The sequence below is a fragment of the Bacillus sp. z14 (2026) genome (assembly GCF_058313575.1).
The window spans coordinates 461,373-518,551 of sequence record NZ_JBZFQK010000002.1 but is presented as its reverse complement, the minus strand read 5'-3'; the positions used below and the strand labels follow the sequence as shown (position 1 = coordinate 518,551).

At 36.2% G+C, this 57,179-nt stretch carries 62 protein-coding genes (2 of these 62 cut by a window edge); 19 read left to right on the top strand and 43 right to left on the bottom strand.

The window, feature by feature from the left end; translation table 11 throughout:
• Positions 1 to 60, bottom strand: partial view of an Fpa/YlaN family protein gene (locus AC4G3O_RS08575; protein WP_373925453.1) — the beginning only. It extends 237 nt beyond the left edge of the window; only the first 60 of its 297 coding nucleotides appear in the window; it begins with the start codon at positions 58 to 60; its stop codon lies off the left edge, out of view.
• A gap of 175 nt (positions 61 to 235) precedes the next feature.
• Between AC4G3O_RS08575 and AC4G3O_RS08570 the strand changes: the two genes are divergently transcribed.
• On the top strand, positions 236 to 739 hold the full coding sequence (locus tag AC4G3O_RS08570; RefSeq protein WP_148629532.1) for a peptidyl-prolyl cis-trans isomerase: 504 nt from the start codon (positions 236 to 238) through the stop codon (positions 737 to 739).
• Between the two features lie 133 nt (positions 740 to 872).
• On the opposite strand, the gene AC4G3O_RS08565 is transcribed toward AC4G3O_RS08570, so the two are convergent.
• Entirely contained in the window at positions 873 to 2,204 is a 1,332-nt protein-coding gene (locus AC4G3O_RS08565; protein ID WP_175354235.1) for a PhoH family protein, read from the bottom strand.
• A gap of 355 nt (positions 2,205 to 2,559) precedes the next feature.
• Between AC4G3O_RS08565 and AC4G3O_RS08560 the strand changes: the two genes are divergently transcribed.
• Entirely contained in the window at positions 2,560 to 2,760 is a 201-nt protein-coding gene (locus tag AC4G3O_RS08560; RefSeq protein WP_066100812.1) for a YlaI family protein, read from the top strand.
• A 98-nt stretch (positions 2,761 to 2,858) separates the two neighbouring features.
• On the opposite strand, the gene AC4G3O_RS08555 is transcribed toward AC4G3O_RS08560, so the two are convergent.
• The 3 genes from AC4G3O_RS08555 to typA are packed head-to-tail and all read right to left on the bottom strand — an operon-like array spanning position 2,859 to position 5,349.
• Positions 2,859 to 3,146, bottom strand: coding sequence for a hypothetical protein (locus AC4G3O_RS08555; protein ID WP_066100815.1), 288 nt, complete (start codon positions 3,144 to 3,146; stop codon positions 2,859 to 2,861).
• Positions 3,147 to 3,157: 11 nt separating this feature from the next.
• Positions 3,158 to 3,478, bottom strand: coding sequence for a YlaH-like family protein (locus AC4G3O_RS08550; RefSeq protein ID WP_066100818.1), 321 nt, complete (start codon positions 3,476 to 3,478; stop codon positions 3,158 to 3,160).
• 32 nt (positions 3,479 to 3,510) lie between these two features.
• Entirely contained in the window at positions 3,511 to 5,349 is a 1,839-nt protein-coding gene (gene typA, locus AC4G3O_RS08545; RefSeq protein WP_066100821.1) for a translational GTPase TypA, read from the bottom strand.
• Positions 5,350 to 5,468: 119 nt separating this feature from the next.
• Between typA and AC4G3O_RS08540 the strand changes: the two genes are divergently transcribed.
• Positions 5,469 to 5,645 carry a DUF5325 family protein gene (locus AC4G3O_RS08540; protein ID WP_187393408.1) on the top strand — a complete coding sequence of 59 codons (177 nt, stop codon included), beginning with the start codon at positions 5,469 to 5,471 and terminating at the stop codon, positions 5,643 to 5,645.
• A 91-nt stretch (positions 5,646 to 5,736) separates the two neighbouring features.
• Here AC4G3O_RS08540 and AC4G3O_RS08535 read toward each other — a convergent pair whose 3' ends face one another.
• Together AC4G3O_RS08535 and AC4G3O_RS08530 are read right to left on the bottom strand one after the other, a co-directional pair.
• The gene (locus AC4G3O_RS08535) at positions 5,737 to 6,528 is read right to left on the bottom strand and encodes an inositol monophosphatase family protein (protein WP_066100824.1); all 792 of its coding nucleotides are present in this window, start codon (positions 6,526 to 6,528) and stop codon (positions 5,737 to 5,739) included.
• Between the two features lie 152 nt (positions 6,529 to 6,680).
• Positions 6,681 to 6,878 (bottom strand): YkzI domain-containing protein, encoded by a 198-nt coding sequence (locus tag AC4G3O_RS08530; protein ID WP_066100827.1) that lies wholly within the window; start codon positions 6,876 to 6,878, stop codon positions 6,681 to 6,683.
• Between the two features lie 180 nt (positions 6,879 to 7,058).
• On the opposite strand from AC4G3O_RS08530, the gene AC4G3O_RS08525 reads away from it, so the two are divergent.
• Positions 7,059 to 7,676: a DUF1054 domain-containing protein gene (locus AC4G3O_RS08525; protein WP_139891312.1), complete on the top strand. Its 618-nt coding sequence runs from the start codon at positions 7,059 to 7,061 to the stop codon at positions 7,674 to 7,676.
• A gap of 57 nt (positions 7,677 to 7,733) precedes the next feature.
• On the opposite strand, the gene AC4G3O_RS08520 is transcribed toward AC4G3O_RS08525, so the two are convergent.
• From AC4G3O_RS08520 to AC4G3O_RS08510, 3 genes are all read right to left on the bottom strand, one after another.
• Complete coding sequence (locus AC4G3O_RS08520) at positions 7,734 to 8,009, bottom strand: UPF0223 family protein (RefSeq protein ID WP_066100834.1); 276 nt, start codon at positions 8,007 to 8,009, stop codon at positions 7,734 to 7,736.
• Between the two features lie 12 nt (positions 8,010 to 8,021).
• Complete coding sequence (locus AC4G3O_RS08515) at positions 8,022 to 8,987, bottom strand: NAD(P)H-dependent flavin oxidoreductase (RefSeq protein WP_066100837.1); 966 nt, start codon at positions 8,985 to 8,987, stop codon at positions 8,022 to 8,024.
• Positions 8,988 to 9,249: 262 nt separating this feature from the next.
• A complete protein-coding gene (locus AC4G3O_RS08510; RefSeq protein ID WP_077247942.1) occupies positions 9,250 to 9,363 on the bottom strand; it encodes a GapA-binding peptide SR1P in 114 nt (37 codons plus the stop codon).
• Between the two features lie 372 nt (positions 9,364 to 9,735).
• On the opposite strand from AC4G3O_RS08510, the gene AC4G3O_RS08505 reads away from it, so the two are divergent.
• Entirely contained in the window at positions 9,736 to 10,167 is a 432-nt protein-coding gene (locus tag AC4G3O_RS08505; protein WP_066100840.1) for a DUF1885 family protein, read from the top strand.
• Positions 10,168 to 10,480: 313 nt separating this feature from the next.
• On the opposite strand, the gene AC4G3O_RS08500 is transcribed toward AC4G3O_RS08505, so the two are convergent.
• The 6 genes from AC4G3O_RS08500 to AC4G3O_RS08475 all read right to left on the bottom strand — a co-directional run bounded on the left by AC4G3O_RS08500 (position 10,481) and on the right by AC4G3O_RS08475 (position 17,529).
• Positions 10,481 to 11,308, bottom strand: a complete 828-nt coding sequence (locus AC4G3O_RS08500; RefSeq protein WP_066100842.1) for a polysaccharide deacetylase family protein — start codon at positions 11,306 to 11,308, stop codon at positions 10,481 to 10,483.
• 100 nt (positions 11,309 to 11,408) lie between these two features.
• Positions 11,409 to 12,818 carry a dihydrolipoyl dehydrogenase gene (lpdA, locus tag AC4G3O_RS08495; protein WP_066100846.1) on the bottom strand — a complete coding sequence of 470 codons (1,410 nt, stop codon included), beginning with the start codon at positions 12,816 to 12,818 and terminating at the stop codon, positions 11,409 to 11,411.
• Between the two features lie 3 nt (positions 12,819 to 12,821).
• Positions 12,822 to 14,147 carry a dihydrolipoamide acetyltransferase family protein gene (locus AC4G3O_RS08490; RefSeq protein ID WP_066100849.1) on the bottom strand — a complete coding sequence of 442 codons (1,326 nt, stop codon included), beginning with the start codon at positions 14,145 to 14,147 and terminating at the stop codon, positions 12,822 to 12,824.
• Between the two features lie 85 nt (positions 14,148 to 14,232).
• Positions 14,233 to 15,210, bottom strand: coding sequence for an alpha-ketoacid dehydrogenase subunit beta (locus AC4G3O_RS08485; protein ID WP_066100851.1), 978 nt, complete (start codon positions 15,208 to 15,210; stop codon positions 14,233 to 14,235).
• A 3-nt stretch (positions 15,211 to 15,213) separates the two neighbouring features.
• Positions 15,214 to 16,329 (bottom strand): pyruvate dehydrogenase (acetyl-transferring) E1 component subunit alpha, encoded by a 1,116-nt coding sequence (gene pdhA, locus AC4G3O_RS08480; protein ID WP_148629531.1) that lies wholly within the window; start codon positions 16,327 to 16,329, stop codon positions 15,214 to 15,216.
• A 534-nt stretch (positions 16,330 to 16,863) separates the two neighbouring features.
• Positions 16,864 to 17,529 (bottom strand): YkyA family protein, encoded by a 666-nt coding sequence (locus tag AC4G3O_RS08475; protein WP_491136064.1) that lies wholly within the window; start codon positions 17,527 to 17,529, stop codon positions 16,864 to 16,866.
• A gap of 300 nt (positions 17,530 to 17,829) precedes the next feature.
• On the opposite strand from AC4G3O_RS08475, the gene def reads away from it, so the two are divergent.
• Positions 17,830 to 18,384 carry a peptide deformylase gene (gene def, locus AC4G3O_RS08470; RefSeq protein ID WP_066100859.1) on the top strand — a complete coding sequence of 185 codons (555 nt, stop codon included), beginning with the start codon at positions 17,830 to 17,832 and terminating at the stop codon, positions 18,382 to 18,384.
• Between the two features lie 151 nt (positions 18,385 to 18,535).
• Here the strand turns inward: def and AC4G3O_RS08465 are convergent, their stop codons facing one another.
• Entirely contained in the window at positions 18,536 to 19,306 is a 771-nt protein-coding gene (locus AC4G3O_RS08465) for a Cof-type HAD-IIB family hydrolase (RefSeq protein WP_066100860.1), read from the bottom strand.
• A 668-nt stretch (positions 19,307 to 19,974) separates the two neighbouring features.
• Between AC4G3O_RS08465 and AC4G3O_RS08460 the strand changes: the two genes are divergently transcribed.
• Together AC4G3O_RS08460 and rnjA are read left to right on the top strand one after the other, a co-directional pair.
• The gene (locus tag AC4G3O_RS08460) at positions 19,975 to 20,187 is read left to right on the top strand and encodes a DNA-dependent RNA polymerase subunit epsilon (RefSeq protein ID WP_066100864.1); all 213 of its coding nucleotides are present in this window, start codon (positions 19,975 to 19,977) and stop codon (positions 20,185 to 20,187) included.
• Positions 20,188 to 20,190: 3 nt separating this feature from the next.
• The gene (rnjA, locus tag AC4G3O_RS08455) at positions 20,191 to 21,858 is read left to right on the top strand and encodes a ribonuclease J1 (protein WP_066100868.1); all 1,668 of its coding nucleotides are present in this window, start codon (positions 20,191 to 20,193) and stop codon (positions 21,856 to 21,858) included.
• A gap of 40 nt (positions 21,859 to 21,898) precedes the next feature.
• Here the strand turns inward: rnjA and AC4G3O_RS08450 are convergent, their stop codons facing one another.
• Positions 21,899 to 22,888 carry a cytochrome d ubiquinol oxidase subunit II gene (locus AC4G3O_RS08450; RefSeq protein ID WP_066100870.1) on the bottom strand — a complete coding sequence of 330 codons (990 nt, stop codon included), beginning with the start codon at positions 22,886 to 22,888 and terminating at the stop codon, positions 21,899 to 21,901.
• 613 nt (positions 22,889 to 23,501) lie between these two features.
• On the opposite strand from AC4G3O_RS08450, the gene AC4G3O_RS08445 reads away from it, so the two are divergent.
• Positions 23,502 to 24,320: a mechanosensitive ion channel family protein gene (locus AC4G3O_RS08445; RefSeq protein ID WP_066100873.1), complete on the top strand. Its 819-nt coding sequence runs from the start codon at positions 23,502 to 23,504 to the stop codon at positions 24,318 to 24,320.
• Between the two features lie 42 nt (positions 24,321 to 24,362).
• On the opposite strand, the gene AC4G3O_RS08440 is transcribed toward AC4G3O_RS08445, so the two are convergent.
• The 6 genes from AC4G3O_RS08440 to AC4G3O_RS08415 form a co-directional block, all read right to left on the bottom strand.
• On the bottom strand, positions 24,363 to 25,481 hold the full coding sequence (locus AC4G3O_RS08440; protein WP_066100876.1) for an N-acetyldiaminopimelate deacetylase: 1,119 nt from the start codon (positions 25,479 to 25,481) through the stop codon (positions 24,363 to 24,365).
• Between the two features lie 72 nt (positions 25,482 to 25,553).
• Positions 25,554 to 26,264 (bottom strand): 2,3,4,5-tetrahydropyridine-2,6-dicarboxylate N-acetyltransferase, encoded by a 711-nt coding sequence (dapD, locus tag AC4G3O_RS08435; RefSeq protein WP_066100880.1) that lies wholly within the window; start codon positions 26,262 to 26,264, stop codon positions 25,554 to 25,556.
• 79 nt (positions 26,265 to 26,343) lie between these two features.
• A complete protein-coding gene (ccpC, locus tag AC4G3O_RS08430) occupies positions 26,344 to 27,216 on the bottom strand; it encodes a transcriptional regulator CcpC (protein WP_066100883.1) in 873 nt (290 codons plus the stop codon).
• A 107-nt stretch (positions 27,217 to 27,323) separates the two neighbouring features.
• Complete coding sequence (locus AC4G3O_RS08425; RefSeq protein ID WP_491136063.1) at positions 27,324 to 28,829, bottom strand: MDR family MFS transporter; 1,506 nt, start codon at positions 28,827 to 28,829, stop codon at positions 27,324 to 27,326.
• Between the two features lie 259 nt (positions 28,830 to 29,088).
• Positions 29,089 to 29,535: a cyclic-di-AMP-binding protein CbpB gene (gene cbpB / locus AC4G3O_RS08420; RefSeq protein WP_066100889.1), complete on the bottom strand. Its 447-nt coding sequence runs from the start codon at positions 29,533 to 29,535 to the stop codon at positions 29,089 to 29,091.
• Positions 29,536 to 29,743: 208 nt separating this feature from the next.
• Entirely contained in the window at positions 29,744 to 29,983 is a 240-nt protein-coding gene (locus AC4G3O_RS08415; protein ID WP_066100892.1) for a YkuJ family protein, read from the bottom strand.
• A gap of 414 nt (positions 29,984 to 30,397) precedes the next feature.
• On the opposite strand from AC4G3O_RS08415, the gene AC4G3O_RS08410 reads away from it, so the two are divergent.
• A complete protein-coding gene (locus tag AC4G3O_RS08410; protein ID WP_066100896.1) occupies positions 30,398 to 30,637 on the top strand; it encodes a glutaredoxin family protein in 240 nt (79 codons plus the stop codon).
• Positions 30,638 to 30,696: 59 nt separating this feature from the next.
• Here AC4G3O_RS08410 and AC4G3O_RS08405 read toward each other — a convergent pair whose 3' ends face one another.
• The 3 genes from AC4G3O_RS08405 to AC4G3O_RS08395 form a co-directional block, all read right to left on the bottom strand.
• Complete coding sequence (locus AC4G3O_RS08405) at positions 30,697 to 31,335, bottom strand: DUF3993 domain-containing protein (protein WP_491136062.1); 639 nt, start codon at positions 31,333 to 31,335, stop codon at positions 30,697 to 30,699.
• A 228-nt stretch (positions 31,336 to 31,563) separates the two neighbouring features.
• On the bottom strand, positions 31,564 to 32,328 hold the full coding sequence (gene fadH, locus AC4G3O_RS08400; protein WP_066100902.1) for a 2,4-dienoyl-CoA reductase: 765 nt from the start codon (positions 32,326 to 32,328) through the stop codon (positions 31,564 to 31,566).
• A 195-nt stretch (positions 32,329 to 32,523) separates the two neighbouring features.
• Positions 32,524 to 32,733: a hypothetical protein gene (locus AC4G3O_RS08395; protein WP_491136061.1), complete on the bottom strand. Its 210-nt coding sequence runs from the start codon at positions 32,731 to 32,733 to the stop codon at positions 32,524 to 32,526.
• A 326-nt stretch (positions 32,734 to 33,059) separates the two neighbouring features.
• On the opposite strand from AC4G3O_RS08395, the gene AC4G3O_RS08390 reads away from it, so the two are divergent.
• Positions 33,060 to 33,848, top strand: coding sequence for a metallophosphoesterase (locus AC4G3O_RS08390; protein ID WP_306821535.1), 789 nt, complete (start codon positions 33,060 to 33,062; stop codon positions 33,846 to 33,848).
• A 64-nt stretch (positions 33,849 to 33,912) separates the two neighbouring features.
• Here AC4G3O_RS08390 and AC4G3O_RS08385 read toward each other — a convergent pair whose 3' ends face one another.
• From AC4G3O_RS08385 to AC4G3O_RS08375, 3 genes are all read right to left on the bottom strand, one after another.
• Complete coding sequence (locus AC4G3O_RS08385) at positions 33,913 to 34,068, bottom strand: hypothetical protein (RefSeq protein ID WP_175354217.1); 156 nt, start codon at positions 34,066 to 34,068, stop codon at positions 33,913 to 33,915.
• A 93-nt stretch (positions 34,069 to 34,161) separates the two neighbouring features.
• Positions 34,162 to 34,524 carry a fluoride efflux transporter FluC gene (locus tag AC4G3O_RS08380; protein ID WP_077247944.1) on the bottom strand — a complete coding sequence of 121 codons (363 nt, stop codon included), beginning with the start codon at positions 34,522 to 34,524 and terminating at the stop codon, positions 34,162 to 34,164.
• The gene (locus AC4G3O_RS08375) at positions 34,521 to 34,901 is read right to left on the bottom strand and encodes a fluoride efflux transporter FluC (RefSeq protein ID WP_140461227.1); all 381 of its coding nucleotides are present in this window, start codon (positions 34,899 to 34,901) and stop codon (positions 34,521 to 34,523) included. The genes AC4G3O_RS08380 and AC4G3O_RS08375 overlap by 4 nt, the downstream gene beginning before the upstream one ends.
• Positions 34,902 to 35,082: 181 nt before the next feature.
• Between AC4G3O_RS08375 and AC4G3O_RS08370 the strand changes: the two genes are divergently transcribed.
• Positions 35,083 to 35,577, top strand: coding sequence for a YkyB family protein (locus tag AC4G3O_RS08370; RefSeq protein WP_066100915.1), 495 nt, complete (start codon positions 35,083 to 35,085; stop codon positions 35,575 to 35,577).
• Positions 35,578 to 35,604: 27 nt separating this feature from the next.
• Here the strand turns inward: AC4G3O_RS08370 and AC4G3O_RS08365 are convergent, their stop codons facing one another.
• Positions 35,605 to 36,510: a chemotaxis protein gene (locus tag AC4G3O_RS08365; protein WP_491136060.1), complete on the bottom strand. Its 906-nt coding sequence runs from the start codon at positions 36,508 to 36,510 to the stop codon at positions 35,605 to 35,607.
• 229 nt (positions 36,511 to 36,739) lie between these two features.
• On the opposite strand from AC4G3O_RS08365, the gene AC4G3O_RS08360 reads away from it, so the two are divergent.
• Positions 36,740 to 36,910, top strand: coding sequence for a hypothetical protein (locus AC4G3O_RS08360; RefSeq protein ID WP_175354218.1), 171 nt, complete (start codon positions 36,740 to 36,742; stop codon positions 36,908 to 36,910).
• 76 nt (positions 36,911 to 36,986) lie between these two features.
• Here AC4G3O_RS08360 and corA read toward each other — a convergent pair whose 3' ends face one another.
• Complete coding sequence (gene corA / locus AC4G3O_RS08355) at positions 36,987 to 37,943, bottom strand: magnesium/cobalt transporter CorA (protein ID WP_077247945.1); 957 nt, start codon at positions 37,941 to 37,943, stop codon at positions 36,987 to 36,989.
• Between the two features lie 167 nt (positions 37,944 to 38,110).
• On the opposite strand from corA, the gene AC4G3O_RS08350 reads away from it, so the two are divergent.
• Positions 38,111 to 39,265, top strand: a complete 1,155-nt coding sequence (locus AC4G3O_RS08350) for an aminotransferase A (protein WP_491136059.1) — start codon at positions 38,111 to 38,113, stop codon at positions 39,263 to 39,265.
• Between the two features lie 64 nt (positions 39,266 to 39,329).
• Here AC4G3O_RS08350 and AC4G3O_RS08345 read toward each other — a convergent pair whose 3' ends face one another.
• From AC4G3O_RS08345 to AC4G3O_RS08330, 4 genes are all read right to left on the bottom strand, one after another.
• Entirely contained in the window at positions 39,330 to 40,208 is an 879-nt protein-coding gene (locus AC4G3O_RS08345) for an NAD(P)-dependent oxidoreductase (protein ID WP_491136179.1), read from the bottom strand.
• 162 nt (positions 40,209 to 40,370) lie between these two features.
• The gene (gene ptsP / locus AC4G3O_RS08340) at positions 40,371 to 42,092 is read right to left on the bottom strand and encodes a phosphoenolpyruvate--protein phosphotransferase (protein WP_066100929.1); all 1,722 of its coding nucleotides are present in this window, start codon (positions 42,090 to 42,092) and stop codon (positions 40,371 to 40,373) included.
• Entirely contained in the window at positions 42,092 to 42,358 is a 267-nt protein-coding gene (locus AC4G3O_RS08335; protein ID WP_066100932.1) for a phosphocarrier protein HPr, read from the bottom strand. The genes ptsP and AC4G3O_RS08335 overlap by 1 nt, the downstream gene beginning before the upstream one ends.
• Positions 42,359 to 42,833: 475 nt before the next feature.
• Positions 42,834 to 43,577, bottom strand: coding sequence for an SDR family oxidoreductase (locus AC4G3O_RS08330; protein WP_066100935.1), 744 nt, complete (start codon positions 43,575 to 43,577; stop codon positions 42,834 to 42,836).
• Positions 43,578 to 43,792: 215 nt separating this feature from the next.
• Here AC4G3O_RS08330 and AC4G3O_RS08325 point away from each other — a divergent pair, with 215 nt between their 5' ends.
• Positions 43,793 to 44,296: a sigma-70 family RNA polymerase sigma factor gene (locus AC4G3O_RS08325; protein ID WP_066100938.1), complete on the top strand. Its 504-nt coding sequence runs from the start codon at positions 43,793 to 43,795 to the stop codon at positions 44,294 to 44,296.
• A gap of 64 nt (positions 44,297 to 44,360) precedes the next feature.
• On the opposite strand, the gene ykzS is transcribed toward AC4G3O_RS08325, so the two are convergent.
• Positions 44,361 to 44,555: a protein YkzS gene (ykzS, locus tag AC4G3O_RS08320; protein ID WP_066100941.1), complete on the bottom strand. Its 195-nt coding sequence runs from the start codon at positions 44,553 to 44,555 to the stop codon at positions 44,361 to 44,363.
• Positions 44,556 to 44,826: 271 nt separating this feature from the next.
• Between ykzS and AC4G3O_RS08315 the strand changes: the two genes are divergently transcribed.
• Together AC4G3O_RS08315 and map are read left to right on the top strand one after the other, a co-directional pair.
• Positions 44,827 to 45,006 (top strand): YkvS family protein, encoded by a 180-nt coding sequence (locus tag AC4G3O_RS08315; protein ID WP_066100944.1) that lies wholly within the window; start codon positions 44,827 to 44,829, stop codon positions 45,004 to 45,006.
• A gap of 166 nt (positions 45,007 to 45,172) precedes the next feature.
• Entirely contained in the window at positions 45,173 to 45,916 is a 744-nt protein-coding gene (map, locus tag AC4G3O_RS08310; protein WP_066100948.1) for a type I methionyl aminopeptidase, read from the top strand.
• Positions 45,917 to 46,020: 104 nt separating this feature from the next.
• On the opposite strand, the gene AC4G3O_RS08305 is transcribed toward map, so the two are convergent.
• The 6 genes from AC4G3O_RS08305 to AC4G3O_RS08280 form a co-directional block, all read right to left on the bottom strand.
• Positions 46,021 to 47,046 carry a YkvI family membrane protein gene (locus tag AC4G3O_RS08305; RefSeq protein ID WP_066100949.1) on the bottom strand — a complete coding sequence of 342 codons (1,026 nt, stop codon included), beginning with the start codon at positions 47,044 to 47,046 and terminating at the stop codon, positions 46,021 to 46,023.
• Between the two features lie 230 nt (positions 47,047 to 47,276).
• Positions 47,277 to 47,714 carry a MarR family winged helix-turn-helix transcriptional regulator gene (locus AC4G3O_RS08300; RefSeq protein WP_066100952.1) on the bottom strand — a complete coding sequence of 146 codons (438 nt, stop codon included), beginning with the start codon at positions 47,712 to 47,714 and terminating at the stop codon, positions 47,277 to 47,279.
• A gap of 769 nt (positions 47,715 to 48,483) precedes the next feature.
• On the bottom strand, positions 48,484 to 48,657 hold the full coding sequence (locus tag AC4G3O_RS08295; RefSeq protein ID WP_077247946.1) for an aspartyl-phosphate phosphatase Spo0E family protein: 174 nt from the start codon (positions 48,655 to 48,657) through the stop codon (positions 48,484 to 48,486).
• A gap of 219 nt (positions 48,658 to 48,876) precedes the next feature.
• Positions 48,877 to 51,021, bottom strand: a complete 2,145-nt coding sequence (locus AC4G3O_RS08290) for a PAS domain S-box protein (protein WP_225983712.1) — start codon at positions 51,019 to 51,021, stop codon at positions 48,877 to 48,879.
• 179 nt (positions 51,022 to 51,200) lie between these two features.
• Positions 51,201 to 53,501, bottom strand: a complete 2,301-nt coding sequence (locus tag AC4G3O_RS08285) for a thiamine pyrophosphate-dependent enzyme (RefSeq protein WP_066100958.1) — start codon at positions 53,499 to 53,501, stop codon at positions 51,201 to 51,203.
• A complete protein-coding gene (locus AC4G3O_RS08280; protein ID WP_066100961.1) occupies positions 53,501 to 54,514 on the bottom strand; it encodes a 2-oxoacid:acceptor oxidoreductase family protein in 1,014 nt (337 codons plus the stop codon). The genes AC4G3O_RS08285 and AC4G3O_RS08280 overlap by 1 nt, the downstream gene beginning before the upstream one ends.
• A 317-nt stretch (positions 54,515 to 54,831) precedes the next feature.
• On the opposite strand from AC4G3O_RS08280, the gene AC4G3O_RS08275 reads away from it, so the two are divergent.
• Together AC4G3O_RS08275 and AC4G3O_RS08270 are read left to right on the top strand one after the other, a co-directional pair.
• Complete coding sequence (locus tag AC4G3O_RS08275; protein WP_139891322.1) at positions 54,832 to 55,902, top strand: acyltransferase family protein; 1,071 nt, start codon at positions 54,832 to 54,834, stop codon at positions 55,900 to 55,902.
• 215 nt (positions 55,903 to 56,117) lie between these two features.
• A protein-coding gene (locus tag AC4G3O_RS08270) for a B12-binding domain-containing radical SAM protein (protein WP_491136058.1) crosses the window boundary here: on the top strand, positions 56,118 to 57,179 show its 5' portion. 693 nt of this gene lie beyond the right edge of the window; the window shows 1,062 of its 1,755 coding nt (coding positions 1-1,062); it begins with the start codon at positions 56,118 to 56,120; the stop codon falls past the right edge of the window.

Genomic DNA, 57,179 nt, shown 5'->3' with positions numbered 1-57,179 from the left:
TGCGTAGGCCTTTTCTTGATGATTGACAAGGATATCAGATGTCAATGTGCAACCCCCCATTATGGCCCAATGAACCAATCTATTATAAAATTCTACCCTTAAAATCGTAAAATTGCAAGAAAAGGTAATGTCAAGGAGTTTAGTTTTTTCTAAAAAAAGATAACCTTCGTGCAGCGAATTACTGTACATACTCATTCAGCAGCTATAAGATTAAAATTGGAAAGGAGAGTCAATTATGAAAGATATTCTACAAATAAAAGGGAATGTAAAATTCCCGATATATCTCGACCCTGGCACTTGGATATTTGATGACAGGAAATTCGATCTTGATGCTTGGCATCCAGAAAACAATCAGAAAGAAAATCCTGAACAGGAGACCTATTTAAAACAGGTATCATCACAATGGGATAAAGAGATCATTGAAGGGGCATCCCCACCGCCAAGTAAACCTGTAATAAAAACGAAGAAACAGCAGCTTACTGAAAACAGTTTCGGGATTGTATTAAAGCCTTTTTTCTTGAACACTGAACCTGAAAGTACTTCTGCAGCTGTTATTGTACATACAGAAAATGCTAATTTCACATTCTCTTTTGAGGAAGCGCTTCAACTTGTTGCTGGCTTTTCTATTAAAGGGCGACCAATCAAAGCGGATGAGGGTGGACCCATTCATATTTACCACGGTGATGGCTCCAACAGGCAAGCACCCATTAAAAACGTAACAGGTTTTACAATTCAATAAAGAGTTCAGGAGCCGTATAGACGCTATATGGCCCCTGATAACTACAAGCTACTAATACACAAACACTCTAAATGATTTGGAGCAGGAAGTACACTGACCCATTCCTGTTAGGATAATTAGATAGAAGATTCACTCATAATAAATCTGCCGCTAATTGAGCTAATCCGGAACGTTCCCCCTTCACTAAATTCACATGGCCTGCAATGGCTTCATTCTTAAACTTTTCCAAAACATATGTCAGCCCATTGTTCCATTCATCCAAATAAGGATGATCAATTTGAGCAGGATCCCCCAGTAAAATAATCTTACTGCGCTCACCTACACGTGTCAGTATGGTTTTCACTTCATGTTTGGTAAGGTTCTGAGCTTCATCCATGATAATAAAGCTATCCGGTAAGCTGCGTCCTCTTATATATGTTAAGGCCTCCACCTCAATAGAATTTATACCAGCTAAAATAGAGTCCAATTCACCTGGCTTTTTTGTGTTAAATAAAAATTCAAGATTATCATAGATTGGCTGCATCCATGGACGCAGTTTTTCTTCTTTTTCACCAGGCAGGAAACCCAAATCTTTCCCCATTGGTACAATTGGCCTTGCTACAAGTAATTTATTATACTCCCCCAAATCCTCTGTTTGAAGCAAACCTGATGCGAGTGCTAAAAGTGTTTTCCCTGTACCTGCTTTTCCAGTTAATGTGACTAACTGGATATCACTTCTTAATAATAATTCGATTGCCATATGCTGCTGCACATTTCGCGGCTTTATACCCCAAACATGCTCCTGATTATATCGAAGCTTTTTTATTCTTTTTTCATGTCCGCTAATAATTCCTAAAGCAGAAAGCGAAGTTATTTCTGTGCATTTCATAATGACAAATTGATTTAAATGAATCCCCTCTGCTACATCAGCAGGAGCTGCTATCTCTCCCTTGGAATAGAATTCATTTATATCAGCTCGCGAAACAAATATCTCGATAAAGCCGGCGTACATCTGATCCTCATGGATAACTCGATCACTCAAAAAATCCTCTGCTAAAAGTCCCAGTACATCCGCTTTTACCCGCATTAGAATATCTTTACTTACTAATATTACGCTCCGCCCATTTTCTTTTGCCTGTTCTTCCAGCGATAAATTTTTGGCAATTGCCAATATACGATTATCATTTGTTTTTTCTGCAAAGTATTCTGCGACATTGTGGGGTGAGCGATGATTCATCTCTATTTTTAACACCCCACCATTCGACAATGGGATTTTATGATGAAGCTTACCTTTTGTACGCAGCTGATCAATAAGTCTTGAAACATAGCGGGCGTTTTTCCCTACTTCGTCCAAGTTTCGTTTTTTTGAATCCAGTTCCTCCAATACTACTGCCGGGATGATGACCTCGTTATCCTGGAATGAAAAAATAGACATTGGATCCTGCAATAATACATTCGTATCTAGAACATAAATTTTGCTCAAAATATATCCTCCTGTGTCATAATTTCATTACCTATCCAGAGCTTTACAACACGCTGATGACTTATTGAAATACAACATTTAATAAGCAAGAGTTGCATTTTTCACGTTTAATCAAAATAAGCCGGATGGAATTTTGTTTTTAATAGCTGGACAAATCTGATGCTCAAATATATGTATTTACATACAAAAATAGAAGAAAATAACCCATTTCCTTTAAATTGTTTTATTCTTAAAGTTTGATAAAAATTTTAATCATTCATCTTATCCGTTTCAAATAACCAGACCATTCCATAACCATGTATGGAAAATCCTTATATGGTATAATGACTTTACATGCAATAGATTGGGGTGTCCTGTAATGCGAGTTAAATGTGTAATCTGTGATAAAATCGAATCAATTGATGATGAAACGTTAATGGCTAAACGACTTAGAAATCGTCCAATTCATACATATATGTGTCAGGAATGCAATAAACGTATCGAAGAACGAACAATTGCACGAAAAAGCACTGGAAATTTCAGATTATATCGGGCGGCTAAAGAAGAGGACACGTGGTAAACTACATATACCTGAAAGAAATCGGGCTGTTTTACCTGTAATCTTCAAATAAAAACAAAAAAACAGAGAAGAATGAGATACTCATCTTCTCTGTTTTTTTATGATGGATAATTACGGTAATGATCCGGATTCTGGAGTATTTGATTGAGCATAACCTCAATCATATCCTCCGGAAACCTGAATTCATTTACAGACTCTTCATTTTTATAGGTGACGATATACCAACCGCCACTTTTTTTATAGTGATAGTCTGATATACCAAACTTCTCCTGCAAGGTATTTTCGAACCAGAGGACTGTTTCATTTGCTGCGGTATCTTCAGGTCGATAATCAATGACAACTTTTATCGTTAACCAATTATAGATCGCATCCTGAACAGAGTTCATTCGCTCACTCCTTATTCCGCATTTACCTCGTTTTTCATTTCCTTACGGAGTCTATATTTATAAATTCCCAGAAAAGCAGCAGCCACTACCAGTACTTCTGCTACAGGCAAGAATAGTGCCAAAAAGGTCAAAAAGCTGCATCCAAAGGCCATAATGGCATAGACTACTATGCTTTTTCCAAGACTTAATTTTCTAGCAAACCCCAGTTTATACACTATTCCGCAAAGTACTACAATCGTCAAATATAGAGCCCACACCCCTATTTGTGAATATTGTGGATCTCCTATTCGATACAAGTCTGCAAAGAACGGCAGGTTATTTGTAATATCCACTTTAAAACGCTCCCTCTCCCCAAAGGTAAAAGTTATTCAGCGAATTTCTTTTTCTTAGCTGCTTTTTCACGTTCGTTTTTATCCAAAATCTTTTTACGTAAACGAATTGATTCTGGTGTTACTTCGCAGTATTCATCATCATTTAAATATTCCAATGCTTCTTCAAGTGACATGATTCTAGGTTTTTTCATAGTAACTGTATTATCTTTTGTAGCGGAACGAACGTTTGTTTGTTGTTTAGCACGAACAATATTGACAGTTAAGTCATTTTCACGATTATGTTCCCCAACAATCATACCTTCATAAATTTCAGTACCTGGCTCTACAAAGATAACGCCGCGGTCTTCAATTTGAATGATACCGTATTGAGTAGCTTTACCTGTCTCAATGGATACAAGAACACCTTGTCTTCTTCCTCCAACCTGACCTGCCTGCATAGGTTGATAAGAATCGAATGTATGGTTCAAAATACCATAACCACGAGTTAATGTTAAGAATTCAGTTGTATACCCGATCAATCCACGGGAAGGAACGTTAAACACTAGACGTACTTGTCCGCTTCCGTTATTGACCATATCCAGCATTTCGCCTTTTCTTTCCCCTAATGATTCCATGATTGCACCTGTGTATTCCTCAGGAATATCAACTTGTACGCGTTCCACAGGTTCACATTTAACACCATCAATAACACGGATGATTACTTCAGGCTTAGACACTTGAAGTTCATATCCTTCACGGCGCATATTTTCGATAAGAATGGATAAGTGTAACTCTCCGCGTCCGGAAACAATCCAGGCATCCGGAGAATCAGTAGGATCCACACGTAAACTTACATCTGTTTGGAGCTGGCTCATTAAACGCTCCTCGATTTTACGTGATGTTACCCATTTACCTTCTCTGCCGGCGAATGGACTGTTGTTTACTACAAATGTCATTTGTAATGTAGGCTCGTCTATACGTAGAACTGGAAGCGGCTCCTGAACATCTACTGGGCAAACTGTTTCCCCAACGTTAATGTCTTCCATACCGCTGACAGCAATCAAATCACCCGGTAAGGCTTCTTCTACTTCCACACGTTTCAATCCTTGGAAGCCGAATATTTTAGTTACACGGAAATTTTTCGCAGTTCCATCAAGTTTCATTAAGGATACTTGTTGTCCAACTTTCATTGTGCCACGGAAAACACGGCCAATTCCTATTCTTCCTAAATAATCACTATAATCCAGCAAAGCAACCTGGAATTGCAGCGGTTCTTCACGATTGTCAACAGGTGATGGAATATTTTCTACGATTGATTCAAATAAACACTCCATATTTTCTTCTTGATCAGCCACATCAGGGCTTAAAGAAGCGGTACCGTTAATTGCTGATGCATAAACAACTGGGAATTCCAATTGTTCTTCAGTAGCACCCAATTCAATAAACAAATCAATAACTTCATCAATTACTTCCTCAGGGCGAGCAAAGTCACGGTCAATTTTGTTAACAACAACGATTGGCGTAAGTTTTTGTTCTAATGCTTTTTTTAGTACAAAACGGGTTTGCGGCATACAACCCTCATACGCATCAACGATTAAGAGAACACCGTCTACCATTTTCATGATACGTTCTACTTCTCCGCCGAAGTCTGCGTGTCCCGGTGTATCCAATATGTTAATACGTGTATCTTTATAGTTAACGGCAGTATTTTTCGCTAAAATTGTAATACCGCGCTCTCTTTCAAGATCATTGGAATCCATTGCTCTTTCAGCAACTTGTTCATTAGAACGGAATGTACCTGCTTGTTTTAACAATTGGTCGACCAAAGTTGTTTTACCATGGTCAACGTGAGCGATAATCGCTATATTTTTGACGTCATTTCTGTATTGCAAACTATTTCAACTCCCAGATTTTATGCTTATCGAAACCAACCTTGTCATTATAACATACTGAAACTAGAAAGCTGCTATCGTATTGTGTACAATGAATATGAAGATTGGGGTGATTACATATGAATATTAACTTTATATTTATGCTGCTAGCAGTTCTCGCTATGACAAGCTTATGCGGAATTGCTATATCCATCGCTGAAGGAAGTGTAGTGGCCATTGTCCTATGCCTGTTAGCTTTTATCGGCATTATGGGAAGCGGCTTTACACTAAAAAAGCGTTGGAGAGAAAAACTTTAGACTATTCTTTTAACTAAATAATTTTACCGCAATATCATATTTTAAGCAATAAAAAAGCATCAGTACTGATGCTTTTTCTCTTTTATAGCCATCAGGATGATAAATACTGCTCAAGAATCACTCCATGTAAAGCTGGCGATGACACTAGGAATGAGCTCTTCTTTAGATAATGAATCGGGTTACCTTGCAGATCAGTCACTTTTCCACCCAATTCTTCAATAATCACGGCTCCCCCCGCAAAATCCCATGGCGCCAATCTCATCGATATATAAGCGTTCATTCTCCCAGTAGCAACATAGGCAATTTCAAGGGCAGCAGATCCATAGGACCTGGTCCCTCTTATATCTTTGACAAGTCTGCCCGTCAGATTCTTATCAATTTTTTTATTGTCCGTCAGCCAAATTGGATTTAAACCTATAATAGATTCGGGAAGTGGAACTTCCTTTATCTTAGGAATCTCGCTATCATTGAGAAAAGCTCCTTTTCCCTTTATACAGTGATACAGTTCATCATGGACAACATCATATATTAGCCCAATCTTTCCAATACCATTTTCTATTATACCTATTGATATCGCAAAATTTCTTTGCTGGTGCACAAAATTCATTGTTCCGTCTATAGGATCGATAATCCAAACTACTCCATCCAGTGACTGCAAATCATGGCCAGAACCTTCTTCACCGAGAATATGATGAGTAGGAAATTGTTCAGATATTTTTTCTTTAAAGAATTGCTCTATTTCCATATCCATATTAGTGACTAAATCATTTACATTTGATTTTGTGTTAATATCTAAAATTGATTCAAATGAGTTAATAATCTTTACCCCTGCTTCTTTAATCCATTGAACCGCCATCTCGTGAATGTTGGACCATTCCGCCATTTTTCCCACCTCAATTAAAATCTTTTCTATAGTATGTATATTAATTCCAGTTTAATTCGAATGACATTAAATAACAAGAAAAGACGAACATCATGAACGAGAACATGCAGTTCGTCTTAATCAATCAAAAAATCATATAATAATATCCACTATTAAAGTGCTTTTAAGCGCAGAAGTTCTTTTCTTATTCTTTCAAGTTTTTGTTTTGAACAATTTTTTTGTTTTTCATCATCCTGCTGAATAGCTTCATATAAGGTAGCCAATTCATAATCCAGTTCCATCCGGAGAACTACTTTTCTATGTTTCTCGACTTCTTGAGCTTTCAGTTTGTGATTAACTACCTGTTTCATAAAAATCCTCTCCTTGCATTTATTTTAAGAAAATTCAGAAATTTAATTGTACTTTGTACTATAGTATGTTCTTTCTGGATTATTGCAACCAAAATAGACAAGCGCCTAGTTACATATGCATAATATTATTTGGCCTCTCTATTCTTATGCTAAAATAAGAGAGAATAGGAGGTAATATATATGGTTATAAAAGGTTTCACAAATGAAGACTTTAATGTATTTACAATAGATGGTCTCGACCAACGAATGGATGCAATCAAAACCTTAATACGTCCCAAATTTGAAACATTAAGTCAGATTTTCACAGAGGAATTATCTGTTTTAACACAAGATCCAATGTATCCCCATATTGCAAAGCATGCTCGTCGTACGATTAACCCGCCGAATGATACATGGGTATCTTTTTCATCCAATCCACGCGGTTACAAAATGCAGCCACATTTTCAAATCGGTCTGTGGGAAACCCATTTATTTATTTGGTATGCAATTATTTATGAAGCCAAAGACAAAGCGCAAAAGGGACAACGTTTGGCTAGCCAAACTGAATCGATAAAAAATCTTATCCCATCTGATTACGTGTGGTCTATTGATCACATGAAGCCGGAAGTTATTCCTCACAGTACATTATCAACCGATGGCTTAAACGATATGTTTAATCGTTTACAAACAGTCAAAAAAGCTGAATTATTATGCGGCTATCAAATTCCACGCGAGGAAGCTGTTCAGCTTTCCGGTGATCAATTAGTTGAAATTATTCATGATGTATTTGTACATTTAATACCCCTGTACAATGTCTAATAAACTCGAAAAAGACATTAACCCCCATTAGCACTATGCCAAGGGGGTTAATGTCTTTTATCGGCTTAATTTTATAAATCCTTCATTAGCACTGTTTTTTGCTCGCTTAATTGCTTGATAGGCAGAGTAGCCACTCACTTCTTCAAACTCATTGCACAATTTCTTTTCCTCAGATTTAGAAGGAACAATTCGCTTAAACTCATTGTAAAGGTTCATTAACTGTTCCCTTTCTATCCCGTTCTCATAAGCTTTCTCGATTCCTTGAAAAAAAGATATAACCTTTACGATCTCATCAGTAGACCATTCATAATCAATCGGATATTGATAATCCATATGTACCACCTCTTATGTTGTAATTGCTTTCCAGCGTTCTCTTATAGCTGCTGCTTCCGCTAGCATTCTACTGAACAATTGCTCTACTGTTGGCTCATCCTTAATTATACCAACAACTTGACCAGCCCAACCAAAACCAGCTTCTGAATCTCCATTATATATAAATGCTTTGTTTCTTACACCACTAATATAATCTTTTAAATCCTCATATGTACAATTATTATCCTCCATTCCAAGGATAATATCCGTAAGCGGATTATGAATGGCACGTCCTGGAGCACCTAAGCTCTTTTTAATCACTACCGTATCCTTTTCAGAGCTATCTATGATTGCTTGCTTATAAGCGGCATGAGCATGTATACATTCTTTCGTAGTAATGAATCGTGTACCCATTTCTATACCTTCAGCACCCAGGGCCAGCGCTGCCATTAAACCTCTTCCATCTCCAATACCTCCAGCAGCAATAACAGGAATGGAGACATGATCAACTGTCTGAGGCACCAGGACCATTGTACTCAACTCATCTCTTCCTATATGGCCTCCACCTTCATAGCCAACCACCATAACTGCGTCTGCTCCAAGTTCTTCAGCTTTCATAGCATGCCTTACCCCTGCAGTCAATACGAGTGTTTTTACTCCAGTACCCTTAAACATCTCTAAAAATTCTTTCGGGTTTCCCCCTGTAACAGAAACAACTTCTACTCCTTTGGAGAGTACCACTTGTACAAATTCTTCATAAGGTTTACCGTGGTTACCAATAGCAAAATTAACTCCGAATGGGGAAGAAGTCATAGAACGTACCTTATCAATTTCACTAGCTAAATCCTCAGGACTGCTCAATGACATAGCTGTAATTTGACCAAGTCCACCAGCGTTTGAAACGGCGGCAGCCAATTCAGCATAGGCTAGATAAGCCAGCCCCCCTTGAATTATTGGCAGCTCTATGCCAAGCAACTCTGTTACACGCGTTTTCCACATAAAACACCCTCCTTTGTCGTTAGGATTGCTTTTACACAATGGCAATATATGATTCGCTTCTTAATTGAAAAGTGAAACCAATCATTTGTGTATCATTAATTTATCATATAAAGAATAAGTAAAGAATACACCGTGTTCTTGCGAGTAAATAAAAAAGACAACCCCTGGAAAATTGAAGGTTGTCATCGCTAATGTTAACTTTTTATAGTTTTCAAGATTAAATGATTATAGTTTTTGAAATGAACCGGTTTTGGTCTAGTGACTATTCTTGTTCACAACTGTGGCAATCAGTGCATGTTGCATACAATACTGTTACTTTTTCGTCTTCAAAATGATCGATTGTATTGTTGCATCCTGTACATACGATTGTACCCATTCATTTCATCTCCTTTTCTAAATGTAAACGCCTTCCAAGAAAGCGTTTTAATTCCATAAATCAATAATAGTATAACTCATTGAATATTTCAAGCCCAAATTGTATAACACATTAAAATATTTTTCGTTAAATTGTGTATAATATATTATTAATATGACAATTAGACACTCTTATCCTGCAAATGTATCAGTAAGTGTAATATCAATATTTAAACAGTTAAATTGGCTATTATTCTAATGATTTTATCCATGAATTCCTTCATTAATGAAATTAAATACACTTAACCAAGAAAAGCGTTTTCATTATCACCCTTGTTATCCATTTTCAGGTAATGATAAACTAATTAAAATAAATTAATTCAGGGAGGTTCCTATGACTTTATCAACGTTTATAAAAATGAAGGGATCCATAAAAGATGACATAACTATTGAGGACATTAAACAATTGATCAATCAGTATAGACAATCAATCTCGCATACTTCCGAACAATTAGCATGGGATTATAGTAAAACTGCATTTCCTTATGTTTTGAAAGTAACAGACGAAGGGAAACATAATTGGTTTTATTTATACTCAGAGGAAAAGGACTATCACATGATAGCCATTGGAGTGGATTATGAATATATACAAACCCCTGATGAAAATAAACAAAGAGTCCCTTATATCCAAATCAGTCTATCTCAACACTCTACAATTGGTGATAAATCGAAGGCTAATGAGTTTGCTAAATTTTTATCAAAGAAATTAAAAGGGGAACTTCATTTATTTAACGGGAGAATCATCCATTTTAATCTAAAAAAGTAGAGCCATACTTTATACTTTAAATTGGTTTATTTAGAGGGCTTATAACCTATATGTACCTAATAGTGATGATCAAGCTACTGGTTGAATAGCTATCTAGAAAGTCGTCAAATCATGAATCATCTACCGAGCAAGGACAGATCTAGTTTTGCCAACACATATTAACTCAATCCGGAGGTTTCCCCTTAAGCAGGCGCTAACCATACCAAAGGATTTCTGTACAAACATATTACCCACCCATCCACTCTTCAACTAGTTACTTAAAAATAGTATTGAAAAAGGCAGCCTAATTACTGAGGCTGCCAGAACTCTTCCATTAAAAAGATTTTATTTCACGAGGATTTATCACCCTATAACCCTTTGCACGTAATCCTTCAACTAATTCTGGCATTGCATCATTAGTCCATTTACGGTCATGCATAAGCAGGTTTGCTCCCGGATACAATTCTTTGCTAGTAAGCATAACTTTCACTAAAGCGTCCTTATCTTGGTACTGTTTTTCCCAATCGTATCCTATTGTCCAATTCATTAACTGCATTTTTTCTTCTTTGGCTATTTGTTTTGAGAACTCTGTGTTTTGCCCATATGGAGCTCTAAAAAATCTGGGCCTTTCACCGGTTATAGTTTCCACCATATCATTCACTTTAATAATTTCTTCTTTTTGCGCCTCTTCATCCAATTCTGGCAGGACGGCATGGCTATATGTATGGTTACCGATTTCAAATCCCATATCATAGATTTGTTTCAATATCTTTTTTTGCGCATCCGATTCCAAAAAATGTCCGTTAACGAAAAATATAGCAGAGGCATTCATTTCTTTTAATTTTTTTGCCATTGCTAAACTATATCGATCCGGTGCATCATCGATGGTTAATAGAGCTACTTTCTTTTCACCATCTTCTATAGGCTCAATTTTCCAATTTGTTAGATTGACCTGATAGTTTTGTGAAATCTCCTCTATCGGCTTCGCTGCTGTTTCTTTAGGTACCTCTTTGTTAATTTCAGCTTTATTAGGCTTTGTTCCCTGATTTGATTGTGTCTGTTCTACACTTTTATTAGGTGTATCTTCTTTCGCCTTCTCTTCTTCTCCGCAACCAGATAGCAACAGAACCATAGATGTAAGCAAAGCTATAGCATATCTCATGAAATTCCACCTTTCGACAACCTTATCCTATATTTTACCACTTTACCGACAAAATAAAACACCCCTGTCCAAAAAGGATAGGGGTGTAAAAAATAATTAATTATTTAATAATGTGGATTGGGCTTCCCATCGCAACTTCTGCTGCTTCCATTGTGATTTCTCCCAATGTAGGGTGAGCATGAATAGTCATAGCGATGTCTTCAGCAGTCATTCCTGCTTCAATTGCAAGGCCTAGCTCTGCAATCATATCAGAAGCACCAGGTCCAGCAATTTGAGAACCGATTACTAATCCGTCTTCTTTACGTGTAATTAACTTCATAAATCCTTCTGCAGAATTTAATGCTAAAGCACGTCCGTTTGCTGCAAATGGGAATTTAGCAGCAACGATATCTAAACCTTCTTCTTTTGCTTGTTGTTCAGTATAACCAACTGTTGCAAGTTCCGGTTCGGAGAATACAACTGCAGGAATACCTAGATAATCAATCTCAGCTGCATGTCCTGAAATAACTTCAGCAGCGATTTTACCTTCATAAGAAGCCTTATGAGCTAATTGAGGGCCAGAGATGATATCACCAATCGCAAAAATATTACTTACAGATGTACGGCATTGCTTATCTGTTTTAATGAAGCCTCTTTCATCTAGTTCAATACCGACTTGTTCTAAACCAATTTCATCAGTATTAGGTTTTCTTCCAACTGTTACCAATAGATATTCAGCTTCAACTTTTTTCTCTTCGCCTTTTTCTTCGTAAGTAACAATTACACCATTTTCAGTTTCTTCCACGCCTTTAGCTTTAACTTTAGTGAAGATATCTACATCTTTCTTCTTCAAGTTACGTTTAACGATAGAAGACATTGGTTTTTCGAAAGCAGCCAAGATTTCGTCCATACCTTCTAGAATGGTTACTTTAGTACCAAAGTTAGCATATACAGAACCAAGCTCAACTCCAATTACTCCACCGCCGATAATAGCCATGCTTGCAGGGATATGATCAAGGTTTAAAGCACCAGTGGAATGAATGACACGATCAGAATATTTAAATGTCGGTAATTCAATCGGTCTAGAACCTGTTGCGATAATAGCGTTTTTAAATGTATATGTTTGAGCGCTATTTTCAGTCATAACACGGATGTTATTAGCGTCTACAAAGTAAGCTTCACCTTTAACGATGTCTACTTTGTTACCTTTAAGTAATCCGCCAACACCACTTGTTAATTTTTCTACTACAGTACCTTTCCAGGCTTGAACTTTAGAGAAGTCCACTTTTACGTTTTCAGCAGTGATACCAAGATCTTCAGAATGTTTGGCATCATGATAACGGTGACCTGCAGTAATTAAGGCTTTGGATGGAATACATCCAACGTTCAAACATACGCCACCAAGGTCTCCTTTTTCAACGATTGTTACTTTTTGTCCAAGTTGCGCAGCACGGATTGCAGCCACGTAACCTCCTGGACCAGAACCGATTACTATAGTATCTGTTTCAATTGGAAAATCTCCAACTACCATGTCTTATCCCTCCATCAATAATAATTCTGGGTCATTTAATAAACGTTTAATGTGATTTAATGCATTTTGACCAGTAGCTCCATCAATCATACGGTGGTCAAAGCTTAAAGATAATGATAATACAGGAGCAGCTACAATTTCACCATCACGAACGATTGGTTTTTCTGCAATACGTCCGATTCCAAGAATCGCAACTTCTGGGTGGTTAATAACTGGTGTGAACCATTGTCCACCGGCAGAACCGATATTTGAAATTGTGCAAGAAGCACCCTTCATTTCATTAGGAGCTAATTTACCATCACGAGCTTTTCCGGCAAGTGTGTTGATTTCATTAGAGATAGCAAACATAGATTTACGATCTGCATCTTTAACTACAGGTACAAGAAGTCCTTTTTCAGTATCAGCTGCAATACCGATATTGTAATAGTGTTTATGGATAATTTCTTGTGTAGCATCATCAAGAGATGTATTTAATGCTGGGTACTCTCTTAATGCACTTGTTAAAGCTTTAACAACGTAAGGAAGGAATGTTAGCTTAATTCCTTTTTCAGCTGCAACTTCTTTGAATTTCTTTCTGTGAGCAACCAATTTAGTCACATCTACTTCGTCCATCAATGTAACGTGTGGAGCTGTATGTTTAGAGTTAACCATCGCTTTAGAAATAGCTTTACGAATTCCACTCATTTTTTCACGAGTTTCAGGATATTCTCCTGCAGGAATAGCCGCTGCAGCTGGTTTAGAATCTTCTTTGGCAGCAGGAGCTTCTTGTACAGGCGCACTTTCTTGTCCACCATTCATAAATGCTTGGATATCTTCTTTTAATACACGGCCATTTTTGCCTGTGCCTTTAACCTTGTGAATATCCACACCGTTTTCTCTAGCAAATTTTCTAACAGATGGCATTGCGATTACACGGTCACTTGCAGTTTCTTCTGCTTGTGGCTGTGAACCTGCACCAGTTGGAGTATCAGAGTTTGCTGGAGCTGCTGCTTCTTTCTTAAGGTCTTGTCCGCTTTCTAAAGTAGATTGAACTTGAGCTTCAGTTTTTTCTTCACCGTGCTCATCACCTTTAAATTGTACATCTTCATAACCTGGTGCATCAAAAGTTACAAGTACATCACCAACTACTGCTACAGTACCTTCTTCAACTAATACTTCTTGAACAGTACCTTCTACTGGAGATGGAATTTCAACAACAGATTTGTCATTTTGCACTTCACACAGTACGTCATCTTCCTGTACTTTATCACCTGGTTTAATAAACCATTTTACTATTTCACCTTCATGTATACCTTCGCCGATATCCGGGAGTTTAAATTTAAAAGCCATGGCTTTTCTTCCTCCTCTTTCTTTTCAGTTTTTAAAGTTATGGTTGTGTTAGTCAGGAAATGCCACGAAAGCATCTCCTGTTATGTTAAAATTCTAAAACTTTTTTTGCAGTTTCAAGTACATCTTTATGATTTGGCAACCATATAGGCTCAGCTTGAGAGAATGCAAATACTGTATCAGGAGCAGTTACACGCAATACTGGTGCTTCCAGGCTTAGAATGGCACGGTCGTTGATTTCAGCAACAACTTGAGCAGCAATACCTGCTTGTTTTTGTGCTTCTTGTACAACAATTGCGCGTCCAGTTTTCTCAACAGATGCAATAATTGTATCAATATCAAGCGGGCTAATTGTTCTTAAATCGATTACTTCTGCAGATACACCTTCTTTTTCAAGTTGCTCTGCAGCTTTAAGTGATTCCTGAACCATTGCGCCATAAGTAATAATAGAAAGATCAGTACCTTCACGTTTCACATCAGCTTTACCTAATGGAATTGTATATTCCCCTTCAGGTACTTCTTGACGGAAAGAACGGTATAATTTCATGTGTTCTAAGAAGATTACCGGATCGTTATCACGGATAGCAGAGATTAACAAACCTTTTGCATCATAAGGTGTAGATGGAATAACCACTTTTACACCTGGTGTTTGAGCCATTAAACCTTCAAGGCTATCTGCATGCATCTCAGGTGTATGTACACCACCACCAAATGGTGAACGGATTGTAATTGGTGAAGTATAAGTACCACCGGAGCGATATCTCATACGAGCCATTTGACCAGCAATAGAGTCCATAACTTCGAATACGAAGCCGAAGAATTGGATTTCAGGAACAGGACGGAATCCTTGCAATCCAAGTCCAATTGCCAATCCACCAATACCAGATTCAGCTAAAGGGGTATCAAAGATGCGGTCTTCTCCAAACTCCTTTTGTAATCCTTCAGTAGCACGGAAGACACCACCGTTTACTCCTACGTCCTCACCAAAAACGAGAACTTTAGGATCATTACGCATTTCAGTACGTAATGCATCAGTGATGGCTTGAATCATCGTCATTTGGGCCATGGCTTATTTCGACTCCTTTTCTTTGTAAATTTCATATTGTTCTTCTAGGTTGTATGGAAGCTCTTCATACATATTCATAATTAAATCAGTTACTTTTTGTTTTGGAGTATTATCCGCTTCTTTAATAGCAACTTTGATATCTTCTTTTGCTTGTTCAATTACTTCATTTTCTTTCTCTTCGCTCCATAGTCCTTTTCCTTCTAGGAATTTACGGAAACGAACAAGTGGATCTTTTTTCTCCCACTCGTTATCAAGGTCAGCTGTACGGTAACGTGTTGGATCATCACCAGCCATTGTATGTGGACCATAACGATAAGTTAAAGTTTCAATTAAAGTAGGACCTTCTCCATTAATTGCTCTTTCGCGTGCCTCTTTAACTGCAGTGTAAACAGCTAATGGATCCATACCGTCTACCTGAATACCTGGGATACCGGCAGCCATTGCTTTTTGAGCGATTGTTTTAGCAGCTGATTGTTTTTCAACCGGTGTAGAAATCGCAAAACGGTTATTTTGAACGATAAAGATTGCAGGAGCTTTAAATGCACCAGCAAAGTTGATTCCCTCGTAGAAATCACCTTGGGAAGCACCGCCGTCACCTGTATATGTGATTGCAACAGATTTCGCTCCATTTTTCTTCATACCAAGAGCTACACCTGCACATTGGATATATTGTGCACCAATGATGATTTGCGGAGAAATCACATTAACGTCTGCAGGAATTTGATTTCCAGCAAAATGGCCACGAGAGAACAAGAAGGCTTGAGTCAATGGAAGACCATGCCAAATCATTTGTGGTACATCTCGGTAACCAGGTAAAATGAAATCTTCTTTTTCCAAAGCAAATTGAGATGCCAATTGTGAAGCTTCTTGTCCAGCTGTTGGAGCATAAAAACCAAGACGACCTTGTCTATTCAAAGAGATAGAGCGTTGATCAAGAATACGAGTGTAAACCATTCTTCTCATTAATTCTTGAAGCTGTTCATCGCTTAAATCAGGCATAGCTGATTTATTTACGACTTCTCCCTCTTCATTTAAAATTTGCAACGTCTTGAACTGGTCGCTAACGCTTTCCAACTGCTTCTCTGCCTCAATAAGGACTTTCTGTTGTTTAGAAGCCATAGGATTCACATCTTCCTTTCTATAAATGGTTAAATATCCATCTTTAAATTATCATAATGCCAGTTTTCCACACCTAAACCATTAGATAACTGTATTAGTTTCCTCTTGATAAAAAGTAGTACAACTGTATCAATGGTTAAAGTTTACACGATTTAAATAATTGCCGTCAACTTATATGATTCGAGTATGTAAACATTTTCACAAACTTTCTTTAACGACAAACTGTTATACATTAATATTTTTTTATACTAATACAGAATGTGGAAAAAGCGCTTACAAAGATGAACTTTCTGTATTTATAATCCCCTAAACTAAAGTAATATGGGCAAAATAACTAACCTTATTAAACATGCAATACTAAATGTATAAAACCTAATAACCATTTTTAAATTATAATAAAAATAATCATACTCGATACTGGTCAAAAATCAATTAGGTTTTACTACTTAACAAAACATACCAAAACTTATCGAATTGATTATCGACAACCTGGAATTTCTATAAAAAAAAGCCATCACTCCTGATGGCTTTTTCTTATTCTGTATCAACATCTAGTTTTGCCCTTTTATAGAAAGCAATCTTTTGTTCATTATATTCATTCGTTAAGTCATTAAATTTTTTGTTTGAGTTCATCAGTGAATTATACGTTTCATTGATTTTCTCAATTTGTTCTTGTAAATCTTCTTTGGTCACATCCTCTTTTTTAAAGAGTGTGTATAACTCATTCTCCTGTGTAAGACTCTTTGTATAATGTTTATACAGTTCATCATACTCATCATATCTTTTCGTCATTGTATCCTTTAATTCATTCGCTTCTGCTTTTAAGGATGAGTCTTCAAGATCGTTTATATGACCATTTAAATCCTTAAATTGTTCCTTAGCTTTATCGATAGCTTCTTTTTCCTTCTTCATTAACGCTTGTCTTTCTTCTATTCCTTTAATAGCATCATTTGATAATGATTGTATTTCTTCTATTTCCTTCATACCCAATTGTATAATCTTTCCATACAGTTCATTATCTTCTTCCTCCAGCTTTTGAAGCGGCTCTTGTTGTTTTTGGAAGTCTTCCTCCAATACAGCCACTTCCTCCAGAGTATCATAAATTTTCTCTTCTGGACTGCTATTGTTTAGACATCCTGTTAATGCAAGGATTACTACTAACATACCTGTAAGTGTAATAATTTTTTTGTATTTTTCCATGATTAGCACTCCTATCTATCCCTACTTTACTATAACGAAATGGAAATATTTTGACAACAAATAACATATATAATAGGAGTAATACCCCCGAAATTACTTAGTAATCTAAATATAAGGTAATATATTGTAGTATGATTGCTATTGATTAATTCCTAAACTTAAAATACGCTACTACGTAAAGATAAGTAAGGCGTACAGACCCCTTATATGTTTGTTAAGATTACAGAAGTCATAATTAACTTTTTATGCAAGGTTTGATAGACTATAGAGTATAAATGGACAGTTTTATGAGGTGAAATAATGATTACAATGCAAGATATTATCAGAGAAGGGCATCCCACTCTACGAAAAAGAGCGGGGGAAGTACAAATTCCGCCTTCCAAAGAAGACCAAGAGATTCTCAAAAGCTTAATGGAATATGTACAAAACAGCCAGGATCCAGTAAAAGCAGAAAAATACGGTCTACGTCCTGGGGTTGGGCTGGCAGCTCCTCAAATTAATATTTCAAAACGAATGATTGCCATTCACGCTACAGACGATAAAAATAAGCTCCATAGCTATTCTCTCTTTAATCCAAAAATTATTAGCCATTCTGTTCAGAAGGCTTATTTAAGTACCGGAGAAGGCTGTTTATCAGTAGATCGTGCCATACCAGGCTATGTTCCCCGTTACAATAAAGTAAAAGTACAAGCTTATACGCTTGAGGGGGAAGAGATTACTTTAAGATTAAGCGGCATGATGGCCATTATTATTCAGCATGAAATTGATCATTTAAATGGAGTCATGTTCTATGATCATATAAATCCTAAAGATCCATTTGCCCATTTAGACAATGCGGTAGCCATTGAAAAATAAAAACCGGTGATTAATCACCGGCTGTGACTGTAGACATTTTCCCTATTTAGGTTGGTCTACAGTCTTTTTTTGTTCACTTATTTATAGAAACTATGTGGCTAAACCGCTCTGCCCTATTTTATGACTAGTCAGTTGCTGATTACTAACAAATTTATATAAGCTTTAATTCCTTTAATCCGTAATAAATCCCATCTGAATCTACGCTTTTTGTAATAAAGTCCGCTTCTTTCTTTAACAGCGGTACACCATTTCCCATGACCACACCCGTACCTGCTGCCTTAATCATTTCAAGATCATTTAATCCATCACCAAATGCATAAATTTCATCCATAGAGAATCCCTTGCGCTCAATCACATACTCAATTCCTTTAGCTTTTGACCCTCCATTTGGTACTACATCCATTGCATATGGATGCCAGCGTATGAATTGCAGATCCGAATAGTTTCCTTCATAAAGAGACGTATGATGTTCCTCACAAAATAAAAGAGCTTGGTAAATTTCATGATTTTTATAAAAGTCTCCCTTTTCCTCGGGATGTGGAAAATGAAGAGATCCCATACTCTCTTCTATAAAGGGATCATGTGTAACGTTGGCTTTCATTGTTTTCTCATTCATATAGATCATGGAGTGACCATTCGCCTTTGCTTCTCTCGTTAATTTTTCTAATTGTGATTGAGATAGAGGGTTTTTATAAATCATCTCATGCTCAAAAACAACATATTGACCATTAAAGCTGACAAAAGAGTCGATTTCCAGTTCATGAATAAGATGGCTGAACATAAAAGGTGCCCTACCTGTCGCTATTGCAACGTATGTCCCATTTTTTCTAAGTAAATGGATTGCTTCCTTAGTGGATTCCGGTAATTTCTTTTCAGAATTTAGAAGTGTCCCATCAATGTCAAAAAATACAATTTTACCCATAAACATTTCCTCCCAGATGCGCAATACTATATATAACGTATTATTGTCTACAATCATACTATCATAATAAATAGTAAACCTCTGCATGAGGAATCTCATACAACAGGAAAACAGCTATGATTAGTTATCTTGACTCTTCAGGAAAAATAGTAACGGTTAAAGATATTAGTTATACTTAGATTATGAATCAGACGCGATTGTAAATAAATTACAATATAAGCTTTTGAATCCAAGCATATACTATTTATGAGTGGGACGATAAATTTATTTTTACGTTTAGGTACTTATATCCCTCAAGCATATTTACCAAACGCTTAATTACCATTAAAATAATAGATAAAGGAGATGGTCAGCCATGTTAAAAAAGCTCAGAAAAAAGCTTCTCAAACAATGGAAAGACCTGATGGGCAGGAAATCAATTGCATAATTTTTTGAAAAGCCCTTCAAATATCCTTGCGGAGGGCTTATTCTATACGGTAAAGTAGATAACAGTCCTTAAAGAAAATTGTTTAAACATGCAAATGTTAGGAAATTTTCTTATAATAGAGATGATGAACTGTTTAGACCGACAGTCTAAGATGAATATCAATAGATAAGGTGGCCTGGTTGTTGCTCCTTGCCACCTCTTTATTTATAAATTTTACAAGAGTAAGTTAGGAGAGATTTACATGATTTTTAAAGTTTTTTTTCAGGAGAACGCAGCTGAGACACCCGTTCGCGAAAATACTAAATCTATTTACGTTGAAGGGGAATCGGAAAGAGATGTCCGCCAAAAGTTAAAAAGCCTTCCATACAATATTGAATTTGTTCAAGTTCTTAAAGATGAATATTTGGAATTTGAAAAACAGAATCCAGATTTCCATATTACGGAGACCAAATAATATATGAAATTTGTCAAGAACGACCAAACAGCTGTTTTCGCCCTCGGAGGGCTAGGCGAAATCGGCAAAAACACATATGGCGTTCAATTCCAGGATGAAATTATTCTAATTGACGCCGGAATAAAGTTTCCGGAAGATGAATTACTTGGCATTGATTATGTCATACCGGATTATTCCTATATCGTAAAAAACGCGGACAAGATTAAAGGTTTGTTTATTACTCATGGTCATGAGGATCATATTGGCGGGATACCTTATTTACTAAAGCAAGTGAATATTCCACTTTATGGAGGCAAATTGGCACTTGGATTAGTAAAGAAGAAATTAGAAGAACACGGTTTACTAAGACAAGCCATTATCCATGAAATTAAAGAGGACGATGTGATCAAGTTCCGGAAAACATCTGTTACTTTCTATCGTACCACTCACAGTATCCCGGATGCATACGGCATTGTGGTTAAAACACCACAGGGCAATATTGTACATACCGGTGATTTCAAGTTCGATTTTACTCCGGTTGGAGAACCTGCCAATTTAACTAAAATGGCTGAAATTGGTAAAGAAGGTGTTCTATGCCTTCTCTCAGACAGTACAAATAGTGAAATCCCTAATTTCACTATGTCTGAGCGTAAAGTTGGCGAAAGTATACATGATATATTCCGAAAAGTAGAAGGACGCATTATTTTCGCAACCTTTGCTTCGAATATTCATCGCCTGCAGCAAGTTACAGAAGCAGCTGTACAAAACAACAGGAAAGTAGCCGTTTTTGGTCGCAGTATGGAAAATGCCATCGAAATTGGACTTCAACTTGGTTATATTACCGCACCAAAAGAAACATTTATTGATACTCAGCAATTAAATAGATTACCGGCAAACGAAGTAACGATTCTTTGTACTGGTTCACAGGGTGAACCGATGGCTGCCTTATCTAGAATTGCAAACGGTACTCACAGACAAATCCAGATTAATCCTGGTGATACAGTTGTATTCTCATCATCACCAATACCAGGTAATACGGTTAGTGTATCACGCACCATTAATATGTTATTCCGTGCTGGAGCCGATGTCATTCATGGTCCTTTAAGTAATATTCATACATCTGGCCATGGTGGACAGGAAGAACAAAAATTAATGCTCAGATTGATGAAGCCTAAGTTCTTTATGCCAATCCATGGAGAATACCGCATGCAGCGAACACATGTACAAACAGCTGTGGATTGCGGTGTCTTGGAGGAAAATTGCTTTATCATGGACAACGGTGAAGTGCTGGCACTTACTCAGGATAGTGCTACCGTTGCTGGCAAGGTACCTTCCGGCAATGTCTATATTGATGGAAGCGGGATCGGGGACATTGGAAATATCGTCCTTCGCGACCGTCGTATTCTTTCAGAAGAAGGTCTTGTGATAGTTGTTGTCAGCATCAATATGAAAGAGTTCAAAATTGCTGCTGGGCCGGATATCATTTCTCGCGGGTTCGTCTATATGCGTGAATCAGGAGATCTGATTAACGATGCTCAAAACCTAATCACTCAGCATTTAAATAAAATCATGGCACGTAAGACTACACAATGGTCTGAAATTAAAAATCAAGTTACAGACACACTCGGACCTTTCTTATACGAAAGAACCAAAAGACGTCCGATGATTCTGCCTATTATCATGGAAGTATAAAAAGCACAAACGCGAGTACCTTAACAGGTACTCGCGTTTTTCATTTTGTTCGGAATAACATTTTATTGATCAATAGAGTAAATGGAGTCAGAAGCAATAATCCGATTACCAATAAGCATCCTAATGTTAACCATAAGTGGCTCCCATTAAACGAGTCCAATGTAATGAACGGATCAAGTATAAAAGGCAAATGTGAAATACCATATCCGTAGAAAGCAAACAAAAACTGAAGTAATACAAATATAAATGCTAAACCATGTCTTTTATTTCGAATGATTAAGTATAGGGCAGCCATAAAGCTAATTAAAGAAAGCGCAAATAACCACCAAATCTCCAGAGCATTTTGAAAATGACGCAAATTATGTCCCCTTAATGAAATAGTCGCTAAAGCAACTGCAATGATCGTAGGAACACTCCAAAAAAGAGCATAGCCTCGCACAGTCATACTTGCCTCCTTATCATTAGACTTTTCCTTATAATAGAGCAAGAATACGGCGCTTATAAACAATACACTTACAATTGTCAGAAACACGACACTCCAGGAATAAGGACTGAGGAACAATTTTTTTACCAGGAGAAACACTCGTTCTCCTTCTTTTTTTATAAAACCTCCCTCAGATATCGTAAGCCCAATGGATAAAGAGGCAGGAATAAGGATCCCAGTCGAAACATAAACGAACAAAAATGACCAGCTTGTTTTGTTCCCTTTTTTATACAAAAAATGTGCCATAAATCTGATGACTACCAGTAATAAAACGACCAGCCCTGGTAGAACCAATGCTCTGCCAAAATAATTAAATGTATCCGGAAAAAATCCAATTAATCCTGCCACAAAAAATATAAAGAAAATAATCGTAATATGCCAGAGTCGTGGATCATAATGACCTGTCGATTTAGGAATTCCCACCTGCTTACCTTTAAAACGACCATAATATGTAAAAAAACCAACCCCAAACTCAATGGAAGCAATTATGACATATACATAAAGGAAGGACCATAATACCGTTATTGTCAGCAGTTCAAAATTCAAGGTTACGACGCCTCCTTTTTAGTTTTATAAAGTGATTATTACCTATCCATACTATTTACCGGAAAGAGAGAACCGCTCTTCATTCTTCACATGTTTCTTGAATGTCCCACGGAACTATTAATCACCGATTGATTTCCAATCAACGAACCCTCTTTTCGCCTAAAATTCCAATATATATCCAAAATAAATATCACATATGCAAATAATACATAATCCGGTTAAATGTTTACAGTATTTTCAACCAAACTTTTTGGGAAAATAGTAAAAGTGGCTATGAACACACCAGTAACATAACTCAAGGGTCAATATTTAAAATTTGTAGAAATTGATAAAAGCAAGCTTTATTATCTATAACTTTATCATTGTATCAGTTTATGTTGAATAATGATTATGTCTTTTCAAACATTTTACCTTTCACTTGGCAAATCATTCAACTTCCTTTATGGTATATCTATATTATTCTATTATGATAGTAAAAGGCTGCATACATTTTCCTTCAAGATGAAGGTTATAGTATACCAAAAAAATTGTATCTATCATAATTGAATACTTCCGTTTATATCAATAAAGAAGTTGTTAGGAAAGGATTGGTTTAATGGAGAATTCGTTCATAATGGGTTTTAAATTTTCAGATCTCAAGTGGGAAACCTGGCTTTTCGATATTGGAATTTGGGTTCTAAAAATCTTTTTATTTTATTTAATCTATAAAGTAATACGCACGTTTACTTTTAAAATCATTGAAAAGATTTTCTCGCGCATGCAGGCCAAAGAGAATCTTTCTGAGAACCGTACGAAAACATTGGAATCCTTAACGAAAAACGCTTTTGGGTACGTCTTTATATTTATCTTAATAGTCACCATCCTGGAAATGTTAGGAATCAACGTTAGTGCGATTCTAGCCGGTGCCGGAATCGTTGGTTTAGCGGTCGGCTTTGGGGCCCAGGGATTAGTGAGTGATGTAGTAACCGGCTTCTTTATCCTGCTCGAAAAACAGATTGATGTTGGGGATGAAGTGACAATAGGAGTTATTAAAGGCGTTGTAGAAGTAGTCGGACTTAAAACAATCCAAATAAGAGGTTATGACGGAAGCCTCCACTATATTCCCAATCGACAAATTGCCATACTAAGCAATCATTCACGTGGAGCTATGAGAGCTATGGTGGAAATTAAACTTAAAGCAGAAGATAATTTGGAGGAAATCACAAAATCAATTAAAGAAATATGCCATACAATGGCCGAAAAAGATGAAGATATCCTAATGGGACCCGAGATTCTTGGCATCCAGGATATGGGTACAGCTGATTATACAATTCAAATTGTAGCCCGAACAACAAATGGACAGCAATACCATGTTGAACGTCAGCTACGCTCTAGGATTAAAATAGCCATCGATCAAATAAGGCTTCAATACGCTGCTGAAGGAACAGAATAATATAGAGAACCCGGCTGCTATCTCTTTAGCCGGGTTCTCTTTTTATATTGATTTCATTCGAATATAATCTGTTATAACCGATACAGCAAAGGGTAGTGCCTTTTCATCAGGATTTAATTTAGCATGGTGCAATCCATACGATGACTGAACACCAAGCCAGAACATAAAGCCTGGAATCTCCTTAATCATGTATCCAAAGTCCTCACCCGTCATTGCTTCCTTGCAATTGACGAATGTCGTATCCTGCCGCTGATACAGAAATTTCATAAACTCTTCTGTTAGATTAGATTCGTTATATACTTGATAGTAGGAAGAACCAAAATCAACATTAATCTTACAATCAAGAGCCACTTCCATTCCTTTTGCCATTTCCAGTATTCGATTCCGGATCAATAGCATAGAATCCTCAGATAGCGTCCGAATCGTCCCTTCTATCCGCGCATTTTCAGCAATACTATTTTGGACAGTCCCTCCTGTTATTTTCCCAATTGTAACAACAGCCGAATCAAGTGGATTAATATTTCTTGCTACAATAGTCTGAAGCTGAGTAACAAATTGACAGGATGCAATCACCATATCATTCGTCAGATGCGGATAAGCAGCATGTCCACCAACCCCTTTAAAATCTATAAAGATCTCCGAGGTATTAGCAAAGAGTAAACCTGTTTTGGTAGCGATTGTTCCTACCGGATATTCCGGAGCTATATGCAATCCAAAAATCAAATCAGGTCTCCACTTAGAAAACTGCTCAGCAGCAATCATCTCCTCTGCTCCTCCAGGGCCCTCTTCTGCGGGCTGGAACATAAATAATACATGGTCATTGATTGGATTTTCCACTAAATCTGTTAATACACCAAGGGCGATGGTCATATGAAAATCATGGCCGCATGCATGCATATAATCTGCATGCTCGGATTTAAAGGGAAGCTCCGTTTCTTCTCGAATCGGCAAACCATCAATGTCAGCACGGTAGCCTATGGTTTTCTCAGGAGATAGCCCTTTTACTCGAACAAAAATTCCTGTTCTCCATTTTTCCCATTCTATACGATCCTGAGGAAGATTTCTTATGTAATCTATCAAATATTGTTGCGTCTTAAATTCCTTATAACCAGGTTCAGGGATCCTATGCAAATCTCTTCTTATAGAAATTAACTTTTCCAAATTGCAGCTCACCTCATCTCCAATTTAAAAACAGGCGCGGAAATCATCATCTCCACGCCCCTTCCATTTTTATTATAGCTGACGAAGCTCATCCTTAATTTCAATTTTGGATTTAGTCTTTTCATCAATTGTTTTAATTACTTTAGCCGGAACTCCAGCAACTACTGTATGAGCAGGAACATCTTCTACTACAATTGCTCCAGCCGCTACTACAGCTCCCTCTCCTACTCTGACGCCTTCTAAAATAACCGCATTAGCACCAACAAGTACATTATCTTCGATTACAACAGGATTGGCAGATGGAGGCTCTATTACGCCAGCCAACACTGCTCCTGCTCCAATATGGCAATTTTCACCGACAGTTGCACGTCCGCCAAGCACGGCATTCATATCAATCATAGTCTTATCTCCGATGCTTGCACCAATATTAATGGACGCTCCCATCATAATCACCGCATTATTTCCAATATGAACCTGATCACGGATAATCGCCCCCGGCTCAATACGTGCATTAATCCCTTTTAAATCCAGCATTGGAATTGCGGAATTTCGACAATCATTTTCAATAACATAATCTTCTATTTTCGCCTTGTTTTCCTCTAATGTTGGTTGAATATCAGACCATTCTCCAAAAATCACCCCTGTGTTACCGGTAATAAATGTTTTAACCTCAGGATTAAATACCAGCTCACTGATTTCTCCCTTTATGTATACTTTAACCGGCGTTTTTTTCACACTGTTTCCGATAAAGGATATAATTTCATTTGCATCCATCATTTTCATAGTATATTTCTCTCCCCTAAATAATTTTCTATTACTTTATCAAACAAGAGTAGGAAAAACAAGAATAGAGATTTCATTTCTATTCAATTAACATTTCCTCAATCAAACTTACAAAAGCCTTAACCTGTCTTAATTCTAAGGAAGCATCGTAGCTTACAAGCCATGTCTTTCTTTCAACAGACTGCCCCTCCAAATCATACAAGGGATGTTTAAAATACGAGGCTTCACCTTCTCTTAAAGAAATACCGGGCAATATGGCATACCCAATTCCATTCATCACCATTTGTTTACAGGTTTCAATTTGATCCACAAGAATGGTACGTGTCGGTGGAATTCCATAATGGCGGATCCACCAATTTTGAATCTCTCGATAATAGTTCGAATCACTTTTAAACAAGATAAATGGGCGTTCTGTAGTTAACGCATCTGATAATTGGTTAAGCTCGGTATCCACAAGGTATAAGTGATCACTGAACAATAGCTTTTTATAACCATGCCAGTCAGGAACCCCTCTCAATATACCAATATGAGACTCTCCATTATAGATATTTTCGATCATTTCACTGCTCCAGCCTGTCACAAGTGAGATCTTAACATTGGGATATTTGTTAACATATTTCTTTAAAATCATCGGGAGCCAATATTGGCCGACTATAGAAGCACTCGCAATTTTTAATGTACCTTGTACATTATGATTGAGAGCATCTACTTTTTCTCGTGTTTTTTCTTTTAATTTCAGGGATTCCCTGGCATATTGAACGACAATTTCTCCCGCCTCCGTCAACGTCATTCCTTTTGCTGATCTAATAAAAAGCGGTGTTCCCCATTCTCTTTCTATTGATTGAAGACGTTGTGAAAGTGCCGGCTGAGAGACAAACATTCTTTCGGCAGTCTTACGTAAATTCAGTTCAACAGCAAGAGTATCCAATAATTCAAAATCAGTTATAACCATTTGTTCTCCTCACAAACCAATCTCTTCTTAATCAGACATTCATTTTATTTTACCTTTATATTCTGCTGAACTGCAAATATTACAATATAGCAGATTTAATGAGGCTGTTACGATTTCTCTTTTGGCATTTTCAATATCAAGAACAAGCTCAGTATAGCCAGTAGTAAGACAATGAAATACACAATACCCAATGAATGTGTTAATCCACTTTGGATCTGTTCCAATCTTTCCGGCTCTATAGAAGATCGAATCTCAGTGTTAAGCAATTCGTTTACCGAATTTAAATCTATATTTTCATTTTGTGAATAATAAGCGTTTAAACGATTATTCAATATACCTCCCAATAATGCGGCACCGATTGTGTTTCCCAGATTTCTCATGAACATGTTTGCAGCTGTTGCAGCACCTCTTTGTTCCCAATCCACAGTAGATTGGATGGACACGATAAAAGCAGTGCTTGTAAGCCCCATTCCCACACCAAGCAAGAAGGATCCAGAAGCGGCCAAAAACACATATCCATGGGAGGGCAAAAATGTAAAAGCCAGTGCACCCAGTATGATAAAGATTCCACCTGTTATACAAGTAGTACGATACCCTATCTTCAAGATCATATTGCCTGATATAAAGGATGCTATCGGCCACCCTATAGACATGGCAGTAAGAGTAAATCCTGCTATCATTGGGGATTCCTCCATTACTCCCTGTACAAATGTTGGTAAATAGCTTGATACTCCAATTAAAACAATACCGGTTGTAAGAGAGGTTAAATTAGCAAACAATATTGATTGATTCTTCCAGATAGAAAAAGGCATAACGGGCTCTACAGTTCTGTTTTCATGCTTCACAAAGCAAAACACCAAAATTAGCAGGAGTATAATTAACAACGAACTTTTTAAAGAAAGCCAGGAAAATGAAATCCCTCCTTGCACAAATAAAAACATTAAAAGCGACAAAGAAACAGCAAGCATTGCTGAACCCATATAATCTACCTTTTGTTTTTTAACCGTCTTTTGCTCATGGAAGAAAAATAGCAAACCTCCTAAAGAGAGAAATCCTAACGGAATATTAATCCAAAAGATCCAGCTCCATGATATGTACTCGATTAATAATCCGCCAATAGCAGGTCCCAAAATAGCCGATATTCCCCAAACACTTGATAAATAACCCTGAACTTTTGCTCGTTCTTCTTTCGTATATATATCCCCTACAATTGTCATTGCAACGGGCGTAATGGCTCCAGCTCCAAAACCCTGTATTAAACGAAAAAAAATTAAGCTTTGCATGGACCATGCATATCCAGAGCCGAGGGAACCAAGCAGAAACACTGTAATCCCAAATAACAATACTGGTTTTCTGCCAAATAAATCAGATAGCTTCCCATAGATCAATACCGTTACCGTATTCATTAGCAAATAGGCTGAGAAGACCCAACTATACAGGGAGAAGCCTCCCAGATCACCAACGATCTCAGGCATTGCAGTTGAAACGATAGTACCCTCGATGGCACCCATGAATAAAGCCAATAGGATTGAAATTAATACTAAAGGGCGTTTTGTCTTCTTCTTTGCCCTTTTGAAAGACTTTTTTTCTATGCTTGAATCGATTGAATTCATTTTTCCACGCCCCTCCCTATCATTTTAACGAAGTTCCTATCCTGGATAAAGTTAATTTGGAATATTATATCTATTAAAAGTTTTGTTGAGTTATTAGCATGTCTTAGAGTGTTTTATTGATAACATTGTTTAAAGTCACTTTTAAATTTAAGTTATACAACTTTATAAACCATGTAAAAAACGCCTGGATCTTTATCCAGGCGTTTTAAAAAATGTTTATTTTTTAATCCACTAATCATTATCGATTGAGATACTGATATTAATTATATTTAATGATTTTTATTAAACGATTTGTATGCTTCATAACCTGCCTTCTGGTCAATATACCTTCGAAAGCTCCCTCAGTACCTACCACACATACAAATGGATGATCAATGAGAAGTTCCATTGCTTTTTCAATTGAATCACTTTCTTTAAGACATGGAAGATTGGGATCCATCACTTCTGCAACCTTCATCTCTTCCAGTTTTTCAAATTCAATTCGCTCCAAGCCCAATATTGCATCCATTATCTTTGGTGTACTAATTAATCCATGCAGCTTATAATCATGTCCCAGAACTGGTATAGCAGTATATCCGCTTCTAGTAAGAACCAATAATGCATGTTCGAGATTATTTTCCTGCTGTACATGAGCAACACGTTCAGACGAAATCATTAAATCCTTTACAGTCAGTTCGAATCCATCTAATTTTTGCATATCTAACATGGTTAAGAACCCCTTATATAGTTAGTTCCTGGTTATCCACTTTTGGTTTTATTCGGAAGACTTAACTGTTCGATTTGTCAGTAATTATCTTCCCTTCCCCACTTTAAAAATTTAAGTTAGAGATTTTCAGAAGCATAACCTACATGATTAGGAACAAATACCTTCATCATGATAATGGAACATAACCAAATCATCTCAAATTTCCAAATTAGCTATAAATTAACTCAAAAATTTCAATGGCAATCATATCAATATTATCAAATTGATACTTCATAGTTTTTCCTTTATCCTGAAAAATCTCTAATTCGAATGTTTCAGTTTTATCGAAATAAGATACTTGACATTTAACTTGACCTTCAACTTCAAACACACGTTGTGCTGTATCTGATACTTTCCCTTGCTCCTGTAAGTTTTTCAAACGTGATAAAATTCCTTGTAATCGTGACATATCTAATATATGCTCCTTTCATGACTTACCAACAAATAAAATATATTGTCGCTTATGGACTGGCCATTAGTAACAGAATAGAGGAATAGGCATTATTTGTATACCCAAATTCATTATAACGTATTTGATGGTTACACCTTTTATTTCATCTCTTTTTTTAGAGACTTCATCATTTTATCATAAAAACGTTCCAAGAAAAATTCCAGCGCCATATTTTTCACTTTAAAGCAGACTCAATCAAAATAAATTGACAAGATCTCTCTGGTGTTGGCAATTCTTTTTCTCTTTCTAGTTCTTTAATTTGATAAAAGATAGCCCTGCCTGATATCCTACTTAAAATTTGTACTATAGTAAACAAAAAAGTTTCATGTATACTGGTAGATACAAATTAAACAAAAGAAAGGATAGAAAAAAGTGGAACCAGTTCTTTTTTTTACGCAACCAGGCTGTCCGCCATGTGCTTACGCCAAAAATTATTTTGATGAGCACAATATTCCCTATACCTTAAAAGATATTCAGAAGGATGCAAAAGCAAAAAAAATACTTATGACCAAATATGATTCATATTCTACCCCAACGTTTGTCATTGGTGATCAAGTAATCATTGGATTTAACCAGGAACGAATTATGGAATTGTTAAATATTAGAGATTAATACAAAAAAGCTAATCCTCATTCAAGCAGGATTAGCTTTTCCATTCATGCCATCAGTATCTAGAAAGCAATCATCCCAAACCAATGAGACATATGATTAATGAACCCGTAGCTAATATAATCTGTCAATCTGTTTATGAAAGTCGGATTGGATGGCTCCTTATCCACACTCGAATTTTGGGCTATTTCTTGACTGTCATCAAGTGTTTTCGGATCGAAAGCAATTTGGTAATCATTAATTACCCATTTATTATGGTCATACATCAGCCTGATTGCCTCGTAATGCCCTTCATAGCTGACTGGTCCATCTGTATTGCCTGGAAACCATTCATACACATACCATTGATCATTAGCAGAACTATATCCTAGTTTAGTATGTTCACTATATGTAAAAAAAGGAATATAATAAAGGGCTATATCCGTACCATAGGTTTGATAGCCACTACCATCCACACTTTTTTGTACATTCATGTTTATAAAATCCTCAGTGTATTCCTCTGAGAAGGAATTTTTTAATAAATCTCGAATATTGTCCATTGATCTTGGTTTTTCTGAAAGAGATACCTGCAATTGAAATGCGCTATCTAAAAGATTAAATGCATCTTGTTTATCCAGTGTACTTTTAGCATCTACTTTGACAAGAGGAGAAACCGCTAATACAAGCATGGTAATAAACAACGAAGTTAAAACCTTTTTCATTATGATCCTCCTTTTTAAGTACATATCTCAAGGCCTTTTTTAGCTTATTCCCCTTTTTACCAGAATAAACACTTTTTACTGAAAAATAATACAAGGATAGTGAAAACTAAAATATCATCTTAAACAGCTAGTCAAATGAACGCACAAAAAACAGTTCAATTAAATCAGCATATTGAACTGCTCTTTAAAGATTTCAATTCTTATTAAAACCATTCATCCATCCTATGCCTAAAACGGAAATTGATTGAGATGAGCACCGCCATCCATTGTAATACAATCACCATTAATATAGTATGCCCGATCAGACAGTAAATACAGGGCTAAATCTGCAATTTCCTCCGGTGTTCCTAATCTTCCAAGCGGAACACTTTCAAGCGTTCTTTGAGCTGCTTCTTCCGATTGAAATAACTTATCTGCTCCCCCAGTTCTTTCAATCGGCCCGGGAGCTATCGCATTTACGCGGATTCCATATTTTTTACCCCATTCCACAGCCAAAGTTCTAGTCATTGTCAGCACACCAGCCTTTGCTGAGGCAGAGTGAATGACATATGGACCTGCATCCCACGCATAGGTAGCGACCATATTGATGATTGATCCTTTAATGCCATTTTCTATCCAATACTTGCCGATGAGGCTGCTGCAGTAAAAAGTACCATTCAAAACAATATCAATGACAGATTTCCAGCCATTCGGTGATAGATCCTCTGCCGGACAAATAAAATTACCTGCTGCGTTATTAATCAAATAATCGATTGTACCAAATCTGTTAACCGTCTCTTCAATGGTTCTTTTAACATCCTCCACATTTCGAACATCCATCTGAACAGCCAGTATATTCTCCTGATTTTCTGCAAATTCTTTAATGGTGTTATCCAGTTTTTCTTTATTCCTTCCGGTAATGACTACTTTAGCCCCCTCATTTGCAAAACGTTGAGCCATAGCCTTTCCCATTCCACTAGAACCACCAGTTACAATCACTACTTTTCCCTTCATATGAGCCCTCCAAATAAAATGAATGATTATTCACTTTTATTATATCACAAAATTCTGTCAATAATATCCAGAAATGCTGAATTAGCAAAATAGATGAAAAATATAAATATAACGGGATTTTTAAATTTTAGCCAATCAAATTAAATGATAAAAGGGCCGCCTAATGGCCGCCCTTAAAAATTTTATATGTTTTACTTATGATTGATTGATTAGTTCATTAAGTTTAGAAAGAGTACTAATCAATGTTTCCTTTTTATTCGTACCTTTGCCATTTACTTTTAAATCATTAAGCATAACAAATACTCTGCCGGGATCTCCTTTTTTATAGAATCCATACATATATACTTTTATCATTCCTATTTTTGCAGGAAGATAGATCATTTCATATGATTTGGCTTTATTCATCTGTAACACCCTCGTCCTCAGAATGAAACATCCCATTCAGTTAACTAAATATATAAATCATTATTTCTATAAATCTAAATACCTATTGTATTTTAATTTTACCTTATTTTAGGTAGTTAATCTATAGACCAAATAGCACATAAATTTTGTAATCAAAAAGTAATACTCATACATCTTAACAATTTTCTTAATGAATGATAGGATTAGACTGACTATTATGAGATAGGAACTTTATAATGAAGAAAATAACCAGAAGATTCTTTTTAAAAAAATCATTTGCCTATATAGCTACTATTCTTTGCTCTCTTATAGGAGGGCGATTTTATATGAAAGATATTGAACCCTCCTGGGTTGATATAACACGTTTTTCCTATTCCCACCCACTTATTCCAGACTCCTTTCAAAATATTAGAATTGTCCAATTCAGTGATACTCATTTGGGTTTCCAATATAATTTGTCAGATTTAGAAAAAACGGTTGAAACCATTCATTCACTTAATCCCGATATTATTTGTTTTACAGGTGACCTGATGGATAATCCGAATGAATATAGAATAACTCCTAAGCTCAATCAATTATTAAGTCAGCTGGAGGCACCTCTTGGTAAATATTGCGTTTTTGGCAATCATGACCATGGCGGTTATGGTACGGAAATTTACAAAGAGACTATGGTTAGTAATGGATTTACCCTGTTAGTAAATGAATCAAACTTTATAACCCTGCAGAATGGCCGTCAAATCGTAATAAGCGGGGTAGATGATGCAATGCTCGGCAAGCCCAACCTGGATGTAAGTATACCGGTACAATCCAGTGATTTATTTACCATTCTTCTATCTCACGCTCCTGATTATGCTGATTATGCCGCCAGTTACCCAGTTCATTTACAATTAAGCGGACATAGTCATGGAGGACAAATTCAGTTTCCTCTTTTGGGTGCGATTGTGACTCCTCCTTTTGCAGAAAAATACAGGGAAGGATCCTATAAAGTTGGCCCTTTATCCTTGTATGTAAATCGTGGTTTAGGTACAACCCGAATTCCATACCGGTTATTTTCACGTCCTGAAATCACGGTCATTGATTTGCAGAAAGGCCAAGAAGGCTTAAAAAAACGATAAAGGCAAACGAGCAGACCCTACATTCTGCCCGTTTGCCTATTTTCTGGCTGTTTTATGCCATGTGTTATTTCTTCTTTTTCAGATACTTCTCTTCAGCTTCAATAGCAGGAATTGGTCTTGAAAAATAAAAACCCTGTGCTTTTTCACATTGTATATCTAACAGAAAATCTACCTGTTTATTACCTGTATAGCTTTTAATGTTACTCTTTAAAGTTGTCATAGTCAGGGCACCTAATAGTTCATTTTTTGAAATAAATTACATTTCTTTCGATTATTTTATAATACATTGTCGAATTTTCATAGAGACGAGCGGTTAATGTCCTATATTTTTCATAAGATGATAGCACAACATACAACAAACTGACGTTCCTGCCAAAGAAAAACTTACATAAAGCAATAACTTGCGGTGTTCCCGGCTCAGCATTAAATCCAAGGCTTCAATTGCAAAAGTTGAGAATGTAGTAAAAGCCCCCAAGCTTCCTATCACAGTAAACATATGCATACCGCTTCCCCGCTCTATTCCTATCCCGGCCGATATACCAATTAAACACGAACCAATTAAATTAATAACAAGAGTAGCTAGAGGAAATGAATGATTATATTTTTTTAACCAGCCAGTCATTACATATCTTAAACATGCTCCGAGAAAACCACCTAATACAATTAATATAATCAACGCGCTTCCCTCTTTATCCAACTAGACATAATAAACCCTAACCATGCCATTAAGAGACCTGCAATCATACTCAGAAAAAAATAAATAAGACTATATAGGGGATAAGTTGCTGCGAGATTGGTTATTTCCAATGCAAAGCTACTCATCGTTGTAAATCCTCCACATAAACCAGTTCCAAAAAATAATTTTAATCTTTCATTTCCCTCATTTTTAAATAGCGAATAGGTGAGATAGGCTAAAACAAAGCTTCCAAAACCATTTATGAATAAGGTGTTAAACGGAATAGGACTGCCAGATGACGGGATCAATAAACTTATCCCGTATCGAGCTAACGCACCCATTGCCCCTCCGCAACCAGTAAGTAGCAGCTTTTGCAAGGTATCACACTCACTTTCATAATTCTTTTACCTTCAATTTCTCGGGTAGTCTGTTTTGAAAATTAATTCGTTCAAATAAGATATGAAACGTTTTTCCTTTTATCCCATAGCAGAACACGTTATAATCAGTTATATGCTTTTACTTATTATCATGAAATATTCTTAGAAGAAAGGAACATTTATGAATCAAAATAATGGGAATCTTCCTAATCCCGCCTGTTTTACTGCCGATGACCTGGGAGAAGCAATTTATTCTGTGAATAGACATGCAAAAACTGCATCAGACCCTAAATTTCTATACAATCTAAAGAAAAAAACGATTATTAAAATGCTTGAAGAAGGAAAGGCAAAGAAAATAGGCCTTCAATATTCAGACCATCCTCATTTAAGCTTCCAACAATCAGATGTACTGATACAATGCGGAAAGTATACATTCCATATTCCGCCCTCAAAGGACGACTTTCAAACATTAACACATCTTGGTCATTTATCAAAAGAGGTAAGAAACCCCTCTTCACGTCTTTCTTTATCTAAAGCAAAAAAACTATTGATGTCTTATACAGGATGCAAGGAAAATTCAGATAATGATCGCGCTAAAGACTATAAAAAGAAATACCAAAAACCGACTTTTACGCGTCTTGGTGAATCCTATCCATATCAAAATTGGAAAAAGTAAAGCCGCTGAACAAAGGGTTCAGCAGCTTTACTTTTGTAAAAGTTTGTCTAACTGTTTGACCAGTTCAACTATTTCAGGTTTACTAATTTGTGCATCTGCTCCTACCAACTCTCCCTTATGCCTTAAATCGTCCGTAATTAATGATGAAAAAATGATAACAGGCAAATCCGACAAGGTAGGATTTTCTTTAATTCGTTTGGTTAGATGGTGACCATCCATTTGTGGCATTTCTATATCTGTAATTACCAAATGTACATCATTCAGTAAGGTTCCTGCTAGTGCCTTTCCCTCTATAAAGGTTAGCGCTTCCTTGCCATTTTCAAAGAAATCGAGTTGTTCATAACCGGCTTCTTTTAATGTCTGCATCAACAGCTTCCGCAACAGTGGTGAATCCTCAGCAATTAATAAATGCTTATTAGATCGTTCTCTAACTCCTAATTTTTGAATCTGATTAATGGTTATTCCTGATTCAGGATTGATTTCCAAAATAATTTTTTCATAATCAAGCAGTAAAAGCATTTCATTATTCATTTTAATGACACCAGTAATCTGACTATCCAATCCCTGGTACATATCAGATGGTTTTTCTATTTGGTTCCATGAAATCCTATGGATTTGGGTAACGGTATGTACATGAAAAATGACCTTTATTTTATTAAACTCAGTCACTATAAATTTATCTTTTTCAGGAGCTTGGGATGCTGGGAGATTCAGTGCACTGGCAATATCTACTACAGGGAGTATCTCTCCACGAAGTTCAATGATTCCTTCAACATGATGATGTGTTTGTGGAACACCGGTAATCCGTACTGGGTTAATAATTTCTTTAACTTTGATAACATTAATTCCAAATTTATGCTCGCCAATACCAAATTCCACGATTTCCAACTCATTTGTTCCGCTCTCTAGCAGGATTCCTTTTTGTTCATTCATTTTTAACAGCGCCTTTCCATATCTCTTACGATTAATTGCAGTAAGATAAAGCCTTCTTTCTAGTATCGGCTTAAATTAATGTTTTTTTATAAATATTTAAATTTAAATCGATAATCGTGTTTATTTTGTGAAACTTTGCTCAATGATATAGACGCTTTAACAAATGAGGACTATTATACAGATAAAGGCATAACTTAAATCAATATGCTGGAAAGAAGGGGTCCGACTTATGAAAGGTACTGCCATTTTATATGAAGATAACCATGTTATTACTTGTTTAGAGAATATTCAATTTAGCGAAGTTGAAAAATACACACATAACCAAACTGATGAATCTTACGCAACTCCTCAGCTTACTATGTGGCATCCAGAAGAAATCGATTGGGATTACGGATATTAATATAAATAAAGGACCCAGTCCTGTAAACATGACCTAAGCGGCTTTAGTTCTAAATACAATAGAGCTAAGCCGCTATTTATTTTTCATTTCTGTACAGCCTTCGGAATAACCAACCTTTCAGCATAAAGAGAATCATCATTATAACTGTGATGATGATCATAAAAAGAAGAACATACCAAAAACCATTGCGAAAACTTAAACCAGGCATTTCAGAAAAATTCATACCATATAAACCTGCAATAAATGTTAATGGCATGAAAATAGTCGTAATAATCGTCAAGGTCATCATTGTTTCATTCATTTTATTTGAACTGACCGCCATATAACTATCTCTCAGATCTGTTGAGAACTCTTTGTAGCCATCAACCAATTCTTTTAATTTCAATAAATGATCATACACATCATTAAGGTAATGATGATGTTCAGAAAGAGCACTGATTCTCTCAGAATGAATAATCCTGTACATCAAATCATTCATGGGCAAGATAATTCTTCTTAGTCGCGAAATCATCGTTCGAATTTCGTATAACTGACTCATTGGATCATTATTAAGAGAATGCTGCAGGTGATCTTCCAAGACATTTAATTGCTCCTCTATTTGATAGGCCTTTGGAAGATAAGCATCTACTACTGCATCAATAATTTTATGCAGGACATGGATAGAAGTATCCAATTGATCTGTTACTCCCCATACTTTATCTATTTCCTCTATATGATCTTCATGAACGGTTACGATTGCTTTTTCATTTACGTAAATATCAATCTCATTTCTTTCGAAGTTTTCATTTAAGGAATGAATGATAAAAAACATATAGGATTGATAAAAATCCACTTTAGGTCTCTGGTTGATTCGATCAAGACAGTCCTCTATAGTGAGAGGGTGAAAATTAAAATACGTACGGAGTATATTAGCCTCATATTCTTGCGGTGCGAGGATATCAACCCATACCAGGCTATAATCACGCTTCTGTAAGTCCTCCAAAGTCATTTCCTTTATACCATCAGTTTGATCCTTAACAAGTATTCGGTACACTATCTTCCCCCACCTAATCAAAACGAATTACCCATAGTATTCCAAACCAAGTATGCATCATTCACCCAATCTTGCATACAACCATTTAGAGTAGGATAGTGTACACTTTCCTAAAGCAACCTTATAATAATAAAGATAAGAACTGTAATTAGGAGGTATGACCTGGAATGGAACACTTAATTAATCCTCATGTAAAAGAGATAGAAATATCCGGTATTCGGCAGTTTTATAATATGGTATCTGATATTGATGATGTCCTGTCCTTTACAATAGGATTACCTGACTTCCCAACACCCTTACATATAAAAGATAAAGCAATAAACGCCATTCAAAAAGATTGTACCACCTACACCCACAATGCCGGTTTACTCGATCTCCGGCAAGAAGTATCAAAATTTATGTATAGCCATTATTCACTTAAATATAATCCGGATGATGAAATTTTGATTACTGTAGGAGCAAGTCAGGCGATTGATATTGCCTTCAGGACTATTTTAACACCTGGAGATGAAGTCATTCTGCCTGGCCCTGTTTATCCCGGTTATGAACCATTAATTCACTTAGCAGGGGGAAAAGCAGTCCATGTTGATACAAGAAGCACCTCCTTTAAATTGACTCCACAATTAATCACAGAAAGTCTAACCGAAAAAACAAAATGTATTGTTCTTCCCTATCCGTCCAACCCAACAGGGGTATCATTAACGAGAGAGGAACTGGAGGAAATTGCTGACCTTGTTAGAGGAAAAAATATTTTTATCCTGGCTGATGAAATCTATAGTGAATTAACTTTGGACAGAACTCATACATCGATTGGTTCCATTATAAGAGAGCAAACCATTACTATAAATGGTCTATCAAAGTCACATTCCATGACCGGTTGGAGAATCGGCTTTCTGATGGCACCAAAAGCAATCATTAAACATATGATAAAGGTTCATCAATATAACGTATCCTGTGCCTCCTCTGTCTCACAGATGGCTGCACTCGAGGCTATGAGGAACGGTGAACATGATCCAGCTGCTATGAGAGAGGAATATAAAAACCGTCGTGATTATGTTTTTAATAGACTTGCGGCGATGAATCTCCAGACTGTATTACCGGATGGCGCATTTTACTTTTTCATTAAAATACCAGATGCCTTTAAAAATTCACTCGATTTTGCCCTCAAGCTGGTTCAATTTGAAAAAGTAGCTGTTATACCTGGATCTGCTTTTTCAAAATTTGGAGAAGGATATTTCCGATTATCATATGCTGTTTCCATGGAGCAGCTTAAAGAAGGATTAAACAGACTTGAACATTTCCTAATTCAGCAGATAAAATAACAAGAGGCATTTCGTTAAAGGCATGATACCTTTTCGAAATGCTTCTTTTTTTAATGAGACTAAGTTACTGATTGGATGCCTCAGTATAATATTTATACAAGGCTTGTGTTCCACGGTTCTCTTCTCCCATATCCGCCAATTTTTTATACATAGCTTTGGCTAAAGTTAGCCCTGGAAAGTCAAGACCTAACCGTTCGGATTCTTCTAATGCAATTTTTAGGTCTTTTAAGAAATGTTTGATATAAAATCCCGGTTCAAAATCACCTTTTAATATCCTAGGCGCTAAATTGGTTAAGGAAAAACTTCCAGCAGCACCAGTTGAAATGCTTTTCAAAACTGTTTCAGGATCCAGGCCAGATTTTTCGGCATAAACAATCGCTTCACATACACCAATCATATTCGTAGCAATGGCTATCTGATTGCATAGTTTAGTATGTTGGCCCGAGCCAGCATCGCCCTGATGGATAATATTTGTCCCCATTGCTTTAAATACAGGCATCATGCTCTCAAAATCAGATTGATCACCGCCAACCATAATGGCAAGATTAGCATTTTGTGCACCAATATCTCCTCCGGAGACAGGTGCATCAAGGACATGCAATCCTAATTCCTTACCAGCAGCATATAACTTTTGTGCTAAAGACGGAGCTGAAGTGGTCATATCAATTAAATAAGTACCCGGCTTGGCATATTTTAATAAGCCTTCCGCCCCTAGATATATCTCTTCAACGTCAGAAGGATAGCCAACCATCGTAATAATAACATCGGCTTCCTCAGCGATTGCACGAGGGGACTCCTTCCAATCTGCACCTTCCGAAAGCAAAGGCTCACATTTGGACTTTGTTCTGGAATAAACACTGACAGGGTATCCCGCCTTCATTATATTCAATGCCATACTTTTACCCATTACACCAATACCGATAAAACCAATATGTAAATTCATCATAACGCTCCCTCCTATACCTCTATAATAGCAAAAAAAATCAACTGGAAAACCAGTTGATTAAGAAAGGGGGGTCACTAAAAGCATGTTGCTGTTTTGTGTCCACCTTTAATGTACCCCTCCGTTCAAATAAATAAACCTGTATATCTATTTTTATTGAAACTATTTTTGAGCTGTAGCTTTTTTAACCATTTCAACAATCTCTGCTGATGTTTGCATTTGTATAGCTTTTTCAGCCAAGTCTTGCATTTCGGTTCTAGTAAGTGTTTTAATTTGGGAACGTGCACGCAGAACAGATGTTGCGCTCATTGAAAACTCATCCAACCCTAATCCAACAAGCAACGGAATCGCCAGTTCATCCCCAGCCATTTCTCCACACATTCCAGCCCATTTGCCTTCTTTATGTGCAGCTTCAATCACCATTTTTACTAAACGTAAAATAGCTGGATTATATGGTTGGTACAAGTAAGATACACGTTCGTTCATTCTATCTGCAGCCATTGTATATTGAATCAAGTCATTCGTACCAATGCTGAAGAAATCTACTTCCTTAGCAAATTGATCTGCGATTACCGCAGTTGAAGGGATTTCCACCATGATTCCCAATTGAATAGAATCTGATACTTCAATACCTTCTTCAATTAATTTCGCCTTTTCTTCTTCAAGAACCTTTTTGGCGGATCTGAATTCATCTAAAGTGGCAATCATCGGGAACATAATTCTTAAATTCCCATACACACTTGCCCGTAAAAGTGCTCTAAGCTGCGTTCTGAAAATCGGTAGTTCCTCAAGGCATAATCGAATAGCACGGAATCCAAGGAATGGATTCATTTCTTTCGGTAGATCTAGATAAGGAAGCTCCTTATCTCCACCAATATCCAATGTGCGTACCACAACCGGCTTACCTTCCATACCTTCAAGTACAGCTTTATAGGATTCAAACTGTTCTTCTTCTCCAGGAAGATTATCTCTTCCCATATACAAGAACTCTGTTCTATATAAGCCTACAGCCTCAGCACCATTTGCTTTAACACCTTCAAGATCTTTAGGAGTGCCGATGTTCGCTGCTAATTCTATGTGATGGCCATCTGCTGTTACCGTTTTTTCGTTAACAAGCTTAGCCCATTCAAGTTTCTGCTGTGCATAAGCATCAGCAGCTTTTTTGTATTCTTCAATCAATTCAGGTGTCGGATTAATATGTACTTCACCTTTAAGCCCATCAAGTATAATCATATCGCCGTTTTGAATAGTTTCAGTTGCCTGTTTAGTCCCAACAACTGCTGGAATTTCAAGCGAGCGTGCCATAATTGCGGAGTGAGAAGTACGCCCTCCAATATCAGTTGTAAAGCCTTTAACAAATTCTCTGTTTAATTGAGCTGTATCTGAAGGAGTTAAATCCTCGGACACAACAATCACTTCTTCAGCAATCATACTTGGATTTGGTATTTGTACCCCAAGAAGATGACTGATAACCCGTTTTGTTACATCACGAATATCAGCTGCTCTTTCTTTCATATATTCATTATCCATTTGTTCAAACATAGTGATGAACATATCAGCAATTTCGCGCATAGCAAATTCAGAGTTGATTTTTTCAGACTTAACTTTCTCCTGTACAGCACCAAGCAATTCAGGGTCATTCAAAACAAGTATGTGAGCATCAAAAATGGCTGCTTTATCTTCACCTTGTTCTGTTTTGACTTTTTCACGAATTGTTTCCAATTCGGTCTGAGCCTTATTAACCGCCTCTTGAAGACGAGTTAATTCGGTATCCACTTCATTAATCGTGCTTTTTGTTACAGTTAAGTCAGGCTCCATTAAACGATAAGCTTTTGCTATGACAATTCCATTAGATGCCGCTATCCCGTTTAACATCGTTGTCATTACTTAGCCAATCCTTCTTTTGTTAATGTTTCCTCAATGGCATTTAATGCATCTTGTTCGTCATTTCCTTCAGCGATAATTGTAATATCTGAACCACTGCCGATTCCTAAAGACATAACGCCCATAATTGATTTAAGATTAACTTTCTTTTCTTTATATTCGAGGTTGATATCAGAGTTGAATTTACCTGCTGCTTGTACAAGCAATGTTGCTGGACGAGCATGAATTCCTGTTTCTGCAGTTACATGAAAAGTTTTTTGTACCATAAGTAATCGAGCTCCTTTATTAATAATTATTTTGTTTTAGCTATACGAATTCTAGCTGCTTACATCTTATGATTTTACCCAGTTTCAACCGGTCCTATGTATAAAAGGATGAACAGTCGAAATTATGTAGCTTTTCTCACAATATAGAGTAAAACCCTATAAGAGAAATGTACCTGAAAAATTAAAATTGTTCAACTGCTTTTATAAATTAAGAACCATAAATATATCTCACCTGTAAGATTGATTGAAACATAGTCTTTCAATAAATATAAGATTCATTTCTAATATATACCAGAATCCTATATACAATGAATTTATTCAGTAAAGTGTTTGCACACAGATAAGCAATTCTACAACTAAATTTCACATAGCTTGGAGAAATATCTATATATTGTATTTCCTATCGATTTTACAACAAAGGTATTTCTAATGACAAATTTGAAGAACCTTTCTATTCTGTTTTTTATTCATATTTTCAATCTTCATAAATCATTTTCCTTGTCATTCCACCATCAATAACCAGATTCTCTCCATTAATAAAATCGTTCTCTGGATCACTTAGGAATAAACATGCTTTTGCTATATCTATTGGCTTACCTACCCTACCCGAAAAATGCTGGGCGTGATCTATCTCACGTAAACCAGTGTAATCAGTCGTTTGAATCCAGCCAGGGCTAATACTGTTAACTCGAATACCTTTTTTGGCTAATGATGCGCCAAGAGCGTGCGTTAGAGCTAGGATTCCACCTTTGGATGCAGCATAAGCTTCAGAATTCGGTTCAGATTGTATGGCTCGGGTTGATGCTATATTAATGATAGAACCACCCGTTCCAGTCATCAGCTTAGCTCCTTCTCTTGCCAAAATAAATACACTTCGTAAATTGGTATTGATAATGCGATTCCAATTCTCTGTTGTCATTTCAAATAATGGAGTAAATTCACTTATGCCTGCATTATTTACTATAATATTTAACCTACCCCATTCACCTCTAATTATTTCCATTATATGAAGGCAATCATCCTCTTTGCTGAGATCGGCCTCAGCAAATAAAGCAACTTTTCCCATTGCCAATAGTTCAGCTTCAATTTTCTTTCCAGCTTCCACATCTATATCGGTTAAAACAACTTTCGCGCCTTTATTTGCATATTGTATTGCGATTTCTTTACCAATCCCATTTGCAGCACCTGTTACTAACACAACTTGATCCTGAAAATTCATTGTATCCAATCCTCTCTTTTAAATTAAATGGTTAGATTTTGTTATAGGAATCCATATTTTTTAAAATAATGATTATTTTAATAGAATTTATCCTCATTTTTCGCTAAAAACTCAACAAATTTTCAAATTTGCTTTTTTTCAGAAAGAATCTTAAAGCGTACTTTAAAGGTACCCGGGAATATAGAGGTCGCTCCTCATAGGGCAGGATTACGAGTATGGAAGACTTCGAATCATTAGTTAACCAATATAATCCATTAATACATCATATTATGAGAAAGCTTAATATTATTTGTGAAAAGGATGAATTTTACCAAATAGGATTAATTGCACTTTGGGAGGCCAGCCAAAATTTCAACCCTGAAAAAGGACAGTTCCTTTCCTATGCCTATAAGTCCATACAAGGTAAAATGCTTATACAGCTTTGCAAGTCCACTAAAATAAATGGGAGAGAATTAAAAAAATCACCTGAGTATTGGGATTTATTAAAGGTTGAAGAAGATGTTTCCTTCCTTGAATGGTACTTCCCTAAACCTTTTCTAACTTCCTTAACAAACAACCAATATATTTGGTTGGCTGAATACATTCAATTTGGTAAAACCATCACAGATATCGCATACGAATACCATACAACGTATGCAACGGTGAAATCTTGGAAACGGATGGCGCTAAAAAAACTAAAGCATTACCTTGAAATACATCCAGATGTGTTTATCAAATAAGGACAATACTGATTAAAATGTTAACAAACCCAATTACTTTATAATTGGGTTTGTTGATTTCTATTCAGCTTCTAGGCTCCTCTAAATAATGATAGGTCACACCCCCGCCTATATGAGCAGTTCCCCGAAAATGTTTAAAATCTTCCCTTTCTACAAGCACAGATCGAAACGCCATGAAATCCTGCTTTGCAACTTCAAGTTTATCTATTTCTCCATTTTTTAATTGATCAAATATGGATTGGATCTCTTCTTTATTCATTCGTAAAACCTCCTATATATACAAAACATGATACTCTCAAACCCCTACATTAAACAAGTATTCCATAGGAGCGAAAATATAAAGACTATTTATTCTTTTAACATTCCAATTAATCACAATTTATACTATAATTACAATATTATTCTGCATAAGCTAAATAGTAGGGATAATTTCTTTATAAGCGGACTTACGAATCCCGAAATTGCAAGGATATTAGTTTACTAATCAAGATCTGTTGATAACTTTAATAAACTGAAAAGGTGTGAACATGATGAAAAAGGCTGATGTAGGCAATATAATTGAATTCCGCGATGGATTGCGTGGGATTGTAGAAAAAGTAAATGAAAACTCAGTGATTGTTGATTTAACTTTAATGGAGAACTTTCATGATCTTGAATTAGAAGAAAAGACAGTCGTTAACCATAAAAATTATAAAATCATATATGAATAATTCGAGAACGGGGCTACTTGCCTCGTTCTCTTCTTGTCCCATTAATTTCCCTTACTTTAAATTTGTAAAAAACTTAGATATAATAGTGAGAATCGATTCCATCTGGAACCTTTCCACTAAACTTTTTATACTAATGAAGAGCATTACAGAAAGCAGGTTTAGTATCATGATTGTAAAAAACGAAAAAGATTTAGAAGGATTAAAAGCAGTAGGTGCAGTTGTTTCACGTGTCAGGGAAGCAATGAAATTAGCTACCGTTCCCGGTATTACAACACTGGAGCTTGATTTAATCGCAAAGAAAATATTTGAGGAAACCGGAGCTGTTTCTGCACCTAAAAATGAGTATGATTTTCCCGGGTTTACATGTATCAGTGTAAACGAAGAAGTTGCTCATGGAATACCAGGAAAACGTATAATTAACGAAGGCGATATGGTAAATATCGACGTCTCTGCAGTATTAAATGGATATTATGGGGATACAGGAATTTCGTTCCCAGTTGGCACTACAACTAGTGAAAAAGAAAAATTATGCCAATGCGCAGTTGATGCTTTTTATCAGGGAATCAGCAAAGCTAAAGCAGGCTCCAAGAAAAACCAAATTGGTAAAGCTGTCTTCAATACAGCAAAACAAAATGGATTCACTGTCATCAAAAATTTAACCGGCCATGGAATAGGTAGAAGTCTGCATGAAAAACCAGATCATATTTTAAACTATTTTGACCCATGGGATTCAGAGCTTCTTCATGAAGGTACAGTATTGGCCGTTGAACCGTTTATTTCTACAAAAGCAACCATGGTTACAGAAGCCGGTGATGGATGGACATTTATCACGAGTGACAAAAGCTTGGTTGCACAATGTGAACATACTATCATAGTGACAAAGAATGAGCCGATTATATTAACATTATAATGTGCCTACGGCATTGACCTTATAAAGAGAGGGGACTATCCCTTCTCTTTCTTTTTGTCATTTTTATAAATCTTTCTAGAAACAGCATAAATCGTAGCTGACACTTACTTTTTGACAGTTATTAACAGCAAAAAGATTAAACTAATATATCCAAAAATCGGATACAATATAGAGATCAAAGGACCATATTCAATTTGGCCAATTATTAAACTTATGGCAAAAATCCCAACATATAGCGACCAGGAAGGCAGTTCCGTTGCTTTTTTTAGTTGCCTTTCGAGTCCAAAGGCATTTCCAATTAAGGTTGAAAAAATTTCTCCAAAAATAATAAATAAATAGAGCCCATATAAAAAAGGTGCTATTTGTTTCATTACATAGGCAGTAGGAATGTTAATCTGTTCAATTCCTGGTATGGAGGATAAGGAAATATGGCAGCTTACCAAAACAACGGATAAAATAAATCCTCCTAAATTTGCACCTTTTCGAATAATATCTTCATCCTTTATTTCGGCAGCCAATGGAACCAAAACAGCCTGTGTCAAAGCAAGGTTAAATGCCGTATAGGAGAAGGGCGATAAGACCATCTTCCAGCTTACTTCATCAGGAATGGTTAGCAGATTTTGAACAGGATTCATATGGAATAATGAAGCAAACATCAGGATTAAATTAAACATAATCATTGCAGGTACCACAAAGGTGTTAATAGATAATAAACCTTTAGTCCCCCAGCTCATGACAACAATTGATAGAAATGTAGTAAAAAGCATGCCCCCTATTTTAGAAAATCCCAATTGCTCTTCAAATAGACCGCCAACTCCTGACATCATAACACCTGTAACCCCAAACAACATGCCCATAGAGATGATATTAACAAAAAAGGATATACGTTTACCAAATAACCAATCATTAAATTCCATATAATTTTTAATATTTCTATGTAATGCTACAATCATTATTTTTCTGCCAATCCGAATAAAAATAAATCCCGAAAGAAGAATCCCTAATAGGCCATAAAGTCCATATTGGGTAAAAAATTCATATATTTCCTTTCCAGTTGCAAAACCCGCTCCAATAACCGTTCCAACATAAACAGCTGCAACTTGAAAAATATTTACATATTGACGATTCACCCTTGTCCCTCCCCGCTTACTACTCACTGTATGCGGGCTGATTGTCTTTATGACAAATTATTATTCTGGTGAATACCGGTTGCTTCTTACCACCTTGTTTCATTAATGAACGAGTGACATCTTATTTCCTCCTCAGCTTTTAGACAAAAAAAATAACTGCCGGTTAACGACAGCCAGTCCATCTTATTCTTCTATTTCATTTTATTCATTAATATATAGGTATTAATGGATTATTTAGTTAACGGTACGGATTTACCAATTCTTTTCAGAAGCTCAATCACCGTTTCCTTCTCTTCGACTGTTAACCCATCCATTAAATGCTCAATTCGTTCCTGATGCTCCGGGAATATCCCTTCCAGGAACTTCTTTCCCTTTTCCGTAATTTGCGCATATGTTACTCTTCGATCATTGGGACATGCAATCCTTTTTAATAATTGCTTTTTTTCCAGCTTATCTACTACATACGTGATACTTCCACTGGCAAGCAGGATTTTATCCCCTATATGCTGCAATGGTTGATCACCTTTATGGTAGAGTAGCTCAAGGACAGCAAATTCGGTTGGATTTACACCTGAGGCTTGGATATATTTGTTGGTATAGTCACTGATAGCTCGAAAAGCCCTCGACAGAACTATAAATACTTTTAAAGATTGATTTTGTTCTTCCATATTTAATCACCCACAATTAACGGATAAAATTCACTATTATCATCCGCGTAATTATACTTCTTTCCTATTAAAAAGTAAAACTTTATAATCATCCTGATAGTAGTAATAACCTAGTATTTAACCTTTATTTATTTTTCACTTTACAATTCTTTTGCAGAACATCCTAATATTTTGAGCACTAATCCTTTATTGATGATGTATAACCTTATGCAAACGAGGAGATTATTTTTCTTAAGGTACAAAATGAATCTTCTAATGTCTTCTAATAGGTATTGCTCTATATAAATAGACATCATATAAGGAATATCCTCTGGATGCAAACAATCATTTCATCTATTCGTAGGATGAGATTCAGTCATCCAAATCGTGCTGTATTGATGGATTTTTTAAGTATGAGCTTTTCAGTTCCCAGAAAAAGTACTGCGCACTTAACCTGAAAAAATAGGATTTATAGAATATGGAGAAGGTCTCGCCTGAGGATAGGTGACGGAAGTGTATGGTATACCTATTCCTTCCACTGTGATCATTTAGAAAAGGGGTTATTCAAAATATGGCCTAAAATCGCGTATACTAAAGGAGTATATAAATCGACCTGGGCTAAAATGTACTTGCCGACCAGGTAGAGATATCTTTTTCAGAACTGATTATACCTATCCTAGTATTAAATTGTTACTTTGCTTTTATCCACAAACCATATGTAAATAGTAAATGGTAAATACGTTTTATGTCATAAAATCCTAGTTTTCACCTTTACGCATTCCTTGTTTATTTAATAATTAGTTATTGAGTATTTCATCCTAATATGTTCAAGAATTAACTGGTCAAGCTGCCGACTCAGATTTAATGTACCTTCATCCAGAAGGCCATTGTTCTTGGCATGGCTAATCATTTGTTCTCTTTTATTTCTTATGGCAGTTTCCAGCCAATCTTTTTGATTCTGCAAGAAAAGCTCCTCCTTCTTATTCACTAAAAAAAATAACATTAAGTGGTATTATGTCAGAATTTTAAAATAATGTAAATACAATCGCAAAAAAAGACAAAAAATAATAATTATTTCATCTTCTTATTAAAGAATCTGTCTAACACTTCCAGCAAACAAAAATAAGAAACCCTTATAAATCAGAAGAGTTTCCATTTTACCATCCTATTCTAATTTTTTCTCTCAAGTGAACTCATGATTAATAGGCAGATAGATTTGAAACAGGGTTCCTTTCTCTTCTTCACTGGCAACTTCAATCCAACCGGCGTGCTCTTCAATGATTTTGTAGGTAACCATCAAACCTAGACCCGTCCCTTTTTCTTTTGTTGTATAGAATGGTTCTCCCAATTTATCAAGAACAGTCTCAGGGATTCCGGTTCCATAATCCTGTATCGATATTAATACATGGCTATCAAAAAATAATTCTGTTGTGATATCAATAAACCCTCCTGTAGGCATAGCCTCTATAGCGTTTTTGATTAAATTTATAAAAACTTGTTTAAGTTGGTTACTCTCACAATGGATGGGTGGTATTTTAGAAAAATGTGTGTGGAATTGAATATTATGCATAGATGCCTGCGCACTTAGCAGATCCAACGTATTTTCGATTGTGTTATTTACCTGTTTAATTTGATAGGAAACTGCCTGTGGTTTTGCAAGAATTAAAAAATCTGTAATGATTGTCTCGATTCTTTGTAATTCTGAAGAAATAACCTGGAAATAGGTTGAAAATTCGCCATTCAAGCTGCCTTCCAGTAATTGAATAAAACCTTTCAAAGCTGTCATAGGATTCCTGATTTCATGAGCAATACCAGCTGCCAGCTCACCCACAACATTCAACGTATCTGATTTTTTTAATTGTTCCTCCATTCGAATCTTATCTGTTACATCTCTAAAAATGGTTAGATTCTTACCCGGTATAACATCCAGTCTGGAGGAAAAATCCAGCTGTTTATTTTGCCCATCCCTGCAAGTAAGCTCACACACAAAATGATGATGCTTATTTTTATTGATCAAGGAAATATGCCTTTGTAAATGTTTCATCTGATGTTCAGTCAGTTCGAATATTTCATGGAAGTTTTTGTTTTGGATATGATCAATAGAAGCCCCTATAATTGCAGCACCAGGTTCATTAATATCATATATTTCCCCGTCTGCTCCCCAAATCATAATTCCATCAAAGGTACCGTCAAAAATTTTCTTGAATTTATTTTCCGAGATAAGAAGTTCCTGCTCCATCACCCACTTTTCACTAATATCTTTACAAATTAAAAGAGTATAAGGACTACTGCTAATCTGACTTTTTGTTAATTCTATAATCTTCTTTTTCCCACTCGATGAACTGAAAATAAGCTCATAACTCTCTTGTTCTTCCAAGATAAAAAGCGTATTTATCTTTTCGCCCGTAATTTTCTCTATATTCGTATTAATTAATTCCACCTGCGTTTTCTCAAACAATATGCAGGCTTGCTCATTAGCCTGTACGATGATTCCTTTAGAGTCCAGCATGATTATTCCATCCACGGATTGACAAAAGACATTTTGAATTCCTTCTATTAAATAGTGATTTTGCTCTGATTCTTCAAAACAATCGTAAATAATTGTATAGTACAAACCACTGTAAAAATTAAATTGTGTAGTATATTGATATGTAATCTCTTTTGAATCAAGACAAAGCTGAAATAAATTAAAACGGGAATTTCCGGATGATAGATGCTTGATAACAGTATCAAATTTATCTTTATCGGCGGCAGTAATAAATTGATAAATACTTTTGCCTAGAATTTTCGATCTCTCAATTTTGACCAACCCACAAAAGGCTTTATTACCATCCACGATGATTCCTTCTTTAGTATGGATAACAATATAGCACTTTAAATCATTAATAATATCTACATATAAATTATCCTTTTTTACATGATCCCTTGTACTCTCTGTTTTTAATGGGATTAACACATAAATAATTTTTTTTGAATATGAATCCAAAAGTCCATTAAGTTCAAGCTCAACTGAGCAGGTGTCATCAGAATTCCTTACTGAATATATATAATTTGAAAAACCATGCTGTTTCACGTTTCTGAGTTGATCATCAACCACCTCTTTTGAAACAGAGATATAAAAGTCCCGAAGATTTCCTGGTTTACCCTCTCGCCCTAACTGATGGTATAACTTGATTGCCTGTTCATTCTGAGATATGATTTCCATTTCCAAATCAGTAACAATAATTGCTTTTGTAAATGAGTTTAAAAAATGCTCCCATGTCTCGTAATCAGTTTTCAAGGCCGTATTTTTTTCTATAATCTTTACTTCCTTATCATTCAAATCCATATCAGCCAAGGGGATCCTCCTAATACCTGTGACATAATAAGATACTTATTCTACAAAATTATGGAAAAACCTTTTTAAACAATCAGAATCAGACTAAATACCTCCTTATGGTATAGATTAAAATATAAAAAAACCTGAAGAGATATCTTATAGAATCTCTTCAGGCTTTTAAAATACTATTAAAGAGATGGATTTTCATGCTTAGCCAGCAATCGGTTCCATCTTCTATCCACTTCTTGTTCAAATTCCTCAAGCATACCTGCATTTTCTTCCTGCAGCAGATGCTTTGTTTTCCCCATATATGTTAACCATTCAGATAGTTGAATACGTTTTTTCCTCGTTTCCGGATTATAAGTAATGGTAGTTTCACCATTCTCAACTTCGTATAGAGGGAAGAAACATGAGTTTACTGCCGCTTCCATAATCTTAGCACCATAACGTTCCTCTGCCTTCCAATTCAAAGGACAGGTGATTAATATTTTGCCATAAACGGTACCTACATTCTGCGCATACCATTGTGCCTTCACCGCTTTCTTAATTAAATCCTGCGGGAAAGCTTCCGATCCTGTAAATACATATGGTATTCCAGTGGCAGCCATGATTTGAGCTGTATCCTTATGATGAAAAGCTTTTCCTTTTTGTGCTCTTCCTACACCTGTTGTACTTGTCATATGACCAAGCGGAGTAGAGTAGGACATTTGCGAGCCTGTATTCATATATCCCTCATTATCATACTCAAGCATAATGAGTTTGTGATTGCGCAGTGCAGTTCCAATAGCTGAACCCATCCCTATATCCATGCCACCATCACCGGTGATCATAACGAAGGTCGCATCATCACTGATAGAGATTTCACCACGGCGTTTTTTCTCCAAAAATGCTTCAAGTGTACCTGATAAAGTTGCCGGCCCGTTTTGGAATAAGTTGTGAATCATCGTTTGTTTGTGAGAGCTATATGGATATGCCGTTGTTACCACATAGGCACAGCCTGTTTGGAACAGAACAACAACATCCCCCTCGATTCCTTTAAAGAACAGCTCCAATGCTGGAAAAATTCCGCATCCTGGACATGCTCCATGACCGGAAGCCAAACGTTTTGGTTTGCTCATTAATGAGCGTAAAGGAGGTATACGTACCTTTAATTTTCCACTCTCCTCATCAGGAGTTACCTGAATAAGCCCTGTCTTATATAAATCTTCGTTATTCGGCTTTAAAAGTGGCTGTGGTTGGGCTTCAGGCAATCCCGGATTGACACCGTAATAATCAAATACTTTTTCAATTTGGCCATTATTTAATGTTTGCAATGCCATATCAAAAAATGCCCTTGCATCCTCCGGATAAAAATCCTTTCCTCCTAAACCAAACACACGGCTTAACACAGCAGTATGATTATCCTGATCTTCCTGTAAGGCAGATTTCACTTCATGTGTAAGGTTGGGACCATTGGCACCATAGGAATCTGCTCTCTCGCCAACCAACAGTACTTTAACATTCTTCAGAGCCTTTCTGATTTCTTCTGCCGGGAACGGACGAATTATGTTAGGACTGATCACGCCAGCTTTAATTCCTTGTTTTCTTAAATCATCGACCGTATCTTTAGCTGTCTCGGCAGCTGAATTTAACAGGAATAAGGCAACTTCCGCGTCCTCCATCTTATATAGATCCAATACTCCATATTGGCGACCTGACAGTTCAGCATATTCACAAGCTACCTGAGTAAAAACCTCTCCGGCTTTATACATCGCTTCAGACTGCTGATAGTGATTATTGATCAAATCATCCCCATTCATATGTGCACCAATCGTTACCGGGTTGTGAATATCTACGTGCGGAAAATGAGTTGGCATTTCACCAATAAATTTTTGCACAATCTCTCTATCTTTAAAGTAGTTTACTTTTCTCTTTTGATGGGATGTAAAGAATCCATCATAAGCGACTATAACAGGTAAACGTACATCGGAATGCTCCGAGATTTTCAACGCCATTATATTCATATCGTAAACAGCTTGAGGTGTTCTGGCTGTCAAAATGATCCAACCTGTATTTAAGGCAAAATATAAATCAGAATGGTCGCCCCGAATGTCGAGCGGACCACTGATTGATCTAGTAACAAGATTCATAACCATTGGAAATCTTGTACCTGATTGAACAGGTAGCTGCTCTAGCATATACATAAGTCCATTTGCGCTTGTGGCATTAAAAACCCTGGCTCCTGTCACGGCAGCACCATAACAAATACCTGCCGAACCATGTTCTCCATCAGCCGCAATTAATTGAATATCATGTTCTCCTCTGGATTTCATAATATCTAAATACTGAGCTATTTCAGTTGATGGGGTAATTGGAAAATACCCCATTAAGTGATAATTGATTTGTGCTGCAGCCATTGCGGCCATTTCATTACCTGATTCAAAGGTAGTCACTTGTTCAGCCATTGTATCCTTTACCAATTCAGTTAGTTCTACTTCTGATATCGCCATTATTTCATCCCTCCTGCTACATAAGGATTACGTTGTTTCACTGTATTTTCCTCAGCAAAACCTAAGATTTCCCGCATTTCCCGAAGGGCGCTAGTCGGACACGCTTCAATACATTTCAAGCAGCCTTTACAGTATTGATAATCAATCCCTGTTAAAAACATTTGCTTGCGTCCACGCTTATCTTCTCCCTCTTCCCAGACAAAACAAAAATCCGGACAAGCTGTATCACAGGCAGCACAATGTATACATTTTTCAGCATCCCATTCAGGTAAAAAACCCTGTCTGGAACCGGACAAGTCTTTAAGTATACTGTTACCCTGAGCAATGATCGTGCCGCCAATAACTTGGGTTTCGTATCCCAATAAAGGTAATGCTCTTTTAAAACTTTTGCCCTCTGCATCTTGAGGTACCTCAAAATGTTTAAACGTCACTTCATGATAGCCACGTTCAAACGTACGGATATTTGGCTCAACTAAATGTGGATATTTCTTTTCGAATGTTTTTCTAATTACGTCTTTCATGGACTCGGGATTGAGGAAATCACATATACGGAACAAAGCTCCAAGCATAGCTGTGTTCACTTTTGTTTTTTCTTCTACTGCAATACCAAGTGCATCGACGATTGCAAGCGTTCCATACTGAAGATTTAAGTCATTTTTTATTTCATCGAACTGACGAGTTGAATTAACAAGAACGATACCATCCGGACGTAAACCACTCACCACATCAACCATTTTATAAAGTGCTTCATGAAAAACACCAATAACATGAGGCTCTTCAATTGGACTATGATCACGTATTTCAGTTTCGGCATCGCAGAAACGAACAAAGCTCTTTACAGGAGATCCCTTTTTTTCCGAACCATAGGAGGAAAAATTGGATCCATTTAAACCATGCCCCAGAACACCTGATTCAGCCAGCATTTTTCCGGCTAGATTTGCCCCTAGTCCTCCGATTGACTCTAGGCGAATTTCATAAAAACCTTGCTCATTCTTTTTCGGAAGAATTGTCATTATTTTCCCTCCCTATTTCATAACGAAAAAGTTTGTTTAGTTTATCTTTAAATATTATTTAAATACTGATGTATACAGTTTTAATTGGAATTATTTATATATTGAAACCAATAGCTATTCTGCATTTAAACTATATATAACAGATATCTATATTCTTATAGTACAGATACATAGATTATAGTACGGAAATACACGATTATCACATTGTTAATAATGGTTCAAATGGATGGTTTTACTAATTCATCTCTCAATTGTTTGATTACCATTATAAAGGGGAATAATAGAAAGAATTTTTCCGGGAATAATAGGAGGCAGCTATGAGACAGAGGGAAAGTTATTTTGACAACGCAAAAGTCATATTAATGTTTTTTGTTGTCTTTGGTCATATTTTACGAACATATATTGATCAAAATGAAACGATTTATGCTTTATACACTACAATCTATACCTTCCATATGCCTGCTTTTATACTGTTATCAGGCTTTTTTGCAAAAGGCTTTAACAAAAAAGGCTATATAAAAAAGCTAAGTACTAAACTGATTCTTCCCTATTTACTTTTTCAGGTTATCTATACGATTTATTATTATTACCTATTTGATAAATCAACACTTAAGTTCGAAGCATTGGAACCCAATTGGTCCTTATGGTTTCTGTTAAGTCTATTCTTTTGGAATTTAATGCTTTTCGTCTTTACAAAATTCAAACCTTTAGTAGGGATTGGATTAGCAATAGCGCTTGCTTTACTTGTGGGATATATTGATACAATCTCTACTTATCTGAGTTTATCCCGAACATTTGTCTTCTTTCCATTTTTCCTGATTGGTTATCACAGTCAGAAGGAACATTTTCAAAAAATAACAACAGTGAAAAGTAAATTTTACGCTTTGGCATCCTTTGGTGTAATTTTTATATGGTTTTCATTTTTCCCGGAAATAGACTCCCAGTGGCTGCTCGGTTCAAAGCCTTATTCGGAAATTGAGACAGTATCGTTCCTTTCTATGTTTAAGCGCCTTGGATTTTTCATCGTTAATTCTCTTATGATCGTCAGCTTTATGGCCCTTGTACCTAGGGGTAGCTATTTCTTTACTAGATGGGGCACTCAAACCCTTTATGTATATTTATTGCATGGCTTTTTTGTCCGGACCTTTAGATTTACAAGTTTAAATGAATATTTCACTACTGCAGAACACTATATACTATTAGCAGCAATTTCATTGATTATTACAATCATCCTGTCGAGTACATTAGTCAAGTCAATTACACAGCCAATGATTGAGTTTAACACCCGTCATACTAAAATGATGTTCTATAAATTAAAAGGCTTATTACATTTTTATAAACAAAAATATGATTTATCTAAATCCATGAATCGCAGTCCTTCGGAATAATGAATATTCCGAAGGACTTTTTTGTACCGCTATATTTCCCAAAACCTTTTACCCATACACTCCATTATTCCCTTGGTCATCTCTCATTTTTAACTACTGAAAATTAAACCGTACCATCTTAGAACCCATGTAAAATATCGCCAATACTGTAAACCCATACTCAAATATGATAATATGAATTGTTAGCAAACGGTGAAAGGAAGTATGACAAATACATGAGAATTATTGGAACTACTTTAAATGCCAAATATATTCATACCAATTTAGCCCTTCGTTATTTAAAAGCGTATGCAGCACCCGAGTACAATGTAGAAATTATTGAATACACCATTAAAGATCCGGTTATGAACATCGTTACAGATTTGTATAACCAAAAGCCAGATGTAATCGGCTTTAGCTGTTATATATGGAATATGGAAGAAATTAAAAAAGTCATTACCATACTCAAAAAAATCAATCCGGACATCTATATTGTTCTTGGAGGTCCAGAGGTAACATACGATCCATTTTTCTGGCTCAAAGATATCCCAGGCGCTGATTTCATCATAATAGGTGAAGGAGAAGCCACATTTAAAAATCTTATAGCTGAAATAGATGGCAATAAAGACTTTCACACTGTTCAGGGAATTGCGTATCTTGAAGGTGAAAAACCTATCCTGACACCTGCCGCTCCAAAGGTAGATTTAAAGTCTATTCCATCACCATTTAGATTTGAAGAAGATATCCCTAACTTGTCGAAGAGAATCACGTATATTGAAACAAGCCGCGGTTGTCCTTTTAACTGTCAATTCTGTCTCTCATCCATCGAAACCGGCGTACGTTTCTTTAATAGAGAAGATATTAAAGAAGATATCCGTTTCTTGATGAAAAATGGAGCAAAAACAATTAAATTTATGGACCGTACTTTTAATATCAGTCGTAGCTATGCTCTCGACATATTTGAATTTTTAATTAAAGAGCATGAACCAGGTTGCGTTTTTCAATTTGAGATTACAGCAGATATTATGAAGCCTGAAGTAATTGAATACTTAAACAAAGAAGCTCCTCCCGGCCTATTTCGCTTCGAGATAGGAGTCCAATCAACCAATGATTATACTAATGAACTAGTCAAAAGAAAACAGAACTTCGATAAATTAAAGCGTACAGTCACCATGATTAAGGATGGCGGGAAAGTGGATCAGCATCTTGATCTTATTGCAGGACTTCCCGAAGAAAATTATAGCTCCTTCCGAAAAACATTTGATGATGTGTTTGAAATGCGGCCAGAGGAACTTCAA

What these genes read in the sequence shown, in the direction of transcription:
- AC4G3O_RS08570 (WP_148629532.1), top strand. Translation starts at nt 236, where the DNA reads ATGAAAGATATTCTACAAATAAAAGGGAATGTAAAATTCCCGATATAT.
- AC4G3O_RS08560 (WP_066100812.1), top strand. Translation starts at nt 2,560, where the DNA reads ATGCGAGTTAAATGTGTAATCTGTGATAAAATCGAATCAATTGATGAT.
- AC4G3O_RS08555 (WP_066100815.1), bottom strand. Translation starts at nt 3,146, where the DNA reads ATGAACTCTGTTCAGGATGCGATCTATAATTGGTTAACGATAAAAGTT.
- AC4G3O_RS08540 (WP_187393408.1), top strand. Translation starts at nt 5,469, where the DNA reads ATGAATATTAACTTTATATTTATGCTGCTAGCAGTTCTCGCTATGACA.
- AC4G3O_RS08535 (WP_066100824.1), bottom strand. Translation starts at nt 6,528, where the DNA reads ATGGCGGAATGGTCCAACATTCACGAGATGGCGGTTCAATGGATTAAA.
- AC4G3O_RS08530 (WP_066100827.1), bottom strand. Translation starts at nt 6,878, where the DNA reads ATGAAACAGGTAGTTAATCACAAACTGAAAGCTCAAGAAGTCGAGAAA.
- AC4G3O_RS08525 (WP_139891312.1), top strand. Translation starts at nt 7,059, where the DNA reads ATGGTTATAAAAGGTTTCACAAATGAAGACTTTAATGTATTTACAATA.
- AC4G3O_RS08520 (WP_066100834.1), bottom strand. Translation starts at nt 8,009, where the DNA reads ATGGATTATCAATATCCGATTGATTATGAATGGTCTACTGATGAGATC.
- AC4G3O_RS08515 (WP_066100837.1), bottom strand. Translation starts at nt 8,987, where the DNA reads ATGTGGAAAACGCGTGTAACAGAGTTGCTTGGCATAGAGCTGCCAATA.
- AC4G3O_RS08510 (WP_077247942.1), bottom strand. Translation starts at nt 9,363, where the DNA reads ATGGGTACAATCGTATGTACAGGATGCAACAATACAATCGATCATTTT.
- AC4G3O_RS08505 (WP_066100840.1), top strand. Translation starts at nt 9,736, where the DNA reads ATGACTTTATCAACGTTTATAAAAATGAAGGGATCCATAAAAGATGAC.
- AC4G3O_RS08500 (WP_066100842.1), bottom strand. Translation starts at nt 11,308, where the DNA reads ATGAGATATGCTATAGCTTTGCTTACATCTATGGTTCTGTTGCTATCT.
- lpdA (WP_066100846.1), bottom strand. Translation starts at nt 12,818, where the DNA reads ATGGTAGTTGGAGATTTTCCAATTGAAACAGATACTATAGTAATCGGT.
- AC4G3O_RS08490 (WP_066100849.1), bottom strand. Translation starts at nt 14,147, where the DNA reads ATGGCTTTTAAATTTAAACTCCCGGATATCGGCGAAGGTATACATGAA.
- AC4G3O_RS08485 (WP_066100851.1), bottom strand. Translation starts at nt 15,210, where the DNA reads ATGGCCCAAATGACGATGATTCAAGCCATCACTGATGCATTACGTACT.
- pdhA (WP_148629531.1), bottom strand. Translation starts at nt 16,329, where the DNA reads ATGGCTTCTAAACAACAGAAAGTCCTTATTGAGGCAGAGAAGCAGTTG.
- AC4G3O_RS08475 (WP_491136064.1), bottom strand. Translation starts at nt 17,529, where the DNA reads ATGGAAAAATACAAAAAAATTATTACACTTACAGGTATGTTAGTAGTA.
- def (WP_066100859.1), top strand. Translation starts at nt 17,830, where the DNA reads ATGATTACAATGCAAGATATTATCAGAGAAGGGCATCCCACTCTACGA.
- AC4G3O_RS08465 (WP_066100860.1), bottom strand. Translation starts at nt 19,306, where the DNA reads ATGGGTAAAATTGTATTTTTTGACATTGATGGGACACTTCTAAATTCT.
- AC4G3O_RS08460 (WP_066100864.1), top strand. Translation starts at nt 19,975, where the DNA reads ATGATTTTTAAAGTTTTTTTTCAGGAGAACGCAGCTGAGACACCCGTT.
- rnjA (WP_066100868.1), top strand. Translation starts at nt 20,191, where the DNA reads ATGAAATTTGTCAAGAACGACCAAACAGCTGTTTTCGCCCTCGGAGGG.
- AC4G3O_RS08445 (WP_066100873.1), top strand. Translation starts at nt 23,502, where the DNA reads ATGGGTTTTAAATTTTCAGATCTCAAGTGGGAAACCTGGCTTTTCGAT.
- dapD (WP_066100880.1), bottom strand. Translation starts at nt 26,264, where the DNA reads ATGAAAATGATGGATGCAAATGAAATTATATCCTTTATCGGAAACAGT.
- ccpC (WP_066100883.1), bottom strand. Translation starts at nt 27,216, where the DNA reads ATGGTTATAACTGATTTTGAATTATTGGATACTCTTGCTGTTGAACTG.
- AC4G3O_RS08425 (WP_491136063.1), bottom strand. Translation starts at nt 28,829, where the DNA reads ATGAATTCAATCGATTCAAGCATAGAAAAAAAGTCTTTCAAAAGGGCA.
- cbpB (WP_066100889.1), bottom strand. Translation starts at nt 29,535, where the DNA reads ATGTTAGATATGCAAAAATTAGATGGATTCGAACTGACTGTAAAGGAT.
- AC4G3O_RS08415 (WP_066100892.1), bottom strand. Translation starts at nt 29,983, where the DNA reads ATGTCACGATTACAAGGAATTTTATCACGTTTGAAAAACTTACAGGAG.
- AC4G3O_RS08405 (WP_491136062.1), bottom strand. Translation starts at nt 31,335, where the DNA reads ATGAAAAAGGTTTTAACTTCGTTGTTTATTACCATGCTTGTATTAGCG.
- fadH (WP_066100902.1), bottom strand. Translation starts at nt 32,328, where the DNA reads ATGAAGGGAAAAGTAGTGATTGTAACTGGTGGTTCTAGTGGAATGGGA.
- AC4G3O_RS08395 (WP_491136061.1), bottom strand. Translation starts at nt 32,733, where the DNA reads ATGAATAAAGCCAAATCATATGAAATGATCTATCTTCCTGCAAAAATA.
- AC4G3O_RS08390 (WP_306821535.1), top strand. Translation starts at nt 33,060, where the DNA reads ATGAAAGATATTGAACCCTCCTGGGTTGATATAACACGTTTTTCCTAT.
- AC4G3O_RS08385 (WP_175354217.1), bottom strand. Translation starts at nt 34,068, where the DNA reads ATGACAACTTTAAAGAGTAACATTAAAAGCTATACAGGTAATAAACAG.
- AC4G3O_RS08370 (WP_066100915.1), top strand. Translation starts at nt 35,083, where the DNA reads ATGAATCAAAATAATGGGAATCTTCCTAATCCCGCCTGTTTTACTGCC.
- AC4G3O_RS08365 (WP_491136060.1), bottom strand. Translation starts at nt 36,510, where the DNA reads ATGAATGAACAAAAAGGAATCCTGCTAGAGAGCGGAACAAATGAGTTG.
- AC4G3O_RS08360 (WP_175354218.1), top strand. Translation starts at nt 36,740, where the DNA reads ATGAAAGGTACTGCCATTTTATATGAAGATAACCATGTTATTACTTGT.
- AC4G3O_RS08350 (WP_491136059.1), top strand. Translation starts at nt 38,111, where the DNA reads ATGGAACACTTAATTAATCCTCATGTAAAAGAGATAGAAATATCCGGT.
- AC4G3O_RS08345 (WP_491136179.1), bottom strand. Translation starts at nt 40,208, where the DNA reads ATGAATTTACATATTGGTTTTATCGGTATTGGTGTAATGGGTAAAAGT.
- ptsP (WP_066100929.1), bottom strand. Translation starts at nt 42,092, where the DNA reads ATGACAACGATGTTAAACGGGATAGCGGCATCTAATGGAATTGTCATA.
- AC4G3O_RS08335 (WP_066100932.1), bottom strand. Translation starts at nt 42,358, where the DNA reads ATGGTACAAAAAACTTTTCATGTAACTGCAGAAACAGGAATTCATGCT.
- AC4G3O_RS08330 (WP_066100935.1), bottom strand. Translation starts at nt 43,577, where the DNA reads ATGAATTTTCAGGATCAAGTTGTGTTAGTAACAGGTGCTGCAAATGGG.
- AC4G3O_RS08325 (WP_066100938.1), top strand. Translation starts at nt 43,793, where the DNA reads ATGGAAGACTTCGAATCATTAGTTAACCAATATAATCCATTAATACAT.
- ykzS (WP_066100941.1), bottom strand. Translation starts at nt 44,555, where the DNA reads ATGAATAAAGAAGAGATCCAATCCATATTTGATCAATTAAAAAATGGA.
- AC4G3O_RS08315 (WP_066100944.1), top strand. Translation starts at nt 44,827, where the DNA reads ATGAAAAAGGCTGATGTAGGCAATATAATTGAATTCCGCGATGGATTG.
- map (WP_066100948.1), top strand. Translation starts at nt 45,173, where the DNA reads ATGATTGTAAAAAACGAAAAAGATTTAGAAGGATTAAAAGCAGTAGGT.
- AC4G3O_RS08300 (WP_066100952.1), bottom strand. Translation starts at nt 47,714, where the DNA reads ATGGAAGAACAAAATCAATCTTTAAAAGTATTTATAGTTCTGTCGAGG.
- AC4G3O_RS08290 (WP_225983712.1), bottom strand. Translation starts at nt 51,021, where the DNA reads ATGGATTTGAATGATAAGGAAGTAAAGATTATAGAAAAAAATACGGCC.
- AC4G3O_RS08285 (WP_066100958.1), bottom strand. Translation starts at nt 53,501, where the DNA reads ATGGCGATATCAGAAGTAGAACTAACTGAATTGGTAAAGGATACAATG.
- AC4G3O_RS08280 (WP_066100961.1), bottom strand. Translation starts at nt 54,514, where the DNA reads ATGACAATTCTTCCGAAAAAGAATGAGCAAGGTTTTTATGAAATTCGC.
- AC4G3O_RS08275 (WP_139891322.1), top strand. Translation starts at nt 54,832, where the DNA reads ATGAGACAGAGGGAAAGTTATTTTGACAACGCAAAAGTCATATTAATG.